We start from the raw sequence: 56,130 nt of genomic DNA on the forward strand, positions 1-56,130 counted from the left end.
CGCCGCCGATGCGGCCATGAAGGCCGAGACGGACGAATACACCATGCTGCCGACCGCCCGGCAGACGTTCCAGATCAAACGGGCATTACAGGGCGTCGAGAATGTGGAGGGCGTCTATCGCCTCCTCCTCATGAACCTCTTCCTGCACGGCATCGAGAGCGAACACATCACGTTGGCCGACACGCTGGGGCCAGAGGGGGCTGATATCGCCAAGACCTGGCCGGCCGACCTCATCCTCACCAATCCGCCGTTCGGGCCGGCTGGCGGTCGTCCTTCGCGAGACGACCTGACCGTGACCAGCACCGTCTCATCGTACCAACTCCCCTTCGTGGAGCACTGCATCCGTTCGCTGAAGCCGGGCGGACGGGCGGCGGTGGTGGTGCCCGACAACGTGCTGTTCGAGGACGGGCGCGGCCGAGAGCTCCGGCGCATGCTGATGGATCGCTGCGACCTGCACACCATCCTCCGCCTGCCGACCGGCATCTTCTACGCCCAGGGCGTGAAGACCAACGTCATCTTCTTCCGCAAGGGCACGGAGACGAGCGGCAACACCAAGGCGGTTTGGGTCTACGACTTGCGCGCCAACATGCAGTCCTTCGGCAAGACCGCGCCGCTGACCGAGGCTCACTTCGCCGACTTCGACGTCGCCTATGGAGACGACCCGAACGGCGGTGGGACGCGGTTTGACCAGGGCGGGGCTGGCCGCTTTCGCCGTTTCACCCGCGAGGAGATCGCCGCTCGAGGCGACAACCTCGACATCACGTGGTTGAGGGACACCAGCGAGGACCCGGAGGACAGCTTTACCGAACCGGAGGAATTCATCGCTGCTATCCGGGCGCATCTGACGAACGCGCTGGCGGAGATCGAGGCGCTCGCGGACGAGTTGGAGGATGGGGCCGGGGTCGTGGTGCAGGAGGCTGCCGAGTGAGCGAGCAACCTCGTTGGACCTTACCCGACTCGTGGAGCTGGGCACAATTCGAGGAGGCCGTTCACATCGCTTCCGATCTCCGATCACCCAAGGAGATACCGGCGCTTCCCCACATCGGGCCGGAGCACGTCGTGTCAGGGCGCGGGGAACTCCTCCCCCACAACACGATCAGCGAAGATGGCGTGATCAGCCCCAAGCATCTGTTCCATCCGGGGCAGGTAGTCTTCTCGAAGATTCGTCCTTATCTCAAAAAGGCCTTTGTTGCCCGCTTCTCTGGTGCTTGTAGCGCAGACATGTATCCACTTGACCCAAGAGTGTGCACCGACGCCGCATACTTGAAGTGGTGGCTGAATTCAGAAGAGTTCGTTACGTTCGTAGCACGGGAACAAGGGCGCACTCTTCTTCCCAAGGTTAACCAAGATGGACTGAACCGAACTCCACTCCCGCTTCCTCCCCCTGCCGAACAGCGCCGGATCGTGGCCAAACTCGACGCCCTCTCCGCCCGGTCGAAGCGGGCGAAAGCGGAACTGGAGCGGGTCGAGGCCCTGGCGGAGCGGGCAAGGCAGGCGATTGTCGCCGAGGCGTTCGGCCGCAAACGGGCCGACGTAGCTGATCTGATGTCCTGGGACGGGCCCTATTCGCTGCCACCTGGATGGCAGTGGAAATCTGCTGCAGAGGTCGTCGAAGCTGGTGCAGATATCGTTTACGGGATAGTCCAACCCGGCCCGAGGCTATCCGAGGGCGTTCCGTACGTTCGCGGAACGGATATTGAAGGCGGTACGATTAAGATCGATCAATTGCTGCGTACCAGCCGAGAAATCGCAAACCGCTACTCGCGAGCCTGCCTGAGGGGCGGAGATGTGCTTCTGGGCATCATTAGAGCTACGAAGGTAGCTATAGTGCCGGACGAGTTGGAGGGCGCGAACATTACTCAAGGTACAGCCCGCCTTCGTCCCAGTTCATCGATACTGCCCCAGTTCTTGGCGCTCTGGCTCCAAGGTCCGGTCGCGCAAGGGTGGCTGCGACAGCGGATGCGTGGGATTGATATGCCCGGCCTGAACTTGAGGGATGTAAGGAGGTGTCCAGTTCCGCTCCCATCAATTCAAGAACAAACCTCCGTTTTGGAACGGTTGAACAGTCGCCTACAGTCGCTGAAGGTAGCCTGCGTAGGAGCGTCTACTGTCGCGAGCCACTTAGAACGCCTCGACCGGTCCATCCTTTCCAAGGCATTCCGAGGCGAACTCGTCCCGCAAGACCCTGCCGACGAGCCGGCCAGTGTGGTGCTGGAGCGCATCCGGGCGGAGCGCGTCGGTTCGGATGGTCCTACGAAGCGTCGCCGAAAAGCGGTACAGGACTGACACCGGAACGCTGCACGGAGGAGGGCTCGTGGACGATCTGCCCGCATCCACCTTCGAGCGCGCGATGTTGCTCCAGGGCATCCTGATCACGCGAGCGACCGGCGGTCAGGGGGATAGCCACACCTACTCCGTTCTCCGGACTGAGTTCATTCAGGACAGCACGTACAACTCCCTCCTGCCGGCATTTGTCCGCACCTGCCGGACGCTCGATCAGTTTTGGAGTTGGATCAAGTACGAGGCTGACACCTATCAGGCGCGCCGTGATCTGATCTATCGAGGCTTTTTGCCGCTGCTTCAACACCTCGAACTCGGTACCTCCGCACCGTCCGATCCGGCGGTCACCGAAGCGTTGCGGGCGTTCGATCCGGAGGGCGTCCACGAGGTCTGGAGCAAGGCTATCCAGCGGCGGGCAACAGACCCCGAGGGGGCCATTACCATGGCACGAACGCTGGTCGAGACCGTCTGCAAGCACATCCTCGATGCTGCCGGAACGTCCTACGGCGATGAAGACCTCCCGAAGCTCTACCGGATGGCGGCGGGGGAACTCTCGCTTGCTCCGAGCCAGCACACCGAGGAGACGTTCAAGACCATCCTCGGCAGTGCGCAAACCATCGTGAACACCCTCGGGACTATCCGCAACCGCGTTGGGGACGCACACGGCCAGGGCAGCCGGCCTGTGAGACCGAGCCCGAGACATGCCGCCCTGGCAGTCAACCTTGCGGGCGCGATGGCCATGTTCCTGGTTGAGACGGAGCTGGCTCGACGGGAGGTTGCGCAGAAGCGTTGATGGATGCGATGAGCGCTGCCTCGACCAGCACATAGGAAGGCGCATGTCTAAGGTTGTTCGCATCGAACGCATCGATCCGCCTGAGGGCGGGCCAGAGGTGCCGCTTCTCACGCCAAAGGGATACCAGTTGGCCGATCCCGCACATGGCAAGGAGCGGCACCACGCTAAGCACGCGGTCTATGCTCCGACCCTGGAGCGGGCCGCAGAACTCATCAAGCAGGGCTTCTCGATCTGGATGAAGCAGGAGGGGAAGCGGCAAACCCTGATCAGCCCGAAGAGCCTCAGAATCGTGCGGTGACGACCGAAGAAGGCACGCACTTGCGCACCATAACGGTCGTCAATCCGGCCCCGGTAAGCGGTGTACGTGAGCACCGGCTCTGAAGCCGGCACGGGTGAGGCGAAAACACACAATCAGAAGACCTACAACCCCCAGGAACAGAGTGCGCGTTCACACTCGGCCGGAGTGTCCTTGATGCGGTAGATCGCTTGGCGGCTCAGGCCCGTCCGTCCAGCGATCTCCGAGACGCCGATGCCCTGGCCGAGCAACCCCTGCACGGTGGTCATGTCGTCTCGGGTGAAGCTCGGCTTGCGGCCCCGGTAGCTGCCTTCTACAGCCTTCGCATGGGCGATGCCGGCCTTCTGTGCCTCCTTGGTAGCCTCCGACTGCGCCTGCGCGGTTGCTGCCATGAAGGAGATGAGAGCATCCCTGACGGCCATCTGCATCGGATCGGTGGTCGCGCCGTCGAAGGTCATGTTGTTGATCACCGTCCTGATGACCACGCCGCGCCGCATGAACTCCCGAATGGTGTCCGTCACATCCTGGTAGTTGCGGCCGAGACGATCCACCCAGCGCACAACCAGCACGTCTCCGGTACGCAGCATGTCGAACAACCGGCGGCCTTCTGGGCGGTCCTGAAGGCGTGTGGTGACGCCCGACTGCCCATGGTCGGCAACCACGTCTGTGATGGGGAAGCCTGCCGCTACGGCCTGCGTGCGCTGGTGGTCGAGCATCTGGTCGGCGGTGGAGACGCGGGCATAGAGGACGGTCTTCATGCGGGCACCTGATCGCGGACAGCCTGTCCGAATGGATGATGTCCGTTGATAGAGCTGTCCGTATAGCGATGTCAACCCATACGGACATGCTTCTGGCGAGGGATGAAGATGGCCGCTGAGGTATACCTTTATGGACAATCCTGGACTTTGCGGCGGCAACCCGAGCCGGCTCATACGCCTACTCGCCCTCGTTCGCCGTCCCTCAACAGGGAGGTATACCCGTGGGTTATTGTGAACGATGGCCCGCAGGGTCATCACCCATAATAAGTCTCATGCTCTCGATTGGCTTCCCCTTCGCCTGTCCCTCTGCTCCTTCCTGCACTTCAGGTACTTAGAGACATTTTTCTGCGCGATACCGGCGACGTCGGCCATTGCTGTCTGCGGGAGATCGGGGAAGTGATCAACGAGCCATAGAACACGTCCATGACCGTTCAAGTCCGTCATATTGGCCTCCTTTCGGTCGCGCTCATAATGGGCAAGGGCTGTCGTTGCTCTTGCGACGGCAGACCCATGCCCCTCGTCATCGAGGTACGACCGGTAGATGAAACCCCATTCTTGATCGAGCAAGGCTTGGCAAGCGGGCGACAGAACATCGAAGGGGTAGCCCTTTACAGGCCTGTCATGGCGTTTTCCCAGCCCCTTGGCGACCATGTACCGGGGCAATCGGTAGTGCCCATGACGACCCTCAGGAGTGAGGAGACCAGCATGGTGGAGAATTTGCCTAATTTGGCGAGGGCCAAGTTCTTTCGACCATCCGTATTCGCTGACGGTGATCCAGTTCCCAAGGTCGCGGGTGATGAGGTCGCCTGTTAACCTATCCAGGACGGTTCCGGAGTAGAGCATTGCACGAACCTTGGACTTCATATCGAGGATTGAGGAGGAGCTTGAGCAACTGCACTTGCGAGGCGAGAGGTTTCTCGAGGACGCTTTGATCTGATGGCGATCGGGGTGTGTCGATGTGGACTACTGCCGAACACCGTCAGCATTGTTCTCTTTTCGTTCTCACGCTACTTGATCATGTGGACGGCCATTGGCCATCACGAGAACGAGGCAGGCAATGGCACGAGGACCGGCGAAGGATCACCCGTTCAAGGTCGAGCTATGGTCGGACGACGACATTGTGCGGCTGGAGGAGCTGGCGACGGCTTCGACTTGGGCGCTGGCAAAAGTCGCCTATGACGAGGCAGTGAAGACCTACCCAGGCAAGCGGATCATAATCCGACAAGGAATCAGGGTCGTCACCAGTCCCGACTGAAGGGAGACGTTAGAACATGCCAGAAGTACCGGACTATCAGTCGTTCATGAGGCCGCTCCTCGAGTACGGGGCGGACGGGCAGGAGAAGAACCTCAAGGACGCTATCTTGGCACTGGCAGACCGCTTCTCCCTTGCGCCGGAAGACCGTGAAAGGCTTCTCCCGAGCGGCAAGCAGACGATCCTGTCGAACCGAGTGCATTGGGCTCGAACCTATCTGGACAAGGCTGGTGCGCTTCGCAGGACCAAGCGGTCGCATTTCGTGGTGACCGATCGCGGTCGTCAGTTGCTCGCCGAGAACCCAGGCAAGATCGGGGTGAAGGTGTTGCGCCAATTTCCCGAGTTCGTTGACTTCCAGGCACCAAAAGCCGGCACGGCGGACCAGGGGATTGGTGCCGAGCTGACCTTGGTAGGGCCGGTCGAAGAGGCTATGGCGACGCCTGAGGAGACGATGCAGGCGGCAGAGGAAGCGATCGCATCCACCCTGCGGACCCAGCTCCTCAACCGCATCCAGGAGCTGTCTCCCACATTCTTCGAGCGTCTGGTGGTCGATCTTATCGTGGCTATGGGCTACGGCGGCACTCGGCGAAGCGTGGCGCAACGGCTGGGCAAGAGCGGAGACGAAGGGATTGATGGTATCGTGAACGAAGACCCTTTGGGCCTGGACGTCGTCTACATCCAGGCGAAGCGGTATGCCCCCGAGAACACCATAGGGAGAGAACGCATCCAGCAGTTCGCCGGGGCTCTGGTCGGACAAGGAGCGACCAAGGGCGTGTTCGTCACGACCAGTTCATTCTCGAAGGGAGCGGTCGAGTACGCGCAGCGTGTGCCGCAACGGATCATCCTCATCGACGGGGCAGAGTTGTCGCGCCTCATGATCCAGTACGATGTAGGCGTGCGGAGGGAACGGACGATCGAGATCAAGCGGATCGATCTCGACTACTTCGAGGAGACCGACGGGTAGGCCTGTCATCGGGTTCGATGAGATGTGATCTTGGCCATCGACTGGAGGCACATGCATTTCCGACGACAAGGGAGGAGGGGGGAGCTCAGCATAGTTGCTATGGTGATCCCCCTCTCAAATTTTCTCGTCGTAAACGCTCGTGATTGGCTGATGTCATTTAGGTTATTCGGGATATCATATCGACCATCTTCAGGTGAACTTGGAGCTTAAGATCATCATTCTTATTCCTGAAGGGTATCCCAGGAGACCTCCTGAACGATCAGGTCCCCCCTCCTGTCCCCCTTCAGCTCCTATCCATATGTCAGGGGTAATCAAGGGTGGTCTCCTCCCATGATGGGTCGTGCAGACTGCGTGCTGGTCACGACGGCTCATTCCTGCGCTTTATGGTGCGAGTTCGTCCCTCATCATAGTCTTTACCACTCGCAATTTCGGGCAGCTTCACAGCTTCTACGCACGCCCGAAGCTGTTCGACTGTGAGGCTGCCAAGGTAGATGCGTCCAGCGACGCTCTGCGGCCTGTGACCGACGACCAAATCGATCGCGATCTGAGGCTGCTCTGCTTGATATGCTTTGGTGATGAACCAGCGCCTGAAGGAGTGGAAGTTGACCAGATCACGACGCTTGCCTTCCGCCTGCTCCGTGACGCCGACCTTCTTTCGATAGTAGCCGAAGGCCTTCACTGCCGGCATTGAGCGTTCTTGAGGCTTATCGGCAGCTACTGGCGGACATTCCGGGAATAGATCGTCGTCTGGTCGCTTACCGACGAGCAGCTCCTGAACTGTCTTTGCCAAAGCTGAATGAATGGGTACGAGACGGGATGACTGCTCTTTCTTCTGCGCCTTGAAGCGGAAGCACCCATCAGGGGTGATGTCCTTCGCCTTCAGGCTGACGATAGCGTCAATGCGAGCACCACTGAGTGCGCCAATCAGCATCAGGGGGCGAATGTATCGCTGGTGCGGGCTTCCACGGAGGAGAGCGGTGATTTCGTCATCGGTGAACGGACGCTCCTTCTCGCCTTCCTTCGGCTGTTCCTTTGGCAGAAATTGACCGGACCATGGATTCTGTCCGTAGTTGATGTAGCCGCGCTTATCCAGCCACCTCCAATAGGAGGATAGACAAGTCAAATACTTGTTGATGGTTTTGTTTGTCAGTGGACGGGCTACCCCGGACTTCATGTCGCCAACAAAACGTCCTGCCTTGCGCCGGTCGATAGCCTCGATCATGAAGGGCACATGCTCCGCCTCGCACCACTCCTCAAGGTAGGCAAGCGCGCGCTCGCTGTCGGCCTTCGTACGAGCTGTCCAGGTGCCCTCAGAATGAAACCGGGTGAGGGGCACTCCTACGGGCGTCTCCAGGCCAAGAGCAGTCTTGAAGAATTGACTTGCCGTAGCGCTCTTCTCCTCGTCGAAAATCGGTTCGTCACGATCTTCGTCCTTGCCGACCGGTTCGCCTCGGATGGCCTCGGCAAACTGCCGCACGCCTTCAACCTCAAGCTCTCGCTCATCGCTTCCCTCCTCCGTGGCGTGAACGATCTCGCGGAGTTCAAGGGCCAACAATTTGATGTCCTTTGATGTGCGCGACTTGATCCCCGATGCCTCGACCGACGCGGTTTGGAGCCGACCTTCCCGAGCCTTGTCGATCAGTTCAAGAAATTCAGCGACGACGGAGTGCTTCCGCCGTTCTGCCTCGGCCGGGTTATGGGTCTCAAGCGACCGCTTCAATCGGGTCTTCCCGAAGGCTTTGATCAGATCACGCGGAATAGGCACCGAGACGCGCCACGCACCACTGTTCATGCGCTCCAGGTAGGTAGGAGTTCTGCTGCGAGCCAACGGAATGTACCTCGATGTGCAACCTGCATTGTCCCATAACCTCTTGTTTTGGCAGGCGCTATTGGCATATCAACGGGTTAAGAGTGTACCTTCGGAGGCTCCAGGTCCCCCAGCCAATCTTCCGCCAAGCTCCTTGTAAACACTGACGTTTCGCCCTCGGCTGAGAATCCTCTCCGCCGACTTCGGCGCGCGTGTGCCCCAACTTGCGCCCCAAGCTGCGCCCCAAGAGGTGCGGCGACGGGCCGGAGCTTGAGGCTGCGATACCGATGGCGACGCGTCATGAGGTCCCCAATCTCGCCCGCCGGGGCAACGTCTTCACCTGGCGGGCGCGCGTGCCCGTGCGCTTTTGCGGCCTGCCCGCCACGCGCCAGGATCACGGTGCCACTCCGGCAGTCCGACCACCGCAAGGCGTGCCATTTAGCAAGGCGATTGAATCTTATTCTCGATACGAACTCGCCCGTGCCGGACTGTCGGACACGATCGACAATCGGGAGCGGGCGAAAATCGAGTGCTTCAAGGCGCCGACGTGCTCCTGGACGTCGCGCCAAGTGGCCCCTCGTCGACCGGGCGTCGACGCCGCTCACCCGGTCGGTGCTGACGGACGAGGAGCGCGCGGCGCTGTCGCCGATCGTCGATGTCGCCGGCGCTTCAACCAGGACCTCAAACGGCACGTCCGGGACTGGTGGCTCGCCTACAACGACGCCAAACAGCTCGAGGCGCTCCGCTGCAAGACACCGCTCGAAGCTCTCGAGCTCCACAGGGCCGATGAGTCAGAACGGCTCGGTCGTCGACCAGGCCATAACCTTCTGGGACTAGACATCCAGGTCCTCCAACCACGGCCGGTGTCCGGTCGAAACAGGGCGCACGTCTCGCCGCCGATCGACCGGATCGAAGTCGTGATCGCCGCTGCCCGTTTCCTGGACCGCCGTGAACCGAAGCTCCGGCTCGGGACGGTCCTGGAAACGGTCCGCGTCACCTCGCATCCGGCGAGGTCAGTCGATGATGGCCTGATAGGACAAGGTGTGGATCTTCTCCTCGATCTCGGGATTGCCGAGAATGCGCTGCGCCATCATCACGATGAACATGTCCTCCTTCGGGTCCACGTAGAAGCGGGTGAAGAAGATGCCCGCCCAAGTGTACTCGCCGTCGGAGCCTAGCCCCATCTGATTGACGCCGCTCTGGATCCCGAAGCCGAGACCGAAGCCGCTACCGAATTTGCCGAGAAACGCGGGCAGGCTGTCCGACGGATGGTGGTCGCCGATCTGGTTGGTGGTCATCAGGTCCACGGTCTTGCGGCTGATCAGACGCTTGCCGTCGAGTTCGCCGCCATTGAGCAGCATCTGCAGGAAGCGGCTGTAGTCGCCGATGGTGGAGGTGAGACCGGCGCCCCCGGAGAGAAAACTCTTCCTGGTCGAGACCGGCACGTCGGGCGCGAAGATCAGCTGGTCCCAGGCGGTCGGCGAGTCGCCCGCCCGCACGTAGCCGGCATCCTTGTCCATGGCGTACAGGGCGGAGAGCCGGGCCTTCTTGGCGTCGGGAAGGTGGAAGGCGGTGTCCTTCATGTCCAGCGGATCGAGCACGCGCGCCGTGATGAAGGTGTCGAGGGTCTGGCCGGACACGACCTCGATCAGGTATCCGAGCACGTCGGTGTTGAGGCCGTATTCGAAGGCTTCACCCGGCTGGTTCAGCAGCGGCAGCTTGGCGAGCCGCTTGACCTGGTCGCCGATCGTGCCGTCCGTGGGCGAGAGGCCGTCCGATATCCCGGCATCGCGATAGGCGTCGACCAGCGGCTTGCGCGCCCAGAAGCGATAGCTGATGCCGGAGGTGTGGGAGAGCAGGTCGCGGATGGTGATCTCGCGATTGGCCGGCACCAGGCTCGTCTTGCCGTCGGCGTCGGTGACGATCACCTTCGGTTCCTTGAACTCCGGAATGTAACGCGAGAGGGGGTCGTCCAGCTGGAATTTGCCCTCCTCGTAGAGGATCATCGCCGCCACGGTGGTGATGGGCTTGGTCATCGAGGCGATGCGGAAGATGGTGTCCGTGGCCATCGGCACCTTGGCTTCGGCATCCTGAAGACCGAAGCTCTTGAGATAGGCGGCCTTGCCCTTGCGGACCACCGAAACCACCGCGCCGGGAATCTGGTGCCCGTCGATGTAGGATTGGACAAGCCCGTCCAACCGGGACAGGCGTTCGCTGGACAGGCCGACCGCCTCGGGAGCCGCCTTCCCCAGTTCGGCCGCTTGCGCGCCGCCGAAGGCGAGAAGGAGACCGAGCGCGGCCATGGCCGCGCGGGATGCGAGTGCGGAGCTCTGGATCATGTTTCCCCCAACCTGTTGTTGTCTGGTGCGCAACACGTTGCACGCCGCCATTGGGCAACGGTGGGTCGTCTTTGACGTGGGCGAGCGTCCTGAATTCCGCCGGGCAAATTTCCCGATCTCACGAGGAACCGTGCATCGCACGGCTGCGATGTGCGATATTGGCGGCAGTTCCCCCAGGGCGCCGCATGAGACTCCTCGTCCGCATCACGCTCCGTCTTATCGCCGTCGCCCTCATCTTGCTCGGGGCGACGGCGTTCTGGATTCTTGCCGACGTGAGCGCCCGGATCCGGCTGGAGGCCGAGACCACGGCTGATCGCGTCGCTGTCCGATGGGAGTCCTGGCCGGCGCTGGCCGGCAGCACCGGCGTGACGAGCCGCGAAATCCTGTTCGGCGCGCAGACGATGGTGAGCGGCGCGCTGGTGCTGCCGGGCGTCTGCGTGGTGTTGGCCTCCGCCTACGGCGGCGAGGACCGGTTCTGCAACGCCAGGGACAGGCTGGGCGGCGCAGCGCCAGTCTGGTTCCAGACACTGTTCGACCGGTTCGAAATGGCCGGCGAACCTGTGCGCCGGACTGTCACCTTCCGGCGGCGTATCCTCGGCACCGTCACGGCCACCGTCGACCCACAATCCGCGGCCGACAGGTCGTGGGAGCAGATTCGCCTTCTGGTCGGGCTCGCCTCGGCGATCACGGCAGCCATGGGCGTGCTGGCGGGGATCTCCGTCGGCCAGGAACTCAGGCCTGCTCGCGCCGTCATGCGGGCGATCCGCGAACTGGAGCACGGCAATACCGCGGAACGCCTGCCGCGCCTCAAGACCGCCGAGTTCGACCGCATCGCCCAGGCTTTCAACGACCTTGCGATCCGACTGCAGCGCACCACGTCCGAACGGGAGGCGCTGACCGTGCAGCTATTCCGCGTCCAGGAGGACGAGCGGCGCGGCATCGCCCGCGAACTGCACGACGAATTCGCCCAGTGCCTGACGGCGGTCCGGGCGCTCTCGGCCTCGATCGAGGCGGGCGTGCCGCAGGACCGGCCGGATCTCGGCGAAGACGCGCGGGGGATCTCGGCCCTCGCCGCGCGCATGCAGGCCAACGTCCGCGGCGTGCTCTCCCGGCTCCGGGTGCCCGAGATCGAGGCGCTCGGCCTGGAGGCCAGCCTGCGCACCCTGGTGGGCTCCTGGAACACCCAGAAAACCGGCACGCGCTTCCTCCTGGAGACCTCCGGCGACATGGGGTCGCTGTCGACGGACCACGCGCTCGGCGTCTATCGCATCGTTCAGGAGTGCCTCACGAATGCGGCGCGGCACGGCCACCCGCGCGAGGTGGTGGTGCGCGTCGAGCGGACCGCGGCCGGTGCGGTCGCCGTCTCCGTCCGCGACGACGGCGGCGGCGATCCGGCCGTTGTGAACGGCGCCCCGGGGCTGGGCGTGCTGGGGATCCGCGAGCGCGCAGCGTCGCTCGGAGGGCAGCTGACCATCGGTGCGGCCCCCGGCGGGCTGATGGTGCGCGTGGCTTTTCCCGAGCCGGCGGCGTCCTCATGAGCGGCCTCGCCATCCTGCTCGTCGACGATCACCCCGTGGTCCGCGAGGGATACAGGCGCCTGATCGAGCGGCAGCCGGGCCTTCGCGTGGTCGCGGAGGCCGAGACGGCGGCCGAGGCCTACGAGGCCTATCGCCGGTGCCGCCCGGACGTGACGATCCTGGACATGTCCCTGCCGGGGGCCGGCGGCCTGGAAGCCATTCGTCACATCCGCCAGTGGGACAAGGGCGCGCGCATCCTCGTCTTCACCATGCACCAGAGCGCCGCCTTCGCCGTGAAGGCCTTCGAAGCCGGAGCGCTCGGCTACATCACCAAGACGAGCCCGCCGAGCGAACTGATCCGGGCCGTCGAGGCGATCTCGCGTGGGGGCCACAGCATCAGCGCCGACATCGCAGCCGAACTCGCCGCCGAGCGACTGACCAACCGGACCAGTCCGCTCGACGGCCTCGGCGTGCGCGAGGCGGAGATCCTTCGCATGTTCGCGGCGGGGATGGAGACGGAACGGATCGCGGCGGCGCTGAACCTCAGCCTCAAGACCGTCCAGAACTACCATTACCAGATCAAGGCCAAGACGGGCGCCCGCACCGATGCGCACCTGGTCTGGATGGCGATCAGCGCAGGTTTGCTTGCCGACGACTGTCCGCCCCAGTGAATGCGGTCGACGACGTACGCGGGCGCGGACTGAACCGCGCCGGGTTCGCCGGAGGCTCCATCTCCTGAGACGACGGAGCCTCCATGAGCGTGACGACAGGTACGGTCTCCCCGGACGTGCGCCGACGAGCCGTGCGGCGGGTGCCGCGTCGGCAGGGCGAACGCTACTTGCTGTAGACCATATCCGGCAGCCAGAGCGCCGTCTCGGGGAAGACGCCGACGATGAGCAGCGTCAAGATCATGATCAGGACGAACGGCGTGACAGACTTGTAGATGTCGAAGATCGTGATCTCGGGCGGCGCCATGGCGCGCATCAGGAACAGGTTGTACCCGAACGGGGGCGTGATGTAGGCGATCTGGCAGGTGATCGTGTAGAGGACGCCATACCAGACCAGATCGTATCCGAGCACCGCCACCAGCGGCACGTAAAGGGGCGCGACGATCACGAGCATGGCCGTGTCGTCGAGGAACATCCCCATGACGAGGAAGCTGAGCTGCATCAGGACGAGGATCATCCAGGGGCTCAGCCCCCATTCGCCGATGAACAGCCCCTCGATCGACTTCACCGCCCCAAGCCCGTCGAACACCGCGCCGAATGCCAACGCGGCGAGGATGATCCACATGAACATGCAGGAGATCGCCAGGGTCTGGCGGAGTGAGGTATCGAAGACCGCCCACGTCATCCGGCCCTTGATCACCGCGGCCAGAAACGCCGTCAGCGCGCCGATCGCCGAACTTTCCACCAGCGAGGTCCAGCCCAACACGAAGGGGACCATCATCGCCACGAAGATCGTCAAAGGCAGAAGTCCGGCGCGCAGCAGCCTGAGCTTCTCGGGAAGCGGCACGTTCCGTTCCTTGGCCGAAAGGGCAGGGCCGAGCGACGGGTTGATGCGGCAGCGCGCCCAGATGTAGACGATGAAGAGCCCGGCCATGATCAGCCCCGGGATCACGCCCGCCAGCCACAGCTGGCCCACCGGCTGGCGTGCGATCATGGCATAGAGCACGAGAACGACGGACGGCGGGATCAGGATGCCGAGCGAAGAGCCGGCCTGGATCACGCCGGTGACCATCACCTTGTCGTAGTTGCGCCGCAGCAGTTCCGGCAGCGCGATGGTGGCGCCGATCGCCATGCCCGCCACCGACAGACCGTTCATCGCCGAGATCAGCACCATCAGCGCGATGGTGCCGATGGCCAGTCCGCCGTTCACGGGCCCCATCCAGACGTGGAACATGCGATAGAGATCGTCCGCGATGCGGCTTTCGCTCATCACGTAACCCATGAAGACGAACATGGGCAGCGTGACGAGCGGGTACCAGTTCATCAGCTTGATGCCGGCCGAGAACGGGATGTCGGAACCACCCGCCCCCCACAGGAAGAAGGCGGATATCGCGGCGACAAAGCCGATCGCCGCGAAGACGCGCTGCCCGGTGAACAGCAGCATCATCATCGACGTGAACATGAAGATCGCGATCAGGTCCTGACTCATTACACCGTGCTCCGGGTGCCGGGTGCCGTGCCGAACGGATCGGCATCGCCCGTCCGCCAGCGTTCGATGTCCTTGAAGAGTTCGGCGACAGCCTGAAGCAGCATCAGGACGACACCGGTCACGAAGATCAGCTTGATCGGCCACTGGACCGGTCGCCACACGGAGCGCGACCGCTCCAGGACGCCCAGGTTCGAGGCTGCGGCATCCGGACCGCCGGTCACGAAGGACCCGACTAGAGCGGCGAGATAAGACCACGCCTCGCCGCCGAAATGGCCAAGGCTGTAGGCCAGGGAATTGACGCCGCCGGACAGAAGGAAGCCCAGGTAGACCACCATGAAGACGACGGTTATGATGTCCGTCATGGCCTTCCGGCGGAAGCTGAAGGTGCTGTAGAGGAGATCCATCCGGACGTTTGCGTCCAGCTGGATCGAGTAGGGTCCGCCCAACACGTAGTAGGCCACGAGCAGGAACTGTGCGGCTTCCAGTGTCCAGAGGGAGGGGTTGAGGAACGGCATCGCCTTGGTGAATGACGACCACAAGAGGACCGCCATCATCACCAGCAGCAGATACATTGCGAAGCGGCCAACCCGATAGTTGAAGGCTTCGACCGCACGCACGTAGTGCCGCATGAAGCTGCGCATTCTCGCTCCGATCATGAAGTTGAGCCCGTGCCGGGTCTCTCGACTGGCACGGGCTGCGCGTGACAGGAAACCAGGTCAGGTGCGGCTGTACGGATACCCGGCCTTGTCGATCACCGCATGGTAGTCGCGGAAGATCTGGATGATCTTGGCTTCGAACTCGCCCTGTTGGGCCACCTCGGCCCAGAAGTCCGACGCGGCGGTCTCGACCTGCTTCCATTCCTCGGCCGGGATCGAGGTCAGTTCGAGCTTGTCGCCCGTCGCCCGCAGCCGCGCTTCGCCGCCCCAGTACCACTGGTTGCGATACTGGTGGCTCGCCTCGATGGAGGTGCGGACGATCGCCTTCAGATGGTCGGGCAGGTCGGCCCAGCGCTTCTGATTGACGAAGAACGAGCCGATCCAGGCTCCGGAGATGTTGTTCGTCACGAAGTAGTCCGTCACCGCGGCCCAGCCGACGGTGTAGACTTCGGTGATCCCCGACCAGGACATGCCGTCAAGCTCGCCCGTCTGCACGGCCATCTCGGCATCCGCATAGGGGAGGTTGACCGGCACGACGCCGAACTTCTGCAGGAAGATGCCGGCGGTCGGGAAGGTGTAGAGCTTCAGGCCGTTCAGGTCGGCCAGCGACCGGATCGGCTTCTTGGTGTTGAAGTTGCAGGGATCCTGGCCGGAGGCCGAGAGCCAGGTCACGCCGACCTTCTCGTATTCCGAACGCCAGATATCGGCGAGCCCGTACTGGTTGAACAGCACCGGCACGTCGAGCGCGTGGCGCGTCGCCAGCGGGAAGTAGCCGCCGAACTGGCGCACCGGCGTGGGCGACGCCATGCTGTCGTCATCGGAATGAACCGCGTCGATCGTGCCGCGCTGCAGCGCCTGGAACAGTTCGCCCGTCGGGACGATCTGGTCCGCGTAGTAGAGCTCGATCTCCAGTTCGCCCTGCGCGGCGGCGTTGATCGCGTCGATCACGGGCTTCGTGACATGCTCGCCGAGGGTCGGCCCGGCATAGGTCTGGAAGCGCCACTTGATGGGCTCCTTGGCGATGGCCGGGGGCGCCGCAAGCCCGAGAGCGGCGGCACCGCCGCCGAGCCCGGCGTTACGAAGGAACTGGCGCCTGGAAGTGGTCGAGTTCGTCATCCTGTCGGTTCCCTTCTGTTGATGAGTTATTCTTTCCTGAATTCAGCCTGACGGACCTGCCCGTTCACGTTCCGACAAGCATCGCGTTGTCGGCGAACACTGTCTCCCCGTTGACGAAGCTCGACGCGTCGGACGCGAGAAAGAGGGCGACGTTCGCTATTTCCTCAGGCTCGCAGATCCGACCCTGCAGTCGCACGATGTCCTCTTCGCTGACTGCGACGCCTTGCGCGCGCAACGCGTCGAGTTCGCGAAGACCGTGCGGCGTGCGGATGAAACCCGGGCAGACCGCATTGCAGCGCAATCCACGCGACCTGTATTCGATGGCGATCGCGCGCGTGAACATGTGGCAGGCGCCCTTTGTCGTGCAGTAGAGCACCTCCTTCTCGGTGCCCGCCACGGCGGAGATCGACGAGGTATTGACGATCGTCCCTCGTCCGGCGGACAGCATTGCCGGAACAAAAGCCTTGGTCACCAGGAACATCGACTTGACGTTGATCGACATCAGCCGATCCCAGTCGGCTTCGGTCGTGTCGAGGAAGTCCTTCACGACGACCGTACCGGCGTGATTCCAGAGGGTGTCGACGCGCCCGCCGAACCTGTCCAGGATGGCCCCGGCCGCGGCCTCGACATCGGCCGCCACGGACACGTCGGCGCCGACCGCGAATGCCCGGCCTCCTGCGGCCTCGATCTCGCGGACCCTCTCCTCGGCAGCCGAAAGGTTGATGTCGATGATCGCCACGTGCGCGCCAGCGGCCGCATAGGCAATCGAACCCGCGCCGCCCGCACCAGTCGCGCCGCCGGAAATCACGGCGTTCTTCCCCCGCAAGTCCATGGACCCTTGCCCCGCCAACTGTTACATCTGCCTAATCCTAGTGGCGTTATGAACACCGCGGAATCGGCCCGCGGGACTAGATTGGACCTGTCCGAAAGGACTATAAAGGGGCGATGACAGCGTTCGGCGTAAATGCAACGGTCCACGAACATGGATGGCGGCGCGCCTGGAATTCCGCCGCTGCCCGGCTTGTCGATTCCGATCAGCCGGAGAACTTCGGCGCCGATCTTCTGACGTCGCTCCAAGATGTCTCCGCTTTTACTCATGCGGTCTTCTTTGGCTATCCCCGCGAGCGCAGACCCGTCCTGCTCCATCATTCGTTCGCAAGGCCCGAAAGAAGTGCCTCTCTGGTGGCCTATGTGCGCGGGACGTTTCTTGTTGATCCCTTTTACGATGCCTGTCTGAAGGGCATCGCGGAAGGCGTCCATCGCATGCAGGACGTCGCTCCGGACGACTTCTATTCGTCGATCGGCCGTCACCCCGGTTACATCTCGCCCTGCGTGTCACCGGAACCGGGCGTTCTCTCCGAGGAGATCGGCTTCTTCGCGCGCACAAGGGGCGGCGCCTACATCGTGCTGTCGCTGATGCGTGACGGGGTGGAACCGCCCTTCTCGGAAGACGAGATGGACCGCTTCCGCGAGGTTGCTCCGCTCGTCTGCGCGGCCATGCGGCTGCAGTATCGCGATAAGGTGGAGGTGTCGTCGAAGGACGGCAACGAGGCGGGATGGTCGTTCGGCGAGGGAGACTTGAACCGGGTCATCGCGGCCTGCGCCAATGGGCACGTCACCCCGCGGGAGGCTGAGGTCGCGGCATTGATGCTGCGCGGCCATTCATCGGGATCGGTCGCGCGGGAACTCGGCATATCTGTGTCGACCGTGAAGATCCACCGTCGCAATCTCTACGACAAGTTCGGGGTGTCGACGCAGGCGGCCTTCTTTGCCCTCATCCTGTCTCGGATCCTCGAGCCTCCCAAGGAACGGACGACCTAGAATTCTCCGATCGAGTTGCACGACTTGATCGCCGAGAGAATGCTCCAGCGTATTCAATCCGGAGCGATGTCCTGTCGACCTGACGAGTCCGTCCGTTCGGAAAGCGTTCCAGCGAAGAGAAACCCACGGAAATCCGTCGAACGGTCGGGGTTTGACTGAACTGGACGGCCGCGCGCTGCGCGCCGGAAACGGAATCCTGAAACACGCGGGTGACGAAGTCGAGCGTTCGCATTTCCGGGGTAGGGAAACGGATCAGCGCGATCTTCCGGGCCCCCTCCGTCGGCGCCCGGACCGAGTCCCACCTCAGCCGGTCGGCAACCCCGAGGTGGATCGGCCGGTATCCGCCGAGTCGTCGTCGACCGAGCCCGCGCGTCGTCGCGCGGTCGGGTCGGCAGCCGACCACATCGGACGCATGGATCAGATGGGCTGGGTTTCCCCCGGCTGGATGTAGACGCTCTGGCGCTCCAGCTCCTTCACGGGATCGAACGCGACCGTGTCGCTGGTCTGCGTGGTCTGGAGGAGGCCGCCCTGGTTGAGATAGGCCTCGAACCCGTCCTTCACCTCGGAAGCTTTCGCGGCCCCGGCGTCGAGAACCTCGTCGAGGGTCTGGGATGTGCCGATCGTGGCCGGGTCGCGTTGCCGGCCGGTGGTCTGCGGCTCCAGCGTGATGGTGCGGGTGAAGGCGGCAGGCGAAGCGGCGCCGGTCGGATCGATGGCCATGGGATGGTCCTCCGGTTCGGGTGCGCGGATCGATGCGGGCAGGTTAGCGCCGCGGTCGGCGAGCCCCTGTGCCGTTCGTGACAGGACGGCGGTCATGTGGCGCCGATCTGGGCGGTCAGGCGAATGCGGTCGAGCGGCTGGATGTTCGCGGCGGGGCTCAGCTCCTGGTAGGAAAGCACCACGATGTCCGGGAAATCGCGTTCGATGATCTTGCGCATGAAGCGGCGGATATCCATCGGCGCCAGCACCACCGGCATCAGGCCGTGGCGGTTGGGCTCGCCGATCGCGGTCTTCATGGCCGCCAGGAGCTGGCGGTGGACGTCCGGCGCGAGGGCCAGATAGGACGCGCCGCTCGTCTGGCGCACGGCGCCGCGCACGGCGTCCTCGATCTCCTTGGCGAGGAGATAGGCCGGGATCACGTTCTGGCCGCCGGAGAACTTGTGGGTGATGTAGCGGGAGAGGGCCCCGCGCACGTGCTCGGTGAGGACGATCGGGTCCTTCTCGCGCTGGCCCCACTCGACCAGCGCCTCCAGCACCGTGCGCATGTCGCGGATGGAGATCTCCTCGGCGACGAGCCGCTGCAGGACGTCCGTGATGGTGATGACCGGCAGGATGCGGGTCGCCTCGCGGACGAGCTCGCTGAAGTTCTTCTGCATCTGGTTCATCAGGTACATGGTCTCCTGGATGCCGATGAACTCTGACGCGTGGCTCTTCAGCACATGGGCGAGGTGGTAGGTGAGCATGGTCGAGAGGGTCATCACCTGGATGCCCGCCCGCTCCACCAGCGGCAGATGCTTCATCGACACCCAGCAGCTCGGCACGTTGGGAAGGAAGTCGTCGCCGCGCTCGAACGGGATGTTGAACATCCTGAGGTTCGCCTCCGTCTCGCGGACGATGAACCAGCCGGGCCGCGCGGCCCCGGTCGCCACCGGGATCTCGTTGACGAGGATGCGGTACTCGCCGGGCTTCAGGGTGTCGTTGAGCCGCAGGTGCACGCCCGGAAAGGGGACGCCGAGGTCGAAGTAGAGCGCCCGGCGCACCCGCGCGACCTCCCGGTCGAGCTTTTCCGGGCGGATCGAATTGCGCACCTCGGAGGCGATGTCCACGATCAGCGGCACGGTCAGCGCGAAGGTGACCGGCTCCACCGGGGCGGCGTCCACCCCGTCGTCCTCGAAGCTCGGGAAGGAGGGGGCCGCGCTCGGACCGGCGAGGGCGCCGGAGAGAGCCGGCATCTCCTTGGAGCGCTGCGTCGTCGCGGCGGTGCGCCGGGTCCGGCCGATCATGACCGCGCCACCGATGGTGAGCGCCGCGAGAGCCATGAAGACGACCGCCGGGAATCCGGGCACGACGGCGAAGATCAGCATCACGCCGCCGGTGATGTAGAGCGCCTTCGGCTCGGCCACGAGCTGGCTGGCGATATCGGATCCGAGGTCGCCGTTCTCCTCGGAGGCGACGCGCGTGACGATGAATCCCGCCGTGATGGAGACGAAGAGGGCAGGGATCTGCGACACCAGCCCGTCGCCGATGGTCAGGAGGGCGTAGAGCCCGAGCGCCTCGCCCGCCGGCAGGCCGCGCTGCAACGTGCCGATGGCGACGCCGCCGATCAGGTTGACCGCCACGATGATGAGGCCCGCGATGGCGTCGCCCTTCACGAACTTCATCGCGCCGTCCATGGCGCCATAGAGCTGGCTCTCCTTCTCCAGCTTGTTGCGCCGCCGCTTGGCCTCGTCGAGTTCGATCACGCCGGCGCGCATGTCGCTATCGATGGACATCTGCTTGCCGGGCATGGCGTCGAGCGAGAAGCGGGCCGATACCTCGGCAACGCGCTCCGAACCCTTCGTGATCACGATGAAGTTCACGATCGTCAGGATGAGGAAGACCACCATGCCGACGATCAGGTTCCCGCCGACGACGAAGGCGCCGAAGGTGGCGACGATCTCGCCGGCGTCGCCGTTGAGCAGGATGAGCCGGGTGGTCGTGATCGACAGCGCGAGGCGGAAGAGCGTCGTCAGCAGGAGGATGGACGGGAAGGCCGAGAGCTGGGTGACGTCCTTGAGGTAGATGGCCGCCATGAGCAGGATGGCGGCAAGCGCCAGATTGACGCCGATCAGCGTGTCCACCAGCGCCGTCGGCAGCGGCAGGATCATCATGAACACGATGCAGACGAGGAGAACCGCCAGCAGCAGGTCGTTGCGCTTGGAGACGACGGTGAGGAAGCGGGTCAGAGCTTGCATGGCCGGGCCGATCGGTGGGGCGGACGTCCGGCCAAGCGCCGGAATTTGGAAAGGAGAACGGGCGGCCGGTCTGGTCAGACATCCAGTCTCAGGCGCCGGCCACGGTCGTCGTCCACGTCGTCCTCAAGATCGGCCACCGCCTTCAGGGCGTCGAGGACGACCATGAACCCGGCCGCGAGAGATAGGGCCGGCAGCACGATCCGCCGGGCGTCGGCGACCTCCCGGTCCTTGTCCAGGCGAATGTCGGCCGCGAGCGCCGCATCTGCCAGAATGCGGTCGATCTCGATCGCGATCTCGCCGTTGATCTCGAATCGGCCATCCGCCTGCACATCCTGCCGGCCGTTGCGGATGGCAGTTTCGGCTTGCTGCTGGTCGCCGACGGCGAGCACGGACACGAGCGACAGGATGGCGTTCAACAGGCTGACGACGAGGAAGGATCGGGTGGCTTCGTTCAAAGCGATGCGGGTCGTCAGCGTGTCGATCCGGGCCGAAAGCTCGGCGATCTCCGCCTCGAGCGCGCGTATTTCGGTCTGGAGCGCATCGATCCGTGAAACGACGCCCGGACGCGCGCTCTGGAGGGCGGTCCGTTCCGCCGCCAATGACTGCCGCTGCTGCTCCAGGGCAGATCGCTCGGCGGGCGTCGTGGCCGCGGCGATCTGACGATCGAGGCCGGCGATGCTCTGGTCAAGTATGGCGACGCGCGAGTCGAGGCGCTGAAGCTCCGCCGTCTGGCTGCCGAGGTCGCCGGCTTTCCCGCTGAGCGTCTGCTGCTTGCTGTCCCGCAGACCAGCGGTTTCGGCCTTCTCGGCCTGATCGGCCCGGATCGCCGCCTCCAGGGCGGCCATTCGGGCCGCGTGGTCAGCGATCGTGCCGAAGGCGGCCCGGCGTGCGCCGCCTTGCTGGCCGATGTCGTTGGCGCGAGCCCGGTCCGACGTCTGTTCCAGGGCGAACAGGGTCTCGGCGATGATGGCGGACGTGTCGCCGGCGTTCGCCGGTCCGGACAGGCCGAGAAGGCGGGTCGTGAGCGACAGCGGCGCGAAGCCGAGATAGGCGGGATCGGCATCCGGCAGCACAGTCGCCTCGGCGGATCGAGAGGCGGCGATCGGCCCGCCAGGCGGCTGGACGGCGCTGGGCGCGGCGGTCGGCGTACCGGAGATGGAGCTCATGCGGTCCTCCAGTTGAGAACCGCAGTCTAGGCCTCGCCATGGAGCGCGCTGTGCCAAACGGCACTCCGCGGTTATCTGCGTCCGACTGTCATGAACGGCACAATCCACGCGTCGGGGGCAGGGGAGAGTGCGAGGGACGGCCCGAGCGGCGGGCAGCCCTTTCCCTTGCGAGGTCGGCATGTCGGCGATCGGTTCAAACCCAGTTTCCGTGGGTGTCCTCAAGCCCTTGGCGAATGCCCAGTCGGGAGATGCGGCGCCTGCACCGTCGCAGACCTGGACGAACGGCCGGACGGCCACGCTGAAGGCCGTCACGGCCGAAGCCATGGGGCAGGGGGTGAAGTCGCTCCCGGCGACGACCGCGCCGGTGCGCGCGACCGGGCTGGCGGGGAGCGACGCCGCGTCCAGCGCGGCCGCGGTCCCGCACAAGGCCTGGCAGGCCGCGACGCCGAACGCCCTGACGTCGCCACCGTCCGCCACGGCCAAGCCCGGCGGCGCCGTGGACCTTCAGATGACGCCGCCGGAGATCCGCGAGCTCAGCTTCGCCGGCGGCGGCGGCAAGGGCGCCGCGCTCGCCGGCGCCATCAAGGCGCTGGAGGAGGGCAAGGTCCTCAACGAGGTGAAGACGGTCTACGGCACCTCCGTCGGCTCGCTGGCCGCTGCCTGCGTGGCGGCAGGAATGACCGCCGACCGGTTTCAGAAGCTCCTCGACGAAACCGACATGACGGCCGTGGTCGGGCTCAAGTTCGGGAGTCTGACCGGGCACTCGGGCGTTAGACTCGAGGCGCTTGTCGCCCGCGAGGTCAAGCAGAGCGTTGCGGATCGCATTCTGAGCCTGGAGGCGAAGGTGGCGTCGGGCGGCGCGAGCCTCTCTGCCGAGAATGCCGCCGCCCTCAAGGCAATCAAGGACCGGCTCCTGGGCCCGAGCGAGGGCGTGACGTTCCGCGATCTGTCGACGCTCTCCAAATTCGTGCCCGGGATCAAGGAGCTTCAGGTGACCGGCACCATGGTCGAAAAGCCGGGCGACCCCAAGATGAAGCCCGAGCTCTTCATGTTCAATGCCCAGACCACGCCCGATCTCGACGTCGCGTCGGCCGTTCACGCCTCGGCGGCGCTTCCCCCGGTGTTCAAGCCGGTCACGTTGTCGATCCCCGGCACGGGGGATGCGGTGTTCAGGGACGGCGGCATCCGCAACAACCTGCCGACCTCCAGTACTGTCGGGACCAAACCAACGGTGGACCCGTTGCCGACGGAGGGGCGGATCGCGATCGATTTCCAGAACGACGCCATGGAAAAGGTGAAGCAGGGAACGTTCAAGCGCCCGGAGAACGGCATTGCCAACAAGGTGATGAACCTGTTCGCAGGCGCAAAGGAGAACATCGGGCAATACCTTAAGAACATCAGGATCCAGAAGAGCCCGGACGACCTGTTCGTCGTACAGCTCAAAGTCGAGAAGAACGGCAAGAAGAAAGACTTCAGCGGGTTCTACGGGGGGACGGTCAATTTCAACATCAGCGAAAAGTGGAAGGCGACCCTGAACGATACCTCATACAACCAGATGAAGGCGTTCATCGAAAACCGGCGCGCACCGTCGACGGTCTCCTTTGCCAGTCGCGACCAGATGTTGAACCGGGTGGATGCCCGGACCCTGGACGCGCTCGCCATGAAGGGCGAGCCGGGCGCCGCGGACGCGGTCAAGTTCCGCGAGGCGGTGGGCAAGCAGCTTTCGTCGCTGGAAGCCACGCTGCGCGCGGTGACGGGCACGCCGTCCGGCAAGATCGACTGGGACGCGTCCTCCATCGAGCTCCGACAAGCGCTGAAGCCGGGCGGCGCCCTGGCAAAGGAACTAAAGGCGCTGGACGACCTGGCGGGCGGGAGTTCCGAGCGTCTCGCGCTGATCGGCCGCGAGGCCCACCGGGCCGGCGGCCTCCTGGCCGAGTTCTCGGCGCGCCCCGCGCCTGTCGGAAGTGAGGACACCCGGTCACTCGCCCGGATGGCCGAGACCTCCAGGGACCTGAAGGCGCAATCGCTGGCGCTGCAGATGATCGAGGATCCGATCGCCCGCAAGCTCTTGAAGCAGGGCAAGGGAACCGGCGGCACCATCCTGGAGATGACGGTGGACCGGCTCCTCAACGCGACGACGTTCACGGAGGTGAAAGCCGCCCTGACCGACGCGATCAAGCACTTCGACGAGAAGCCGGACCATCGCGGGCGAAACGGCCACAAGCCTTTCGCCATGACGCTGCAGGGCGCTCTCAACGCCATCAGTTGAGCCACGCGCGCGATTGCCCAGCGGTGCGCGCCGGAAGATCAGACCCAAGGATAAGCAAGATGACAACGCGCGTTGAAGCCCTGATGGCGGATCTCTGGCGACAACTGGGGCTGACCGGCCCGGATCCGGAAGGCGGGGCCTGGCGGCTCACGCTCGGAGAGGACCTGATGGTGCAGTTCATCGACGAAGGGGATGGCCTCCTCTATTGCGCCGCCGAGATCGGACCGTTGCCGCAGAACCCCAGCTACGCCCTGGCGCTGACGCTCCTGCGGTCCAACAACATCGATTCCCCGGACGTGCCCTTCGCGATCGGCGCCGACAAGGACGGCGACCTTTTCCTTTGGGCGCACCTGCCGGTGGAGGCGACGTCCGGCGAAGAGCTCGCCGACATGCTCGATCGGATCGGCGACCGGGTGCCTGTCCTGCGCCAGATGCTCACGGGCGAGGAGGAGGAGGTCGACATCGACGACGGCGACGCTCCGGAACCGCCGGGCGGCGACGAGCGGTTCTCGATGATCCGGATCTGACCGGGTTTCGCCGGCCGCCCGGAACCGGTGCGCGCCGGGCGACGACCGGGGAGGCGGCTTGGGCCCGACGCGCTTACGCCGCGGGCCGGTCAGGAGCCGGTGGGGCGTTCGGCAGTGCTCTGGTCGAGGGCCGTCGCGTAGCGGGCCGCCTGCAGGACGATCGGCTGCGGGGTCGTGTCGTCCCGCAGCATCCGGAAAGCCTCGAGGGCGCGGGCCGCGTCCGTGCGGCGGCCCTGGCGCATGTAGAGCTCGGCCGCATGGAACTGCGGGATGGCCCAACCGGGCCGGAGCCGGGCGGCGGCGCTGAAGCTGGTCTCCGCGCCCGCGAGGTCGCCGCGCAGGCGCATGCAGATGCCGAGCCCCAGCCAATGGTCGGCCTCCCCGACGGCGAGAACGCAAAGCGCCCGGAACAGGGGTTCGGCCCGGTCCGCCCGACCGACGGTGAACCACTGATGGGCGCGGGCATAGACCACGTCGATGATGCCGGCCGGCAGGCCGAGGGCTTCGCGGGGCGTATGGCCGCGGGCGAGGGCGTCCAGAATGTCGCCGCCGTCGAGGCCGCTCGGCGCCAGGGTGGCGGTGAAGAGGCGCTCGAAGAGGACGAAGTCCCGGTCCGTCAGGCCGTAGGCCGCGAGCAAGGCGTTCGGGCGCTCGCCGTCATCGTCCACGTGATCCTCCCGCCATCTGCCGTCAGTCGAAGCGGGCCGAAAGGCGTCTCGCCTCCGCCAGGATGTCGGCGCGTCCGGCGGCAGAGGCGAAGCGGACGGCGTCGGCCAGATCCTCCCGCGCTTCCTCCAGAGCGTCGAGGCCGAGGCAGGCTCGGCCGGACAAAAGGTAGCCGCGCGGATCCGAGGGCGCGACGGCCACCACCACGGACGCGGCCTGAAGGGCGATCTCGTACGCCTCCACCATCAGGGCGCATTCGGCGAGTCCGATCTGAAGCTCGACGTCCGTCGGGGCCGCGAGAACCAGGGTGGCGTGCATGCGCAGCGCTTCGGCCAGGGCGCCGCGCATGCGAAGGCCGATGGCGATTTCGAGGCCGATCATCAGATGGGCGTGTTCGAGGCCGAGCATCTTGCCGAAACCGCCATCGACGATCGCGTCCAGGCTCCCCGGTTCGGACGGAGGAGCAGCGGTGTCCGTGGGCGTCGTGGTGGCGTGCGTGTCTGTCGGCATGGGCGGTTCCTGGCGGGTCATGGCCTCAGGGCCTGAAAATGACGGGTTCGAGGTCGGACTCGAGGCTGGCGCGGACCGCACGCGGCACCGGCGGTGCGCTTGATTGTGCAGGCTGGAGATCGCCGGCGAAGGCGCCCGCGCAGGCGACCACGTCCTCGACCAGAGCCACCATCGCCTTCGGCTCGGCCCTGGCGAGGGGAATGATCGCCTCCACGACCACCTCCGGGCGCGCGTCGTCCCGCCGGGCGAGGCGCAGGCCGCAGCGGGAAAGCGGCAGCAGGCCGAGCGCGCGGCGGAGCAGACGCCGCACCTCCTCGCCGCGAGCGTGGTCGTCGGCGGTCAGGCGTCCGATGGTGGCCGAGATGACCACCGCTCCACCGTTAGGGCGTTCGGCAAGCTCCACGCGCTGCCCATCGATCTCCAGGAACGGGACGGTGTCCCGGCCGACCTGGTTCGCGCCCAGGCCGAGCTCGGCCCAGAGCGCTCCGACGCGGTCCGAGAACGTGGGGGTTGGTCGCGTCATCCTGGCCTGCTCTCCTCGCGCGGGCGGTGGCATGCACTGTCTGAAAGGCCCCGACCAGCCGGGGCCTTCGGAGGGTGTGCCCCCGGCGTCCGTTCCGGTGCGGATCAGACCCGCGTCATCGCCTGCATGGCGTTGACCTCCGCTTCCTGGAGCTCCTTGAGGAAGGCGATGATCGCCTTCAGGAGATCCTCCGCCGCCTGCTGGAGTTCCTTGGCGCGGTCGGCGTCCGCCTGCAGGTCCTGGGCCTCAGCCGACAGGCGCATGCCCTTGGCTTCCAACTCTTTCCCGCGGGCGTCGGACTCTGCCTTCAAGAAGTTGCCCGCGGCGGAAAACACGCCGCCGGCCGGGTTTGCGATCTTGTCGGTGACAAAGAGCGCCTTCTCGAGCCCGGAAAGGTTTCTCCAGCCGGACGAAGCCTTCGCGGTCTCCTTGGCGGCATCGCCGACCGCGTCCATCGTTCCGGCGGCCTTGCTGACGGCCTCCGAACCGGGTTTGCCCAGATCCTTGGCGGCGTCGCCGACCGAATCCGCTGTTCCGGCGGCCTTGCCGGCACCGGCGGCGCCGTCCGTGTTCATCTTGCCGGCCACGTTCTTGAGCGATCCGCCGATGGAGGCGACCGCTCCGATGATGCTGATCGCCGATGCCGTCACGGCGAGCGCGAGCGACAGCACCGCGCCGCGCATCATCTCCTTGGCGGCGTTCTCCATCTCCCCCGCCTGGCCCAGGAGCGCGCTCTTGGCCTCCTGCCGGGACAGGGTCCGCTCGTTCAGCGCCGCCTGGCGCTGGGACGTCGCCTGCTCCACGGCCAGACGCCCGAGGAGCGAGCGAATGACGTCGGAGGAGGTGGACGACGCCCAGAGATCCTCCAGCGACCGGCCGGCCATCGCGTCTTCAAGCGCCTTCAGGACCGAATCCACGTCCTTGAGGTCAGATCCGTCGGACTTGGCGAGTGTTTGGGCGCCGGTGGCCGAGAGTGTTGATTCCGCGGATGGGATATGGGTCTGACCAGGCTGTTCGGACTTCTTCGTCCTGGTCTCCTCGTCCGCCAGGGTCGGGCCGACGCCGGTGAGTGGAGTCGGGTTGCTCGATGTGATCTTCATCTGACCGTGCCTCAAGCCGTGAACTTCGCCTTGGTGAGTGACTGACCTTCGTCCTGCATGGCCTCCGTCAGGGCGTCGAGCATCTGATTGAAGCGATCGCCGGAGGCGGCCAAGCGCTGGATGGCCTGGTCGATCAGGTCGTCGAGCATCTGGATCTCCGCTTCGGACTGCTTGGCTGACGCGCGCGACAGGGACGCATCGGCCATGTCCTTCGTGGCCGTGTAGCGGACCGCGCCGGCGGCGGTGTCTCCGACCGCGGTGACGATCGTCGCCCCTGCCTGGGCGATGTTGATCGCCTTGTAGGCGAGTTCGCCGATCTTGGCGGCAGCCGCAGCGACGTCCGCGACGCCCTTGAAGGCGACCACCGCCGTCGCGATGCCGACCACCGCCCCCGCGACCGCCAGCGCTATGCCGAAGCCCATGTCGGCCTTGGCGACGGCGTCCTCGTTATGGCCGGCCGCCTTGGCGGCATGCCCGGCGATCCCGAGGCCGGTGGCCATTTTCGTCGCCGTGTCTATGCCGCTGACGATACCGATCACGCCACCGATGATCATCAACGCGCCCAATGCCGGTGCAACGGGGGCGACGATAGCGCCGACGATGATCGAGATCGCAGACAGGAGAAACTGGAAGGCGAGCTTGATCTTGTCCCAGATCGATGCGCCCTTCTGCTTATCCTCGGCCTGCTTCTGCTTCTTCTCGGCTTCGTCCAGCTTGCTTCGCTGTTCGTCGATCGCCGCTTGCTTCTGGCCCCGCTCGGCCTTGATGCCTTCCCTGTCGTTGGCGTCCTGCATCTCCTTCAGCTTGGTGATGACCTCCGCCAGCGCCACCTCCTGATCGCCCTCGGGCATCCGCGGCAGGAAGGCGGCGAGACTGGCCAGGATGGCGGCGGTCTGGTCGGGGGTGGGGGGCTTTCCGGCCTCGCCGGGGGGTGGAACGGGCCCGGTTTCACCCACCGCGCCCTTGCCGATACCATCGCTCGGGGCGGTGTCCCGCGACTTGAGCCTGTCCAGGTCCGTCGTCGTCGTGACGCCGCCGATCGGGCTCGTCGGTGCTCTCGAGATGCTGCTCATGGGTGTGGCTCCCGTGCGGCCGGCGTCAATGGGAAGCGAGGCGTTCGCGGGCGATGGTCGCCATGCGCGTGCCGTAGTCGATCTGGGCGGCGGTGCCGTGGCCCGCGCCGGCGAGCGCCAGGGCGGTGTCGAAGGTGTCCGCCGCGTGCTGGACTTCGCCGTTGGCCAGGAAGCACTCGGCGAGGCGCAGGTAGCCGTCCACGTTGGTGGCGTCGAGGCCGAGGAAGTGGATGTAGAGGCGTCCCGCGGTCTCCGGGTCGCCCTCCACCTGCGCGCAAAGACCGAGGGCGTAGAGCGTGCGCGCGGTCAGCGGGTCCAGCTGGAACAGGCGGACCAGGATGTCGCGGGCGCTGCCCGTCTTGCCGGCCTGGAGAAGGCGCGACGCCTCGATGAAGAGGGCGTCGAGCTGGCGCCGGGTGATGCCGTGAATCTGGGCGAGCGACATGCCTTCGCCCATCAGGTCGATGATGCTCTTCACCCGGGGGCTGATGTCCCCGCCTTCGCTCCACTCCGTGAAGAGGGGGGACATGGCGGTGTGAGCCGCCATCGTGTCGTTCTGGCTGCCCGGCAGCCCGTCCATGATCGCCAAAGCCGGCCTCCTTCGTGCATCGTCTCAAGCACTGTGAAGGAGTTCCGGTCGGCGCCCTGTCGTGAAGATGACAGGATGTCGGAAAAGTTCGCCGGTCAGCCGGTACGCCCGGCGACATCTCCGTGGCGCAGGTAGCTGTCCACGGCCTCGCGCGCGCCCGCCGCGTCGCCGAGGGCGTCGAGGCAGCGGGCCTTCAGGTAGCGGCGCACCCTCTGCCGGTCGGTCAACCGGTACGCGCCGAAGCGCTCCACCGGGTCGCGCCTGTCGAGATCGTCCAGAAGACGAAGGGTGCCGGGGTGGTCGCCGTCGAGGAAGCGGATGACCGCGCGGACGAAGAGGCCGTCGACGCCGTCGTCACCCGCCGCGTGGAGGGCCTCCGCCAGGACGCGCGCGCGCGCGATCTGGCCCTGCTGGGCCAGCACGTAGACGGTGAGCAGCAGGAAGCCGCGCTGTCGCGGATCGAGCGCCGCCATCCGTCAGCCGCGCAGGAGGAGGGCGAGGGCGTCGCGGACATCGCGATCGAGAGCGGCGTCGGCTTCGAGTTGCCGTGCCGCTTCCAGGAGCACTGCCGAGGCGGCACCGTCGGCCCGCAGGGCCGCCTCGGCGAAGGCGGCGCCGGTGGCGAGGCGCACGGCCGACAGGACGGCGGGGGAGAGGAGGTCCGGGTCCAGAGCGCCGGGTTCCAGCAGCATGGGGAGGCGCTCGTCGAGGGTCGGCCGCGACAGGATGTCGGCGAGCGGTCGCGGGTCGGGCAGGAAGCCTTGGCGCGGCGCCGACTGGCCCGGCAGATGAACCTCGTCCGCCGCCTGCCAGCGGGTGATGGCCTCCAGGCCCGTGTCGAGCGGCCGAATGCGCATGGATCGTCTCCAGGTGACGAGCGGGTCAGGCCACGTTGCGGGTGATGGACTGAAGCAGTTCCGACATCTTCGACAAGGCGTTGTTGGCGAGCTCGAAATGCCGGTTCTTCTGCTTGTCGAGAGAATTCACCTCGTTCATCTTCACCTGGGCCTCCTGGTTGATGGTGGAAACCATGCTGCCGAGCCGAGAATTGTAGCTGTTCCAGAAGGACTGGGGCTGGCCTACCAGAGAAAAGTCCGAGCCATTGGTGTTCGTCGTCAAGACATCCCGTTCGCGGCGGCCCGACAACTTGTGCCTTTCGGCAGGATGAAGGAAGCTGCCAGCCGGCCAACCGTGAGTCGTGTCGCCGCCGATCCATTGGTCGAACAGGGAGATGGCGCGCCAATCGAGGTCCGATGCAGGGGCGAGTGCCACGTTCGCCTTTCCGTCCGTCCCGAAGTTCATCCCGAGAGTCTTGTTCACCAGGCTCTGCATGACAGTGTAGGCTTTGAGAAGATCATTGATCTGGTTGAGCTCGACGGTCTCGGCGGCGACGCGCAGCTCGACCTTTCGGTTGTAGCTCTGCTGCAGTTCGAAGATGAGGGTCGCGAGGTCGGCGGTCCGACCGTCGGACCGGCGGCTCCGGGCCGCGTCCAGGCGCTTCTCCTCGTTCTCCAGGATACGTCGCTCGGAATCGACCAGCGATTTGCAGGCTGCGTGAAGCCCCTCCGGGCCGCCGAGGCTCTGCAGTCGAACATAGGCCGACCCCCGCTTGTCGTAGCCGTTGTGGACCGGCCAGTAGGTTGACCAGCGATCGGCGCGTTCGGTGACCAGTTTGATGCTGTCGGCAAGGTCGGAACTGGAGAATACCGTTTGCCGGTCGAGCGCCTTCTCCAGAAGATCCAGCTGTTTCACGAAATAGGCCCGCTCCGTCTGAAACTCCTCCAGCGGGGGGCCCATATGGCTCACGTATGGCCCGTTCCAGCCGCCCTCCACCGCCGGGTTTCGGGCGCCGCCGTTCTCCGGCGGCAGGCGCGCCCGGGCATCATCGACCAGCTTCTTGGCGTCGTTGCGGCTGGTGCTCAGGCCCTGCGCGGCCGCGGCGGCCCTGAAGATCGCGTTGCCGGCGAGCGCGGTCTGGTCGGCCGGCGCGAGCCCGGCGATCGTCCGCTTGTCGAGCGTCTCGATGGCAAGGAGGCGGGACCGGTCGTTCGTCCGCATGAAGGTGAGGAAGTCGTCGCCGGCTCGCTTACCCTGGCCGGTCTGGCCGATGGTCACGGCTCCGTCGCGGGCGAACTTCGCCACATAGGCCTTCTGGTAGGCGCTGTCCCAGCTTTGGAACAGGCTGAGCGACAGGTCTCGCGGCTGGATGCTGAGCGAGAACCCGCGCGGCACCGAGGAGTCGGGCGTCACCAGGCTGTTCGTCTCGCGCAGAACCGCGACGCGGCTCGCCCTCAACTCCACGGTCAGTCGCCCCACGGCGTCGCCGATCTCCACCGTGCTCCTGAACCCGGTGACCGGGTCGGTGCTCCAGTGGCGGACCATGATGGCCTGCTGGACCGCGTTCAGCGCCTTGAACTCGGCCGGCGTCACGTTCCACGGGTCGTAGGGCAGGATGCTCCTGGCCTGGCCCGCCCATCTGTCCAGGTAGGCGAGGCGGTCGGCCTCCGTCCAATTCGGCCCGTAGAAGATTTCGGGATCCAGCGTGCCCGGACTGGTGCCGGAACCGGACGGCTGCTTGCTGGCCGTGTACTCGCCAGCCGCGGACCTCGACAGCGTGTAGGTTGCGCTCGCGGTTCCCGAGCCGATCTCGACGGTTCGCCGCTCTCCGGGTGATGGTTCGATGGTGAACTGCTTGCGCAGGTAGTCGATCCGCTGCTTCTCCGGCCACGTGTCGAACACGGCGGGGGACAGCAGCGACGGCGCGCCCATCCAGCCCTCCGGCCGCAGCGCGAACACTGTCTGGTTGTTGGCATTCCGGTCCATGTAGACCGCCCGCCACTGGCCGACCCTGTTGCCGAGGTAGAGAGTCAAAGGTCCGCCGGGAACATCGCGGAAGCTGGCGTTGCTGGCGAAATAGTCGGCCTGGTCGACCGGAGACCAGGACAGGAAGGTATCCGGTCGCAGGGTGTACGTCGGAAGTCCGTAGCCATCCGGCCTTTGCCCGAGCACCCCGTCGCGAACGTAGACAAAGACGTCCCGCCCATCCGCCTTCGTCAGGGCGAGTTCCCGTGTTCCTGTCGCCAGCACCGTTCCGTGCGCCATGATGTAGTCGCGCCGGTCGGCGTCGGTCCAGGCGTCCTCGGAGGGGAAGTGGGACATGAACTGTTCATGGCTGATCGGGACCTGGAAGTAGGTCGACGGACGCTGTTCCACCCGCGCGTCCGGCGGCGTCCCGATCATGAAGAAATAGCGGCTCTGGTTGGTGCCCGGACCGATGAGGACGGACCGGGGGTCGCTTCCGGCAGGGTCCTGGCTCCAATTTTCGATGTAGGCCTGCTTGGTCGCCAGCGGCCAGCTGTCGAACTCTTCGACCGAGATGTCTTGAGGGGACCTGTCGAGGGGGGACGGAGCCGCCATGGCAGGCGCCAGGGCGCGGGCGGAGATGGGGTCCATGGGGATCCTCGGATCAGACGGGTTGAGACGGACGAGGTTCGGGCCGCAGGCGGAACGGGCGTGCGTTCAGAGGCGGAGGATGAGACGCGCCTGTGGGGCGGACGCCGGGCGCGAGGACGGCGCCGTGCTCACGGACGGCTCCGGGACAAGCCCGAGAGCCGGAGCGGGGGATGACCCCGCGTCGGCGGCGCGGCGCGGGCGCGCTTCGGGCTGCAGCCGGTTGGCGATGCGGGGCTCGCGGCCGGCGGCGCGCGCCGCGTCGACCACGGTCCTGACCCGGACGTCCAGTCGGTCGATGTCGGCGGCCAGCGTCTCCATGTCGGGGGCATCCACCATATCCGACAGGATGTCGCGGCAGCCCTCGTCCTCGGCGACGACGTCGATCGCCATCAGCTCGGAAATCCGCTGGACGATCGCGGCCAGGACGGCGTCGAACGCCGGCTCCGGCCCGGCGGCGCGGGCTGCCATAAAGCCTTCGATGCGGGCGGCCGCGGCGGCCGCGTCCCGGTCCTGGTCGTGCTCGGCGTCGAACATAGGGGCAGGCGTCCACATCCTCGCACTCCCGGTCGGCATCGGTTTCATCATAGAGACCGACGCCACGACCCTTGTGCCGCACGTGACAGCCGCCGCCGGGTTCCGGCGGTAAGCTTTCCGGGATTTGAAGCGGTCAAGGGACGGGGACGGTGGAGACCGGGAGCGGGCGGCATTGGCCGTCAGACGACGAACAGGGTGCCGGATCCCGCGTGCCGGACCCGGCTCAGCGCACGGCCGACCCGCCGGAGGCGCTCCCGGACTGGCTCGATGCCGCGCTGGCCGATCCGGCGGCGGACATCGCGGATCCGGCGTTCCTGACCGCGCTCCTCGACCGAGGGGTCGGCGCCGCGGGCGACCCGACGACCCGACCGGCCCGTGGGTCGTCGGCCGTCGGGCGGGCCGAAGCGGCCCGAACGGTCGCCCGGCGCGTCCTCGCCACGTCGCCGGTCACGCCGCGCGCGCTTTTCATCGCAGCGCTCTGCGAGGCGGAAGGCGGCAGCATGAGGGCGGCGTGCTCGCACCTCGCGCAGGCGGCGCGGCTGGCCCGGTCGCAGCCCTCCTGGCGAGGCGACCTGCACGCGGTGCAGCGCCTGCTCATCAGCCTCCATTTTGGTAAGTCATGATGCCATCTGGATCTCGCGCCCTCACTGATCTCCTCGACGGCGAGGATCTGCGGCTGCTCGCGGATATCGGCTTCATCGCGGCCACCCGTGGGCTCCACGGCCAAGCCGGCGCGATCTTCGCCGCGCTTCAGGCGCTGCGGCCGGACACGGAGGCGCCGTCCATCGGTCTCGCCCTCACCGACCTCGCCGCGGGACGGCCGCAGGACGCGCTGGACCGGTTGGCGCGCGGCCCGCGAACCCCCGCGGTGCTGGTTTTCCAGGGGATCGCAGCCGTCCGGTGCGGTCGCCGCCGCGATGCCGTCGCCCTGTTCGGCCGGTTGATCGCGGACCACCCCGACCAACCGGCCGCCGATCTTGCCCGTGCCGTGCTGGCCGAACTCGACGGCAGCCAGGCGACCGGTCTCTCCAGCCTCTTTGCCGATCCGCGGGCGGTGACGCGGTGACAGGCAGGCAGCGCGGAGACACTCATGGCTGACGCGGCCGACGACAACACCGTCCTGAAGATCCTGACCGGGCAGCAGTCGGGCGCCGAGGTCCAGCTCGGGGCGGGCGACTACACGCTCGGCTCGGGCCTCGACGACGACATCCAACTCGTCGACGTCAGCCTGATGGCGGGACACGTGCGGCTTCGCCTCGGCGGCGGTCGCATACAGGTGGCCGGTGGGGCTGGAACCGCCCGGACGGCCACGGGCGCCGTGATCGAGGCCGGCGCCGACTATCAGGACATCGAGCCGCTCGACATCGTCACCGCCGGCGCGATCCGGTTCGCACTCGGGCGGCCGTCGGCGCGCTGGTCGACCATCGCGGACGACGACCCGGCGAGCCGGGAAACCGTCCGGGCGGGCAACGGCGACCGCGGATCCGCTCCGGCGCCCGCAAAAGGGGCAGGCGGGCGCGTGATGTTCGCCGCCGGCGCCATGTCCGCCGCCATCGTGGCCCTCGGCGCCTACGGGGTCTTCGCCGGGACGTCGGTCCTGGAGCCGCCGGCGATCGAGCGCTCGGATTTCGAGGCGGTGCGGGCTGCCGTCGGGGCGCTGCCCTTCGCCGAGCGGATCCGGGTCACGGCGGAGGCGGACGGGCGCGTCTTCGTGTCGGGTTACGTGGACGAGGCGGCCGAGCGTCGCGCCGTCATCCAGGCAATCACCGCGACGGGGGCGCCCGTACGGCCGCAGGTCTGGATCGTCGCCAGCCTGGATGCCGAGATCCGCAGTTTCATCGAAGCGGCGCGGTTGCCGGTCGCGTTCGAGCTCGATAGGGCGGGGCTGGTGACGCTCACCGGGACCGTGCTGGACAAGCGCAGGGTCGACAGCCTCATGGATCGGCTGCGCGAGAACGTGGTCGGCCTTTCGGGCGTCGCGTCGCGCGTGAAGACGGCCGAAGACTTCCTCGTGGAGGTGAAGGATCTCGCCGCAAGGGCCCAGGTGGCCGGCGCGGTCCTGTTCCGTCTTGATGGGCAGCTCATCGAGGCGACCGGCGCCATTCCGGCCGAGCGCGTGGATGCCTGGGTCGGCTTCCTGCAATCCTATTCGCGGCGGTTCTCGGACGAGATCGCCCTGCGGTCCTTCGTGACGCTGCAGAGCGTCGAGGCCGCCGCTCCGGGGCAACCTCAGCTCCGCCCCGTCCTGGTCGGATCCCCCGAGATGACGCGGAGCGGAGACATCCCCCTCGATCCGGCAAAGCTCGATCAGGGCGGCATGGCCGCCGAGGATGTGTTCGCCGCGCCGGCGGGCGGGCGGGATGCGCCCGGGGCAGGACCGGATGCCGGATCTCCCAAGTCTGCAGCCGCCGATCCGCTATCGCCAGATGGCGGAGAGGCGGCCGACGCCAAGGAGACCGTCCTGGCGCCAGGACAGGTCGTCGCGGCCCCGCTCGACCGCGCAGCCGATGCGGCCAACGAGCCGGTGAGTATTGCGGAAGCGCCAGGCGAGCCTGCCCCGCCCACCGCCGCCCCGTTGCCCGATGTCACCGGCGGGACGAGCAGCTCGCTGGAGACGTCCGCACGGTTCACACTGGAGCAGTGGCGCGCCGGGCGGCTCGGCGGCGCAATGGCCGAAGCCATCGACAGCATGGCGCGTGCGCGTTCGGTCGGGCCGGACGAACTCGCCCGCACCTATCTCGGCCTGTTCCTCGATCCCAGGCGCCCCGGCACCACGTCGGAGAGCTGTCGACCGGCAGGGTTGCTGACGCTGTCCAACCTGCCGGCCGTCCTGTTCTGGCTCGACCTCATCAGCCTGAGCACGAGCGTTTCGCTCGCGTCCTTCGACCTCGCCCAGCAGCAGATCATCCTGGAAGCGGCGCTCAGTCCGGTCTCGACGAGGGCCTGCGAGCGTCGCCTGACGGGCGAAGCCGGGCCGTCGAGGTCGGCGTACCTGGAGGAGGCAGCGCGCAACCCGGCCTTCGTCAGCTACGTCACCCGGCGCCTGCCGGCCTACCCGCTGCCGGTCTCGGGCGCTCACCTGGCCGGTGTCCGCTACGTCCAGACGCCGGTCGGCCGCCGGTACGCCGAAGGAGCGGCGCCGAGCGTCGACTCGCGGGTGTCGGTCATCGGCGAACTCGGCATGGCTATTCAGAAGCCGAGCGGTTTCGAAGCGGTCATTTTCGACGAGACCCTCGCGTGGCGAGCCGGCCCGTGACCGACCGGTCATGGCGGACTGACCTGCGATGCCTGGCCGGCCACGGCTTCAGGGTTCTTGGGTCGACCGCGTCAAGCTACCGGCCGCGCGCGACGATGCATGGACTAGTCCATCACGGACCATGGACGCAGAGACGTTTCCATAAGATATTCGTAGCGGCAAAAGTAAACACAAGCCTTGTTCATGTATACATCATGAGAATGGTCCAGTGACTCTACACAGCGCACAGTATCACTTCGAAAGAAGATTGTACTCAGTCCGGAGGCCAATCGATGGCGCTTCATCCGGCGACCCGCTGCTTTTCGACCTGGGGCCTGATCTCTCCGCGCAGCTTCTGACATTTTCGAACCGCCGCTCGTTTTCCAACAACCAGATCATCTATTTCCAGGACGATCCGGCGGAGCATATCTACTTTGTGCAGTCCGGCCATGTCAGGCTGTCCTACCTGATGGAGGATGGGTCCGCAGTCCTTCTGGCGATCCTTGCGGAAGGGTCCAGCTTCGGCGAAGTCGCGATCTTCGAGGATGGCCCGCATTGCGATATGGCGACGGCAAGCGGATGCACGGAGGTGTGCGCCCTACCGTTGCGGGCATGTCGGACACTTGCCGACAGGCATCCCGAGCTGCACCGGGCCCTCGCGCGACTGGTGTCACGCCGCTACCGGTCCTACGTGGAGATGACGCGGACGCTCAGTTTGCGGTCTCTTCAGGCGCGCCTCGCCTGTGCGCTCCTTCGCCTCGCAGAGTCCCTGGGCACCAATGTCGCACACGAAGGCCGGGTCGTGCCGGCGATCGGCAGCTTCGTGACCCAGGCCGATCTCGGCCTGATGTCGCGCGGCGCGCGCGGCAACATCAACCGCATATTGAAGTCATGGCGCGAGGCCGGTTGGATCGCGGCGACCGACCGCCAGATCCTGGTGCTCCATCCTGCTCGGCTGGAGGCGCTCGCCCTGGAGGACCGGCCGTGACCGGGCTTCAGCCGGATCTCGTCGACCTGGTCGGCATCACCGATCTCGAGGATCGGCTCCGGGCGGGCGGCGGTGCGGCAATCCGCGAGCAGGTCGCCGCGCGCCTGGCGGCGCTTCGGTCCGAGGTCGTGGATCTCCGCCGGGCGGGGCTGCCGACGGCGGATTTCCAGAGATCCGAGCCGATACTCGCCGGCCTCGATGCGGCACTCGAGATCATCCACGCATTTCCCGCTTTCCGCGGCACATCCGAACCAAGGGATTGACCATGACGACCACCACGCCTCCCGCCGGCACGACGAATCCGTTCAGGGACACGGAGGCCAACCTCTACGGTGCGACAGGCCTCGATCTCGTCATGCGGCAGAAGTATCTGCGAACGGAGATGGAGAAGATCGAGCAGAAAATCGCCGATATCGAGCAGAATTCGAATCTGAGCGATACTGAAAAGATGTTCAGCATGCAGATGGCCATGAACTCCTGGTCGGCGATCAGCAATCTGCGGACGAACATGCTCAAGACTGTGGCCGACACGATCAAGTCCATCGCCCGAAACGTGTCCTGATCGGTCGGCGGCGCGTCACCGTGCAAGCCGGTCCGGACAATCAGGGCGATAACCTCCTCGCAGTTGGGCGGGAGCGGCTTGCTTTGCTGGCGAGGCAGATGCGTCTCGTGCTCGGGGCCAACCTCCTGATGGCACCCGCCGTGGCCGTGGTGGTGTCTCCCGCGCTCGGCGTCTGGCTTTCGGTGACCTGGGCGCTGGCGCTCTCCACCACGGCATGCCTGCGATGGTGGTGGATCTCGCGTCTCCAAGCGCCGCGATCCCGATCGGGTGTTCGCTCCCAGGAGATCGGATATGCGGCCGGCAGCTTCGCGTCCGGCGTGGTCTGGGGTGTTCTTGGCATTGCGGCGAGTCGAATCGAGGTGGGTTTCGAGCCCGTGCTCATCACCATGTTCATCGCCGGTATGGTGGCGGGAGCCATAGGCTCGTTGTCGACGATCCCGACCGTCTACTGGAGTTTTTCCATCCCGGCGCTCCTGCCGATCTCGCTCCTGTACGCAATTCAGGATACGTCCGGCGAAGTCGTCTATGGGTTCGCGTCTCTGCTTTTCCTGGCCGTGAACCTTGGATACTCGCTGAACATCGGCCGCACGATCCTCCGGTCGATCGAGCTGCGCTTCGAGAATGAGGACTTGATCCAAAGCCTTACCGCCGCGCGCAAGACGGCCGAGCAGGAGAACGAACTCAAGTCGCGCTTCCTTCAGTCGGCCGGCCACGACCTCAAGCAGCCGCTCCATGCGGTCACGCTGCTCTTGGCGGACCTGGATCGGCATCTGTCGGATGATGGGCGTCGGACCCTGGCGCGGGCGCAGCAATCGGTCCTCTCTCTCGGCAGCTTGCTGGAGCGGCTGCTGGAGGCCTCGAGCCCTGCGGAGGGGCGTCTTGCGCCGAAGCGGGCTGACGTGCCGCTTGCGGATCTCCTGTCGGCGCTTGCATTCGAGTTTGGCGCCCAAGCCGAGACGGCCGGTATCTCGGTCCGGTTCCGACCTACGGCGTTGACGGTCGAGACCGACGAGCTGCTGCTGACGCAGGTCCTCCGCAACTACGTCAGCAATGCGCTCCGCCACGGGCGACGGCGCGTCCTCGTGGCTGCCCGGCGGCGCGGGACGTCGGCGCGGATCGAGGTGTGGGACGACGGGGCCGGCATTCCTGCCGGGCAGTTGACCGCCATCTACGAGCCTTTCCTGCAGCTCCGGAACAAGGCGCGAGACGCGCGTCTCGGCTACGGGCTCGGGTTGGCGATCGTGGCGACGATCGCCAAGCACCTCGGCGCCCGGCACGGCGTCGCGTCGCGTGAGGGCCGAGGCTCGGTGTTCTGGGTCGAGGTTGCGCTGGCCCGGGACGGGCCGCCCGTCGTCTCGCGAGGTCCGGAGACGGCGCCCGCCCGCGCGAGCGCGGCCGGACGTCGCGTTCTCGTCGTCGAAGACGATCCGGTTCTCCTTCAGGCCACGGCGGATCTCATATCCAACTGGGGGTTCGAGGTGCGTGGCGCCCTCGATGGGGAAGCCGCGCTGAACCAGCTGGATGAAGGCTTTGAGCCGACTGTCCTCGTCACCGACTTTCGGCTACCCGGCGACTTCGACGGCCTCATGGTGTCCGCTCGACTTGCGGACCGTTTGGGCAGGCCCTTGCCGACGATCGTGGTGACCGGCGAGCGGATCGATCGCGACGTCGCCTCGCGGGACGGCATCATCGTTCTGGGGAAACCGGTCATTCCAGGCCGTCTGCTGGCGTCTCTCACGAGCCTAGCCGGCGGGGGTACGTCTCCGTGAGCCCATCCGTTCTCTCCACTGCGGCACCGTCCACGCCGGTCAGAAGACGGCCGAGGTCCGAGCGCCGCTTGAGGGAGAAGCGTCGGAACAAAAGAGCCAGATGGGCTCTGACGGTGTTGTCGCTGATCCCGAGGGCGCGACCGATCTCCTTGTTGCTGAGGCCTTTTGCGCAGAGCGTCACGATGGAGCGCTGCCGGTCGGTCAGGTCGAGGTCCGCAGCCTCGTCGACCTCGTCGACCTGGACGTCAAAGGCGGAGGGCTCCTGGCGGGCTCCGGAAAGGACGGCTTCGATCGCGCGGGGCAATTCGTCGGCGGCGCCACTCTTCGGCACGAAGGCCTGCGCGCCGGCTCTCAGGGCGTCATCCACAAAACGCGGGTCGCTTCGCCCGGAGAAGATGATGACCGGAACCGACGGAGCCGCGGTGCGGAGCCAGGTCAAGCTGTCCAGTCCGGCTGCATCCGGAAGTCCGGGGTCGAGCACGACCAGATCCGCATCGAACGCACCGCGCAGAACGGCCATCGCGTCCCTCAACGTGCCGGCCTCCTCGATGGCGACGGCATGGAATCGGCGCTCCAGGAGCGCGCGAGCTCCGGACCGCAAGATCGAATGATCATCGACGATAAGCAGCCTGTTCATGATCCATTCCAGGGCGCGGGCGACTTTCTCCGCCGGGTCCGATCGCATCGCAGGGGCGACCATAGTATGCTGGTACTGAATTGTAGCATAAAAATTGATAAATCTGCAAAGAAGCCAAATTCGTGTACCAGGACTGCTTGCGGGAGCGTCCAGGGGCCGTGAAGTCGGGATCGGAACAGCCGTGAGTAGTGTAACGCATAGCCGATACCACGCTGAAACGAGCCTTCCGACTCCGAGCCACGGAGCGGCTCGCAACGGCGGGCACGCGATCGGTGGCCGTTCGGTATGGCGTCGCGGCGCTCAGCTCAAGGCGCTTGCCGGGGTGCTCGTCGCGCTACTGGCCCTGTCCGGATGCAGCGCGCTGACGGACGAGAGTTGCGAACCGGCAACCGCGTCGGCAGCAAGCCTGAAAGGCGCGCCGGCGGCCGGGCTCTGCGACGGCCACCTGAGTTCCCTGGGTGCCACGGAGCGGGTTCCGCGGCTTGCGAGTGTCGAAGCCGAACGGGTAGCGCCCACTATCGACGTGAGTGCGATCAACCGGTCTGCTTCAGCACGGGCCGCCTTCGTGGGCTATGTTGGAAAACTGCGGGTCGACTACCCTCCGGAGCCCGGTCAGATCGCGAACGACGCGGCGGAACTCGGGATCGCTCGAACCCCGCCATTCGACCCGGACGAGACGATCACGGTCAATTTCAACGACGCGACGTTCGACTTCTTCCTCACGCAGATGCTTGGCGGCGCGCTCGGTGTTCCGTTCGTCGCTCCGGACACGATGGAGGGCCGCGTGACCTTCCGGACCGAGGCGCCCCTGCCGAAGGCGCAGGTGATCCGGGTGGTGCGCGACGTGCTGGGCCGCGCGGGTTATGCCATGCGGCTCTCCAACGGCGTGTTCCAGATCGCCAGCGCCGAAATGCTCGCGTCGATGGACGCGGCGGTGCTCGCCGGCAAGGCGGGCGAGACGGTCACCCGCGAGATCAGGGTGCCCGGGCGGGCGGCCGACCGGGTCCTGAGGACGATCCAGCCGCTCGTCCCGCCGACGGTACGGGTTGTTCGGGGCGAGCGAGGCGACCGTCTCATCCTTCGCGGCGCCGCGTCCGACCTTGAGGACGTCGCCGATCTGGTCACGACGCTGACGGACGGCGGCATCGCCGACGACCTGGTGGCGCTCGTCCCGGTGCGGCGGAGCGCCCCCAACCTCATCGCCGAAAAGCTGCTCGGCTTCTATCAGGCCATGCTGGCGGAGGATGCGGAGTCGCTCACGATCGTGCCGCTGGAACAGCAGCAGGCCGTCCTGATCGGCACCCGCGACGCGGCTCTGATGCAAAGCGTGCGAAAGCTCATCGATCGTATCGACGTGGAACTCGGCGACACCGCGTCGGTGCGCATCATCCCGCTGACGCATCTTGCAGCCGCGGAGGTGGCGCCGCAGCTGCAACAGGCCTACGCCAGCGGTGCCGCGACGGTCCCCGCCGACCAGGACGCAGCCGCCCGGACGGGGCGTGCCGCCGGGCCGGATTCCAACGTACCCGCGGGGCTCCGCGTGCCGACGTCACCGCCCGCCGGTGGTGAGGAGGATGGCTTTGCGCACCCGGGCTTCTCCGCTCCCGGACTGGGGGCCGCCAGCTCTCAGCCCAGTCCCGTCAGCGAGCGGTTCCCCGTATCGTCCGAGCCGGAGCTGGCGACGACTTCGGCGCCGTCGGCGCCCGCGAGTGGCGAGATGCGGATCATTCCGGACACTCGCAACAACGCCCTGATGATCTATTCGTCGTTCGACGCCTTCCAACGCCTCCGCGAGGTCGTGCGGGCCCTCGACGTGCCGGATTCCCAGGTGGTCGTGGAAGCGACCATCCTGGAGGTGCGGATCAACGACGCGCTCCGCTACGGCGTGCAATGGTACCTCAGCGGCGGGGGCGCGACCTTCCGGTCCGGGTCCGGGCGCACGCTCGTGCCGCCGGCCGGCGCAGGGATCGGGGCGGACGGGCTGTTCGGACTTGGCGACATCACTGTCGGCGCGGCCCTCGGGGCGCTCCAGGAGGTCACCGACGTCAAGGTCCTGTCCACGCCTTATCTCACCGTCATCAATGGCCGGGCGGCCCGGCTCGTGGTGGGCGACCAGATCCCGTACGCGACGCGCACCCAGTCCTCCAGCAGTGGGGGCAACGTCTCGGTGACCCAGCAGATCGAGGTGGTGGATACCGGCATCGTCCTCGACGTGACCCCGCAGATCAAGGCCAACAACTCCGTCAGCCTCGTCATCAAGCAAACGGTCAGCCAGGCCCAGGCGAGCGCGCTCGAGGGCAATGTCACGCCCGTCATTTCCACCCGGACGGTGGAGTCGGAGATCCTCGTCCAGTCGGGTCGGACCGTGCTTCTCGGCGGTCTGATCCAGGACCGTCGGGAAAAGACGGACGAGGGCGTGCCGGGCCTCAAGGACGTCCCTGTCCTCGGAGGCCTGTTCCGGTCGAAGAACGAGAACGCGGCGACCCGAACGGAGCTCGTGGTCCTGATCACGCCGCGCGTCGCGCGGCACTCGTCCCAGCTGGAGGGCATCACGAACGTCATCCGGAACAGCCTCGCGCGACGCTGAACGGCGAGCGCTACCTGTCATCTATGGCACAGCGCCCGGCGGAGCCTCGGACTAGCCTCGCTTGGTCAGGTCGATCAGAACGGCCCGGCTCGCACCCCGCGAAAGAGTTCCGCCATGCCGATCGGTTCGCCGACCGAAATGATCCGACAGACCGTCGCCACCCACTCGGTGATCTCGCCGGTGGGGGTCGAAATCATGAGCGCGTTGCAAGGCACCTATCGCGGCGAAACCGTCAGGACCTCCGACGAGTCTTCGAAGGCGAGCGAAATGGCCGAGGAGATCGGCAACGCCCTGACCACGAACCGGCCGGCGGCCCTGAAGGACCGGATCGCCAAATCCGGGCAGGCGACGAACCTGGAGGCGCTGACCCGCATCAGGGACTACCTGGACAAGCTGCCCGACATGCCGCGCGGCGCCAAGCTGCAGCAGCTTGCCGACACGATGCGGACGTTTCAGGAAAGGCTGGGGGAGGGCGGTGGTGGCGGCGGCGTGACCGTCGACGACATCCTGGCGGCCCTCGGCGACTACGATGGCGACGTGACGCACCAGTTCGCGGCTTTGGAGGGACTGCGCGAGCACTTCGCCACCAGCGGTGCCCTGTCCGGTCTCCTCGACGAGGCCCGCGTGCTGTTCGAGCGCGCGGACACCCGCCGCGACGTGCGGGCCGGGTCCGCCATGGCGCAGCCGGCGAACGCGCTCGCGCCCACCCTGGAGACGAGCCCGGCGGCGCTTCGCGACAGCTACCGGGCCATGCTGCGGCAAAACCCGAACCTCGGTCAGGTCTTCGCCGAACTGTCCAGGTACGATCTGTCCAAGAGCTTCATCGAGACCGTGAACGGCTTCATGGAGGCCGCCGGCCTCGATCTCGCCACCGCGCATCCGTCCGTTGACGCGCGTCAGCTCGGTGGGCTTGTCACCGAACTCGGCAAGCTGAAGCAGATCCGGACGGTGTTCGACACCGCGCGCGACACCATCCGCCTCGTGGAACGCCTGATGCAGCCTTCCGAGCGAGGGCTCTTGTCGGCATCCGATCTCACCGGCGGTCTTCTCGACTATGCGGCGCGCCAGACCGTCGGCCCCGCAGACGCCCAGCGGCTGCTCGGCAAGGCGTCCACCGCCTCGCCGGCGGCGCAGATCGCGCTCGGCAATGCGGTGCGCGGCATGCACGGCCAGTTGCCGGATTCGGTGGTGCCCTCCACGGCTGCGCGGCTTCGCCAGCTCGAGGTGATCGACCTGATGCTGGACGGGCTCGTCGCCGCGGAGGAGGCCTCCTTTGCGGCAAACGGGGAGGTGGCGTCCTGATGGCCCGGTCCTTCTCGCCCCAGGCGGTGTCCACCCTCTCCACCTTTGCGGCGCAGCTGGGGCTCGACCTGCGGCTCGCCGCCGACGGCAGTGCGAGCTTCGCGTTCGAGCGGTCCGGACTGGTGACGTTCACGCCGGCCGTGGACGAGCGGGTGGTGATGAGCCTCGCGGCGCTACCAGGTCGAGCGGGCCAGGCGGCGGACGAGGCGCTGCTCGCCTCGGCCGGCCCCGACCTGGAGCTCGATCGCTTCGTGCATGCCGGACTCGACCGGGAGGGCCGCCATTATCAGGCGGTTTCGTTCGAGCCGGACGATTTCGACGCCCAGGCCATCAATCGCTGCCTGGATCGCCTCATCGATTTGCGACGGCGTCTCGAGTGACCCCGAAGCGCCGAACACGGAAGGATTGCGCCCGATGAAGACCCTCGATCTCGCCGCCCTCGTCGAGGCGGCGCCTGCCGGCATGGGCGGCGGTGTGGACCGGATCGCCGCGGGCGACCGGGTGGAGCGCTTCGAACTGGCCATGCAGCAGGTCGCCGCCGCCGATGGCGGTCTCGCGCCGCCGCCGCCGGCGGTCGTCACGCCCCCGTCGTCCGTCGCGGTCGCCGACGGCGCGCCCGACCCGATCCGCGACTCCGGCGACCTGATCCTGGACGGGCTCAGCCGCCTGCGCGGCGTGTTCGACCGGGGCAACGACCGGCTCGCCGAACTGAGCGGCTCGCCGGTGACGGACATCCAGACGCTCTACGACATGCAGGTCGAGATGACCAACTTCACCCTCCTGGTGGATGTGACGTCCAAGCTCACGGGCAAATCCACCCAGGCGTTCGACACGCTCATGAAGGGGCAGTGACGGGCCGATGCGCGCGGGCTTCAGGGCATCACCCGGACCGAGCACCGTCCCGACGCGGCTGCCTTTCGCCAGGGCCGCCGCGGCACCCTTGAAGGCCGTGGCGGCCGTCGTCTTCGCGCTTGCGCTCGCGGGCTGTCAGGTGGAACTGCACACCAAACTGACGGAGAACGACGCCAACCAGATCCTGGCGGTCCTGATGTCGAACGGCGTCGACGCCGCCAAGGTTGCGAGCGGCGAGGATGGCTTCACGATCACGGTGCCGAAGGACGACACTCTTCGGGCGATCGCCCTCCTGCAGGACGTCGGCCTGCCGCGCGAGACCATGGTGTCCATCGGCAAGGTCTTCGAGAAGTCGGGGATCATGTCGTCCCCCTTCGAGGAGCGGGTTCGCTACATCTACGCGCTCGGGGAGGAGGTGGCCCACACGCTCCAGCAGATCGACGGCGTGGTGACCGCGCGGGTGCACATCGTGCTGCCCGAGGCGCCCCAGCTCGGCCAACCGGTGCGGCCGTCCTCGGCGGCCGTCTTCGTGAAGCACCACCCGAGCGTCGACCTGGACTTCTTCGTGCCGCAGATCCGCCGGCTGGTGTCGAGCTCCATCGAGGGACTGAGCTACGAGGCGGTGACGGTCGTGCTGACCGCATCGGCGACGCTCCGGCCCGTCAATGGCCAGTCGGAGACGGTGCTGACCGAAGCGCTGCCGGGCGTGCTCGTGCGGGCCGAGGACGCCGGACGCCTGCGGGTGTACGCCGCGAGCGCGGGCGCCGCCCTCCTGCTCCTGCTGGTAGCCGGCGCGGCGGGCGCCGTGCGCCTCCTCAGGAACCAACCGCGCAAGCCTGTCGGCGCCGGCGAGGCCGCCCCGACGGTGGAGCCCTGATCATGACGAGCGCCCCGGCCCGCACCGACGGTGACCTGCCGCAGTCGCGCGAAAGCCGCGCCGGCGATCTGCAGAAGCTCGCCCGGCTGGCCGCGTGCCTCGCCGATCCGTTGACCTTCCTGGCGCCGGATCGGGTGACGCTCGGGCCGCTCGACGCCGCGGACCTCGGCGCAATCGGCCGTGATCCGGCCTTCCGCGGGCCGCTGTCGAAGGCGCTCGCGCGTGCCGCCGGTCTGGATGAGGTGCCGCTCGGGCCCTTGCTTCTCGCCCGCTTCGGCGAATTGCCGGGGGAACGGCTGGCGTTCGCCTTTGTCACCGCCCGGCCCGCCGATCTGGACGCGGCGGCGCGTCTTCTGGCCGCCGCCGTGCTGCACCGGCGCGTGCTCGCGATGGTCCTGAAGGCGGACCGGCTCGCCGTCGCCGCGGCGCTCGGGCCGGACGCCTTCACCGTGGCGGTCCGCGAGGCGCCGCTTCTCTATGCGCCGCTGGCTGCGCTCGACAGAGGTCCGTCGCCGGGCGGGGCCGATGGTCTCGCGCCGGCGGTCGTCGGTCTCGCCGCCGCTGCCCGTGTCGTCGCGGCCGCGGCGCCGGACCTGACCGCCCTGTTCCGCCTGCGCTTGCCGGAGGCGGCCGTGTCCGGCGCGGCCGGGCAGGCGGTCGGCGACGCCGAACCTCTTCATGTGGAGCTTGCCGCCAAGCTGATGGCCCGGAGGATGCCGTCATGGCAGGCTATTTTCGCGTGAGCCACCTGGGCTTCAGCCTCCCTGCCGGATCCGCCGTCCTGAAGGCCGCGGAGGTCGAGGCGGTCGAAGCGGCCGACACCATCCTGGCGACCGCGGAAGCGCGGGCCGCGGCCATCGTCGCCGAGGCGGAGGCCGCTTTCGCCCGAGAAGTGGAGCGCGGCTACCGGAAAGGCCTCGCTGACGCGGATGTGGCGGCGGTGGACCGGCTGATAGCCGAGAGCGCGGCCTTGAACCAGACCCTCAGAGCCGTCGAGCACGATCTCGCCCGTGTGGTGGTCGCCTGCGTGCGCAGTCTGGTGGAGGACTTCGACGACGCCGCCAAGGCCGAGGCGCTGCTCCGGTCGGCGCTGAAGCAGCTTCGGCGCGAGAAGCGGGTGCAGCTGCGCGTATCGCCGCGGCAGGTGGCGCACCTGCGAGCCGCGCTGGAGAGGATCCAGCCGGAGTTTCCCGAGATCGAGTTGGTGGACGTGGTGGAGGACCACGCCCTCGTCGCGCCGCGCCTCATCGTGGAGGCGCCCGTCGGCCGCGTGGACGCCGACATCGGCGACCGGCTGGACGAACTGGAACGCCTGATCCTCAACCGCTTTCGTGCCGAGCCGGCGGTGAGACCGGAGGGGGCGCCATGACCCGCCCGGCCGGAACGTCGACGCTGGAGACCGTCATCCGAGAGCGGATCGCCCGGATCGAGGGGCGTGTGCCCCGCTTCGGCTCCACCGTCATGGACCACATCGGCGGCTTCGAGCCCTACCGGCTCACCGGTCGGGTGCGGAAGGTGGTCGGCACCATCATCCACGCGGCCGTTCCGGAGGTGCAGGTGGGCGAGATCGTGGAGCTCTACACGCGCTCGTCAGGCGCGCGCCTTTTGGCCGAATGCGTCGGCTTTCTCGACGAGGAGGCGCTGCTTTCCCCGATCGGCGAGACCCAGGGCGTCTCGCCGCGCACGGAAGTCCGGCGCACCGGGCGGGTCCAGATGGTGCCGGTGGGATCGGGCCTGAAGGGGCGCGTGCTCGACGGCCTCGGCCAGTTCGTGGACGGCAAGGCGGCGCCCTTCGAGCCGGAGGGCTTCTATCCGATCTACAAGGACCCGCCGGACCCGATGACCCGGCGCGTGATCGACACGCCCCTGCCGCTCGGCGTGCGGGCGCTCGACGGCCTCCTCACCTGCGGGGAGGGACAGCGCATGGGCATCTTCGCGGCCGCGGGCGGCGGCAAGTCCACGCTCCTGTCGATGCTGGTGAAGGGAGCCGCCGTGGACGTGACGGTGCTCGCGCTGATCGGCGAGCGCGGCCGCGAGGTCCGCGAGTTCATCGAGCACGACCTCGGCCCGGAGGGTATGGCGAAGTCGGTGATCGTGGTGGCGACATCCGACAAGAGCTCCATGGAGCGCGCCAAGGCGGCCTTCGTGGCGACCGCCATCGCCGAATACTTCCGCGACCAGGGCCAGAAGGTTCTGTTCCTGATGGACTCGGTCACTCGCTTCGCCCGCGCCCAGCGCGAGATCGGTCTCGCGGCCGGCGAGCCGCCGACGCGGCGCGGCTTTCCCCCTTCGGTGTTCGCCACCTTGCCGAAGCTGATGGAGCGCGTCGGCATGAACGACAAGGGCTCGATCACGGCCCTCTACACGGTGCTGGTCGAAGGCGACGACATGAACGAGCCGGTCGCCGACGAGACCCGGTCCATTCTCGACGGCCACATCGTGTTGTCGCGCAAGCTCGCGGCGGCGAACCACTATCCGGCCATCGACGTGCTCGTCTCCAAGAGCCGCGTGATGGATGCGGTGACATCCCGCGAGCACGTGCAGATGGCCCGGCGCATCAACCGCTGGCTCGCCACCTATGCCGACGTGGAGCTCCTGGTGAAGGTGGGCGAGTACAAGAAGGGCAGCGACCCCGACGCGGACCTGGCGATCGCCAAGTACAAGCCGATCAACGACTTCCTGCAGCAGGCGACCGACGAGTTCGACGGTTTCGACATGATGCTCGCCAAGCTTGGAGCGCTTGCCCGATGATCGGCCAGATCAGGACGCTCCTGCGCGTGAAGACCCTCAAGGAGGAGCAGGCGTTCCGGGCCGTGCGCCGCAAGCGCGCCGAACTGGCGCAAGCGGAGGCCGCCGTCGCCGAAGCGGAACGGCGCGTGCGCGAGAGCGCGGCTGCGCTGCCCGCCCGGGAGACCGCTGTGTACGCGCCGATCCTCGGCAGCGTGGTCCCGCAGGGGGCTCTGCAGGACGCCCGCGACGCCGTCGTGGCGCTCAGACAGGCTCACCTTTCGCTCGTGGACGGGGTGGACGCCAGCAGGGCCGCGGCCCGCCGCATCGCGGAGGAACTGGAGGCGGCGCGAAATCGGCACCGCGAGATCCAGAAGCAGCGCGACAAGTACGTGATCCTCTCCGACTCCCTCGCCGGCGAGGCCGCCGCCACGGCGGCCTACGGCGAGGAGGTGGAGATCGAGGACCTGGTCTCCGCCCGCCGCAGGAGGATCGCATGAACGAGGTGCGTCGCAGCGGCGCCGACGGAGCCGGGCGGTCCGGCGATCCCGCTGCCGACATGGACTTCCGCGACCGCACGGGACGCGGGCCGGGCGGCAAGGACATGCAGGCGCGCCGCGAACCGGCGGCCGGCGACGCGGCGCCGGGCTCCGCCGATCGGCTCCTCTCGGAACGGTCGATGGTGTTCGCCCGCGCCCTTCAACGGGAACACGACGACGGCGAGCGCCGCGACGACCGTCCGCCGGAGCCGTTGGTGGTGATCGAACGCCCGCCGGGTCCCTTCGGTCTGTTCGCCTCTCCGGTGACGGAACCAGCCCGGACTGCGGCGGGCGACACGACCGTCGCAGAACGGGCCTTCGCGCTGATCGAGAACGCGTTGGCGGCGGAGGGGCGGCTCGCCGCGTCCGCCCCCGTCCGCATCGCCATTCCGCTTCCCGCCGAAGGCCTCACCGGGATCCTTCTGACGCTCACGCCCGACGGTGTCGACGTGGTGCTGGAGCGCGAACCGGGAGACCTGCCGTCCGGGCTGGTGGAAGCGGCCCGGGAACTCGCCGGCCGGCTGCAGGCGCGCCTTGGCAGGCGGCAGGTTCGGATCTTCGACGCGGTCGCGGCCGGCGAGGGGCCTCGCCCCACGCCGCGCCGGCCGGACGGGGAGCTTGAAACGTGAGCCTCGCGCCGGCTTTTCCCCGGCTCGACGGGACGATCACGGCCGCGCGCGCCTGGAACGCGGCGCTGACCCATGCGGGCGAGCCGATCCCACTCCGGGGTGGCGCCACCCTCCGGTTCGTGCTCGCGCCGCCGCCACCGGACGGCGCCGGAGCGGTCCGGGTCGCCACGGCGGCGGGCATTCCGGTCGCGGTGGTCCCGCGCGCTTTCCCGTTCCGGAGCCTCTTCGGCGTGGATCTCGAGGTCGACAATTTCATCGGGCTGCCGGAGCCGTTGCGGCACGCCCTCCTGGAGGGGATCGTGGCCCGCCTCGCCGCCCTTGCGCCTCCGGAGATGCTGATTTCCGGGCCGGTCGGTCCCGTCGCGACAGTGGGCGGTCTGGCCGCCGCCGGCGTCTCCATGACGGACTGGATCGAATGCAGCGTGGACGGGCTGGCGGACGAGCCCGCCGTCGTGCTCGTCGGCGGCCGCTTCATGGCGCTCTCCGAGGCTCTGCTCACCCATGGACTCGCCCCTCGGGCGGTATCGAACGGCCTCGCCCGCGCGGTTGCGGTGCCGGTGACGGTGACGCTCGGAGGCGTCGACCTGCCGCTGTCGGCGGTGCGCGATCTCGCGGTCGGAGACGTCGTCCTCCTCGACGCCAGGGTGGTCGCGGCGCCGCTCGCCCTCCGCGCAGCCGGGCGTGTGCTTCGGCTCGCCCCGGCGGCCGGCGGAATGGCGGTGGCGGCGGTCGAGATCATCCGGCGCACCGGGACGGGCGCCTTTTCGGGAGGGACGGCGGTGGACGACGCGGAGCGGGGCAGAGTTGCGGCAGGCTCCCTGGAGAGTCTCACGGTCATCGTCGACGTGGATGTCGGGTCCGTCGAGGTGTCGCTTGCGGATCTGGAGAGCTGGCGGGTCGGCGCCCTGGTGCCGCTGCCGCTGCCGGTGGTCGAGAGCGGCCTGCCCGTGACGCTCAGCGTCAACGGGCTCCAGGTGGCCGCCGGCGATCTGGTGCGGATCGACGACCGGCTGGCGGTGCGGCTATCGCGCCTCGCGGGGGGCTGACCGATGGGCGTGCCGATCCACAGGACGATGCGCGGCCAGAGGCCGGACAGCGGCGGCGCAACCGCGACGGGGAGGGCCGCGTGACCGACCCGTTCAACCTGATCCTCGTCTTCGGCGCGGCTGCCCTCTTCCCGTTCCTGGCCGTGGTGGCGACCTCGTTCATCAAGATCTCGGTCGTGCTCCTCCTGGTGCGCAATGCGCTCGGCGTCCAGCAGGTGCCGCCCAACATGGCGCTGAACGCCCTGGCGCTGATCCTGTCGGCCTACATCATGGCGCCGGTGGTGGTGCAGACGGTCGACATCCTGACCGCCACGCCGCACACGCTGAACACCGTGGAGGGGCTTCGCGCCGCCTACGAGGCCGGGAGCGGGCCGCTGATCCGCTTTCTGGATACCCATGCGGCGCCGCGCGAGAAGGCCTTCTTCATCGAGGCGGCGCGCAGCCTTTGGCCTCCGGACCTCGCCGCCCAGCTGACCATGGACAGCATCGCGGTGGTGTTGCCGGCCTTCACGGTGAGCCAGCTGCGCGAAGCCTTCGAGATCGGCTTCCTCCTCTACCTGCCGTTCATCGCCATCGACCTCATCGTGTCCAACATCCTGCTCGCCATGGGCATGATGATGGTGAGCCCGCTGACCATCTCGCTGCCGTTCAAGCTGTTCCTGTTCGTCATGGTGGACGGCTGGTCCCGGCTCATCCTCGGCCTCGTGAAGACCTACGTGCCGGCCTGAACGGCCGAGCCGGACCGGCGAAGGAGGGCGACATGCAACCGGAAGACGCAATGAGGCTCCTGACCGAGTCGATGATGCTGGTCATGATCCTCTCCATGCCGCCGATCATCGTGGCGTCCGTGGTCGGCATCGTCGTCAGCCTGCTCCAGGCGCTGACGCAGATCCAGGAACAGACCCTCTCCTTCGCCATCAAGCTGATCGCCGTCGCTGCCACCATCGCCGCCATGGCGAGCTTTCTCGGGTCGCAGGTGCTGCTCTACACGCTGAAGCTGTTCAACGACTTCCCGACCTTGACGTGACCGACGATGACCGAGGCCCTGCGGCTCTTCTTCAACCTTTTCGATGACGAGCTGATCGCGCTTCTCCTGACGCTGCCCCGCATCTACGCCTTCCTGGCCACCTCCCAGCTGCTGAACCCCGGGGCGGTTCCGCGGCTCGCCCGGACCGCGGCCGTTCTGGTTCTCGCCATGCCGGTGGTGCCGCTGAACCTTGCCTACGCGGACGACTTCGAGCGCACCGCCGGCGCCTTCGCGTTCCATGTCGCCAAGGAGTTCGTCATCGGCTTCCTGCTCGGCTACCTGATCGGCTGGGCCTTCTGGTCGATTCAGGCGGCCGGCGCCCTGATCGACAACCAGCGTGGCGCCGCGATCGCGTCGTCCATCGACCCGCTCCAGGGGCATGAATCGTCGCCGCTCGGCCTTCTCTTCTCGCAGGCCTTCCTGACCTATCTGTTCACCACGGGCGCGGTGCTGCCGATCGTCGGCATCCTCTACCAGTCCTTCGCGCTCTGGCCGGCGACGAGCGGTCTGCCGGTGCTGACCGACGACTTCCCGGCCCTGATCCTGCGCATGTTCGACCACGCCCTGGAGACGGCGATCATCATGAGCGCGCCGATCATCGCCGCCATGTTCGTGGCGGAATTCGCGCTCGCCCTCGTCAGCCGCTTCGCGCCTCAGCTGCAGGTCTTCGTGGTCGCCATGCCGATCAAGAGCGGCCTGGCGATCTTCATGCTGATCTTCTACTTCCAGGTCCTGCTGCCCTACGGCGCCAAGAGCCTGACCGACGCGGGCGGCTATGTCCGGGCGGTCCAGGAGCAGCTCGCGCCCGAGGCGCCGGAGGCGGCCCCGTGAGCGGATCGTCCGGCGACAAGACCGAACAGCCGACGCCGAAGAAGCTTCGCGACGCCCGCGCCAAGGGCCAGGTCGCGCGCAGCCAGGACGTGGTGACGGCGGCGTCCCTCATCGCGGTGATCGGCGTGCTGGCGGCCACGTTCCCGGGCATGCTGGAGCGGATGATCGCCATGATGGACCATGTGGCCGCCACGCCGGACGGCGACTACCGGGCCGTCGTGTGGGCGGCGATCCTCTTCGTCTCGCGCGAGACGATCATCATCATGGCGCCGGTCCTCCTCGTCTGCATCGTGGCGGCGATCGCCGCCAATTACTTCCAGGTGGGGCCGCTGTTCGCCTTCGAGGGGGCCAAGCCGTCCCTGGAGAAAATCAGCCCCTCGGCGGGTTTCAAGCGCATCTTCTCCATGAAGCAGCTGGTGGAGACGCTGAAGTCGATCCTCAAGATCGTCTTCCTGACGGTGCTCCTCACCATCGTGCTGGAGAAGGCGATCGGGCCCTACATTACCGCCATGCCGTGCGGCATGCCCTGCATCCTCGCCATCACGTCGAGCGTCCTCTCCGACGTGCTCGTCTACACGGCGCTCGCCTTCATCGTCGTGGCTCTCGCGGACTTCGCCTACCAGAAGCGCTCGCACACCAAGAGCCTTATGATGACGAAGGAGGACGTGAAGCGGGAGTACAAGGAAAGCGAGGGCGACCCGCACGTGAAGGGCATGCGCAAGCAGCTTGCCCACGAACTGGTGATGAGCGACGCCGGGGCCGCCACCCGGAAGTCCACGGCGCTCGTGGTCAACCCGACCCACTTCGCCGTCGCGATCCGCTACGTGCCGGACGAGACCCCGCTGCCGATGGTGGTCGCCAAGGGGCGGAACCTCACCGCCTACTATCTCCGGGCGCAGGCGGAGGAGGCGGGCGTGCCCGTGTTCCGCAACGCGCCGCTCGCCCGCGCCCTCCACGCCGAGGCGGAGCTCGGCGGCTATGTGCCGGACGACCTGTTCGACGCCGTCGCCGAGGTGCTGGCATGGGTGGATCGGCACCGGGACCGGCTCTACGACGGCCGCCTCACCCATGGCGACATCGACATGGAGGCTGGCGACCACAGGCATGCTCCGTCCTGGACCGGCTCTCGATGAAGCCGTGGTCGGTCGGCTTCCCCGGGCAGGCGGTCGGGACGGCTCCGTCTTTGTCGACCAAACACGGAGCGGTTCACGGAGCTGCCTGAGTTGGCGATGCCTGATCAGAACCGGAAGGTCGCCAGGGAGGTGAAACGGTCTTCGTCGTCGGAGCCGGACCTGTACTGCCGGGCCCATTCGAACGAGACGTCGAACCGGCGCGGATCGGTGGCGGCGGCGGTGCCAAGACGCAGGCCGGCGCCGACGGAGCCGAGCCGGGTGGATGCGCGCTCGGCGGCCGTGGGCTCGTCCAGCCAGACTTGGCCGATCCCCCCGAAGGTGTAGGGCTCCAGCGTCACGTCCAGCCCATGGCCGGTGGCGAAGGACCACGGCGAGGCAATCTCGCCGCGGAGCCAGTAACCGGCGTCACCTTGGATGGACCCCGTGTCGAAGCCTAACGACGAGGAGGACAGGGCAGGGCTGAACATTTCCGAGCCCGGCAAAGGGTCGCCGAAGGACCATTGCGCCGCGGTGGTCGCGCCGACCGCCAGATGGTTCGCGACCTGCCGGCTCCACGACAGCACGGCCTCGACCTTGCGGAAGTCGCTGTCGGCGCCCTCGCGCGAAAGGGGCAGGGCGGCCGTGGCGTCGCCGGCCGAGCGTGCGCCGAAGGGGCCCCCGATCGTCGATCGTGGTGGCGGCTCGAGCCCCGACATCGGCCCGGTCATGTCCCTCCCGTCCCGGAACCCGGGCGGAGGGCGACGCACCGCTTTGGGCGGCAGAGCCGGCGGTCCGGCCGCTTGGTTCGGGTCCGCTTCCGGACCCTGGGCGACGCCGGAGCCGCCACCGTGGCAAGGAACCTGCGCGAACGCAGTCGTCGACGTCTGCTCGCCGGTCCGACTCATGTCGACGGAACACCGTGCGGTCAGTTTCCTTCGGTCACGAGACATGGCCAGACGCGGTCCATGCCGCACTTGGCCATCGGGGTCTTCAGGAAGAGGCCATTCGGAGCGGGGGCGTCGCCGCCGTCCGGCTCCAGAGCGACGGGCGGCCAGCGACTGTCGATGATCCATGCCGCCAGGTCGGGTGTGAGCTGGGATGGGTCTGTCGGCGCGATCACGGTCAGGGTGCCTGGGAGGTAGGTCAGATCGTAGTTGTCGCCGGCCGTCAGCGAACCGCGTTGGATCCGATAGGTTCCGACCGGTGACCCGGCGTCCGCCATGCTGGCGAGCGCACCGGTGAAGCCGTCGCCGTTCACAAGGCTGCCGGCGACCACCCGGAAGCGCAGCGGTGGATTGGGCGTTCCGTGTCGCCGAACCGCCGGACCGGCCGACACCGTGATGGGGCGCGGCGTCACCGTCAGGGTGCCGGAGGCGTAGCGGGTCGTGTAGTTGCCGAGGCCGGTGCCCTGGGCGTCCGCCGCCGCGATGGCATAGGGGCCGCCGCGGACCGTCGCTGTCGCCGCGGCGCCGGCGCTCGACAGGGTGACGCCGGTGATGATGTCGCCGTTGACGAGGCCGTCCGCCGTGAACGCCTTGCCGCCGAAGGCCAATCTCTCGCCATAGATTTTGGTGGCGTTCCGGGCCGTCACGAGGAGATCGCGTGGCGTCAGCGTCAGGGTGCCGGAGGCGTAGCGGGTCGTGTAGTTGCCGAGGCCGGTGCCCTGGGCGTCCGCCGCCGCGATGCCATAGCCGCCGGCGCGGACCGTCGCTGTCGCCGCGGCGCCCGCGCTCGACAGGGTGACGCCGGTGATCGTGTCGCCGTTGACGAGGCCGTCCGCCGTGAACTCCGTGCCGCCGAAGGCCAGTGTCTCGCCATAGATCTTCGTGGCGTTCCGGGCCGTCACGAGGAGATCGCGTGGCGTCACCGTCAGGGTGCCGGAGGCGTAGCGGGTCGTGTAGTTGCCGAGGCCGGTGCCCTGGGCGTCCGCCGCCGCGATCCCATAGCCGCCGGCGCGGACCGTCGCTGTCGCCGCGGCGCCGGCGCTCGACAGGGTGACGCCGGTGATCGTGTCGCCGTTGATGAGGCCGTCCGCCGTGAACTCCGTGCCGTCGAAGGCCAGTGTCTCGCCATAGATCTTGGTGGCGTTCCGGGCCGTCACGAGGAGATCGCGCGGCGTCACTGTCAGGGTGCCGGTTCCGTAGTCGGTGTAGACGCTGCGCCCGGACGCCTCCGCCACGGACAGGACGTTCGGGTCCGCATAGGCGTAGGTGCCGACCCGCGAGGCGCCGGTGATCGCGCTGCCCCAGCCGACGGTCACGGTGCCCGCGCCGACGCGGTCGATGCCGAGT

At 67.1% G+C, this 56,130-nt stretch carries 57 protein-coding genes (2 of these 57 cut by a window edge); 33 read left to right on the forward strand and 24 right to left on the reverse strand.

Annotated features, from left to right (window positions below; genetic code table 11):
* From HND91_RS04310 to HND91_RS04325, 4 genes are all read left to right on the forward strand, one after another.
* Positions 1-928: the 3' portion of a class I SAM-dependent DNA methyltransferase gene (locus HND91_RS04310; RefSeq protein ID WP_181705311.1), read on the forward strand. 548 nt of this gene lie to the left of the window's left edge; only the last 928 of its 1,476 coding nucleotides appear in the window; the start codon falls outside the window, past its left edge; its stop codon occupies positions 926-928.
* Positions 929-1,110: 182 nt separating this feature from the next.
* Complete coding sequence (locus HND91_RS23170) at positions 1,111-2,286, forward strand: restriction endonuclease subunit S (protein ID WP_181705312.1); 1,176 nt, start codon at positions 1,111-1,113, stop codon at positions 2,284-2,286.
* A gap of 28 nt (positions 2,287-2,314) precedes the next feature.
* Complete coding sequence (locus HND91_RS04320) at positions 2,315-3,073, forward strand: abortive infection family protein (protein ID WP_343057092.1); 759 nt, start codon at positions 2,315-2,317, stop codon at positions 3,071-3,073.
* A gap of 43 nt (positions 3,074-3,116) precedes the next feature.
* A complete protein-coding gene (locus tag HND91_RS04325) occupies positions 3,117-3,371 on the forward strand; it encodes a hypothetical protein (RefSeq protein WP_181705314.1) in 255 nt (84 codons plus the stop codon).
* Positions 3,372-3,493: 122 nt separating this feature from the next.
* On the opposite strand, the gene HND91_RS04330 is transcribed toward HND91_RS04325, so the two are convergent.
* Positions 3,494-4,126 (reverse strand): recombinase family protein, encoded by a 633-nt coding sequence (locus tag HND91_RS04330; RefSeq protein WP_181705315.1) that lies wholly within the window; start codon positions 4,124-4,126, stop codon positions 3,494-3,496.
* 270 nt (positions 4,127-4,396) lie between these two features.
* Positions 4,397-4,990: a hypothetical protein gene (locus tag HND91_RS04335; protein WP_181705316.1), complete on the reverse strand. Its 594-nt coding sequence runs from the start codon at positions 4,988-4,990 to the stop codon at positions 4,397-4,399.
* Between the two features lie 193 nt (positions 4,991-5,183).
* On the opposite strand from HND91_RS04335, the gene HND91_RS04340 reads away from it, so the two are divergent.
* On the forward strand, positions 5,184-5,381 hold the full coding sequence (locus HND91_RS04340; protein ID WP_181705317.1) for a hypothetical protein: 198 nt from the start codon (positions 5,184-5,186) through the stop codon (positions 5,379-5,381).
* Between the two features lie 16 nt (positions 5,382-5,397).
* Positions 5,398-6,342 carry a restriction endonuclease gene (locus HND91_RS04345; RefSeq protein WP_181705318.1) on the forward strand — a complete coding sequence of 315 codons (945 nt, stop codon included), beginning with the start codon at positions 5,398-5,400 and terminating at the stop codon, positions 6,340-6,342.
* A 358-nt stretch (positions 6,343-6,700) separates the two neighbouring features.
* Here the strand turns inward: HND91_RS04345 and HND91_RS04350 are convergent, their stop codons facing one another.
* A complete protein-coding gene (locus HND91_RS04350; protein ID WP_181705319.1) occupies positions 6,701-8,134 on the reverse strand; it encodes a DUF6538 domain-containing protein in 1,434 nt (477 codons plus the stop codon).
* Positions 8,135-9,162: 1,028 nt separating this feature from the next.
* A complete protein-coding gene (locus HND91_RS04355; protein ID WP_181705320.1) occupies positions 9,163-10,488 on the reverse strand; it encodes a serine hydrolase domain-containing protein in 1,326 nt (441 codons plus the stop codon).
* 185 nt (positions 10,489-10,673) lie between these two features.
* Here HND91_RS04355 and HND91_RS04360 point away from each other — a divergent pair, with 185 nt between their 5' ends.
* Positions 10,674-12,026: a histidine kinase gene (locus tag HND91_RS04360; protein WP_181705321.1), complete on the forward strand. Its 1,353-nt coding sequence runs from the start codon at positions 10,674-10,676 to the stop codon at positions 12,024-12,026.
* On the forward strand, positions 12,023-12,676 hold the full coding sequence (locus HND91_RS04365) for a response regulator (protein ID WP_181705322.1): 654 nt from the start codon (positions 12,023-12,025) through the stop codon (positions 12,674-12,676). Before HND91_RS04360 ends, HND91_RS04365 begins: the two co-directional genes overlap by 4 nt.
* 163 nt (positions 12,677-12,839) lie before the next feature.
* On the opposite strand, the gene HND91_RS04370 is transcribed toward HND91_RS04365, so the two are convergent.
* The 4 genes from HND91_RS04370 to HND91_RS04385 form a co-directional block, all read right to left on the reverse strand.
* Positions 12,840-14,162, reverse strand: a complete 1,323-nt coding sequence (locus HND91_RS04370; protein WP_181705323.1) for a TRAP transporter large permease — start codon at positions 14,160-14,162, stop codon at positions 12,840-12,842.
* A complete protein-coding gene (locus HND91_RS04375; RefSeq protein WP_181705324.1) occupies positions 14,162-14,803 on the reverse strand; it encodes a TRAP transporter small permease subunit in 642 nt (213 codons plus the stop codon). The genes HND91_RS04370 and HND91_RS04375 overlap by 1 nt, the downstream gene beginning before the upstream one ends.
* A gap of 75 nt (positions 14,804-14,878) precedes the next feature.
* On the reverse strand, positions 14,879-15,934 hold the full coding sequence (locus HND91_RS04380; protein ID WP_181705325.1) for a TRAP transporter substrate-binding protein: 1,056 nt from the start codon (positions 15,932-15,934) through the stop codon (positions 14,879-14,881).
* Between the two features lie 64 nt (positions 15,935-15,998).
* Complete coding sequence (locus HND91_RS04385) at positions 15,999-16,766, reverse strand: SDR family NAD(P)-dependent oxidoreductase (protein WP_181705326.1); 768 nt, start codon at positions 16,764-16,766, stop codon at positions 15,999-16,001.
* A 113-nt stretch (positions 16,767-16,879) separates the two neighbouring features.
* On the opposite strand from HND91_RS04385, the gene HND91_RS04390 reads away from it, so the two are divergent.
* A complete protein-coding gene (locus HND91_RS04390; RefSeq protein ID WP_181705327.1) occupies positions 16,880-17,755 on the forward strand; it encodes a helix-turn-helix transcriptional regulator in 876 nt (291 codons plus the stop codon).
* Between the two features lie 417 nt (positions 17,756-18,172).
* On the opposite strand, the gene HND91_RS04395 is transcribed toward HND91_RS04390, so the two are convergent.
* The 3 genes from HND91_RS04395 to HND91_RS04405 all read right to left on the reverse strand — a co-directional run bounded on the left by HND91_RS04395 (position 18,173) and on the right by HND91_RS04405 (position 21,983).
* Positions 18,173-18,475, reverse strand: a complete 303-nt coding sequence (locus tag HND91_RS04395; RefSeq protein WP_181705328.1) for a hypothetical protein — start codon at positions 18,473-18,475, stop codon at positions 18,173-18,175.
* 92 nt (positions 18,476-18,567) lie between these two features.
* Positions 18,568-20,709, reverse strand: a complete 2,142-nt coding sequence (sctV, locus tag HND91_RS04400; RefSeq protein WP_181705329.1) for a type III secretion system export apparatus subunit SctV — start codon at positions 20,707-20,709, stop codon at positions 18,568-18,570.
* Positions 20,710-20,783: 74 nt separating this feature from the next.
* Positions 20,784-21,983: a coiled-coil domain-containing protein gene (locus HND91_RS04405; protein WP_181705330.1), complete on the reverse strand. Its 1,200-nt coding sequence runs from the start codon at positions 21,981-21,983 to the stop codon at positions 20,784-20,786.
* Positions 21,984-22,053: 70 nt separating this feature from the next.
* Here HND91_RS04405 and HND91_RS04410 point away from each other — a divergent pair, with 70 nt between their 5' ends.
* Complete coding sequence (locus HND91_RS04410; RefSeq protein WP_181705331.1) at positions 22,054-24,144, forward strand: patatin-like phospholipase family protein; 2,091 nt, start codon at positions 22,054-22,056, stop codon at positions 24,142-24,144.
* 59 nt (positions 24,145-24,203) lie between these two features.
* A complete protein-coding gene (locus HND91_RS04415) occupies positions 24,204-24,671 on the forward strand; it encodes a CesT family type III secretion system chaperone (protein ID WP_181705332.1) in 468 nt (155 codons plus the stop codon).
* Between the two features lie 89 nt (positions 24,672-24,760).
* On the opposite strand, the gene HND91_RS04420 is transcribed toward HND91_RS04415, so the two are convergent.
* From HND91_RS04420 to HND91_RS04465, 10 genes are all read right to left on the reverse strand, one after another.
* On the reverse strand, positions 24,761-25,339 hold the full coding sequence (locus HND91_RS04420) for a hypothetical protein (RefSeq protein WP_181705333.1): 579 nt from the start codon (positions 25,337-25,339) through the stop codon (positions 24,761-24,763).
* Between the two features lie 22 nt (positions 25,340-25,361).
* Positions 25,362-25,847: a hypothetical protein gene (locus tag HND91_RS04425; RefSeq protein ID WP_181705334.1), complete on the reverse strand. Its 486-nt coding sequence runs from the start codon at positions 25,845-25,847 to the stop codon at positions 25,362-25,364.
* Positions 25,848-25,872: 25 nt separating this feature from the next.
* On the reverse strand, positions 25,873-26,370 hold the full coding sequence (locus tag HND91_RS04430; protein WP_181705335.1) for a type III secretion system chaperone: 498 nt from the start codon (positions 26,368-26,370) through the stop codon (positions 25,873-25,875).
* A 104-nt stretch (positions 26,371-26,474) separates the two neighbouring features.
* Complete coding sequence (sctB, locus tag HND91_RS04435) at positions 26,475-27,470, reverse strand: type III secretion system translocon subunit SctB (protein WP_181705336.1); 996 nt, start codon at positions 27,468-27,470, stop codon at positions 26,475-26,477.
* Positions 27,471-27,481: 11 nt separating this feature from the next.
* Positions 27,482-28,543, reverse strand: a complete 1,062-nt coding sequence (gene sctE / locus HND91_RS04440; RefSeq protein ID WP_181705337.1) for a type III secretion system translocon subunit SseC family protein — start codon at positions 28,541-28,543, stop codon at positions 27,482-27,484.
* 25 nt (positions 28,544-28,568) lie between these two features.
* The gene (locus HND91_RS04445) at positions 28,569-29,132 is read right to left on the reverse strand and encodes a hypothetical protein (protein ID WP_181705338.1); all 564 of its coding nucleotides are present in this window, start codon (positions 29,130-29,132) and stop codon (positions 28,569-28,571) included.
* Positions 29,133-29,227: 95 nt separating this feature from the next.
* Positions 29,228-29,605 carry a hypothetical protein gene (locus HND91_RS04450; protein WP_181705339.1) on the reverse strand — a complete coding sequence of 126 codons (378 nt, stop codon included), beginning with the start codon at positions 29,603-29,605 and terminating at the stop codon, positions 29,228-29,230.
* Between the two features lie 3 nt (positions 29,606-29,608).
* Entirely contained in the window at positions 29,609-29,989 is a 381-nt protein-coding gene (sctX, locus tag HND91_RS04455) for a type III secretion apparatus assembly protein SctX (protein ID WP_181705340.1), read from the reverse strand.
* A gap of 25 nt (positions 29,990-30,014) precedes the next feature.
* Positions 30,015-32,585, reverse strand: coding sequence for a hypothetical protein (locus HND91_RS04460; RefSeq protein ID WP_181705341.1), 2,571 nt, complete (start codon positions 32,583-32,585; stop codon positions 30,015-30,017).
* Positions 32,586-32,651: 66 nt separating this feature from the next.
* Positions 32,652-33,137, reverse strand: coding sequence for a hypothetical protein (locus tag HND91_RS04465; RefSeq protein WP_181705342.1), 486 nt, complete (start codon positions 33,135-33,137; stop codon positions 32,652-32,654).
* Between the two features lie 191 nt (positions 33,138-33,328).
* On the opposite strand from HND91_RS04465, the gene HND91_RS04470 reads away from it, so the two are divergent.
* The 7 genes from HND91_RS04470 (at position 33,329) to HND91_RS04500 (ending at position 39,673) form a co-directional block, all read left to right on the forward strand.
* On the forward strand, positions 33,329-33,742 hold the full coding sequence (locus HND91_RS04470; protein WP_181705343.1) for a hypothetical protein: 414 nt from the start codon (positions 33,329-33,331) through the stop codon (positions 33,740-33,742).
* Positions 33,742-34,185, forward strand: coding sequence for a tetratricopeptide repeat protein (locus HND91_RS04475; protein WP_181705344.1), 444 nt, complete (start codon positions 33,742-33,744; stop codon positions 34,183-34,185). The genes HND91_RS04470 and HND91_RS04475 overlap by 1 nt, the downstream gene beginning before the upstream one ends.
* A gap of 24 nt (positions 34,186-34,209) precedes the next feature.
* Positions 34,210-36,375, forward strand: a complete 2,166-nt coding sequence (locus tag HND91_RS04480) for an FHA domain-containing protein (RefSeq protein WP_181705345.1) — start codon at positions 34,210-34,212, stop codon at positions 36,373-36,375.
* 247 nt (positions 36,376-36,622) lie between these two features.
* Positions 36,623-37,342 (forward strand): Crp/Fnr family transcriptional regulator, encoded by a 720-nt coding sequence (locus HND91_RS04485; protein ID WP_181705346.1) that lies wholly within the window; start codon positions 36,623-36,625, stop codon positions 37,340-37,342.
* Entirely contained in the window at positions 37,339-37,605 is a 267-nt protein-coding gene (locus tag HND91_RS04490; protein ID WP_181705347.1) for a hypothetical protein, read from the forward strand. Before HND91_RS04485 ends, HND91_RS04490 begins: the two co-directional genes overlap by 4 nt.
* 2 nt (positions 37,606-37,607) lie before the next feature.
* Positions 37,608-37,904, forward strand: coding sequence for an EscF/YscF/HrpA family type III secretion system needle major subunit (locus HND91_RS04495; RefSeq protein WP_181705348.1), 297 nt, complete (start codon positions 37,608-37,610; stop codon positions 37,902-37,904).
* Positions 37,905-38,002: 98 nt separating this feature from the next.
* On the forward strand, positions 38,003-39,673 hold the full coding sequence (locus HND91_RS04500; RefSeq protein WP_181705349.1) for an ATP-binding response regulator: 1,671 nt from the start codon (positions 38,003-38,005) through the stop codon (positions 39,671-39,673).
* Here HND91_RS04500 and HND91_RS04505 read toward each other — a convergent pair.
* Complete coding sequence (locus tag HND91_RS04505) at positions 39,639-40,310, reverse strand: response regulator transcription factor (RefSeq protein WP_181705350.1); 672 nt, start codon at positions 40,308-40,310, stop codon at positions 39,639-39,641. The genes HND91_RS04500 and HND91_RS04505 overlap by 35 nt on opposite strands.
* 322 nt (positions 40,311-40,632) lie before the next feature.
* Here HND91_RS04505 and HND91_RS23175 point away from each other — a divergent pair, with 322 nt between their 5' ends.
* The 15 genes from HND91_RS23175 (at position 40,633) to sctU (ending at position 53,860) form a co-directional block, all read left to right on the forward strand.
* A complete protein-coding gene (locus HND91_RS23175) occupies positions 40,633-42,897 on the forward strand; it encodes a secretin N-terminal domain-containing protein (protein WP_181705351.1) in 2,265 nt (754 codons plus the stop codon).
* Between the two features lie 114 nt (positions 42,898-43,011).
* Positions 43,012-44,199 (forward strand): HrpJ domain-containing protein, encoded by a 1,188-nt coding sequence (locus HND91_RS04515; protein WP_181705352.1) that lies wholly within the window; start codon positions 43,012-43,014, stop codon positions 44,197-44,199.
* Complete coding sequence (locus tag HND91_RS04520; protein WP_181705353.1) at positions 44,199-44,579, forward strand: CesT family type III secretion system chaperone; 381 nt, start codon at positions 44,199-44,201, stop codon at positions 44,577-44,579. The genes HND91_RS04515 and HND91_RS04520 overlap by 1 nt, the downstream gene beginning before the upstream one ends.
* A 34-nt stretch (positions 44,580-44,613) precedes the next feature.
* Complete coding sequence (sctI, locus tag HND91_RS04525; protein ID WP_181705354.1) at positions 44,614-45,051, forward strand: type III secretion system inner rod subunit SctI; 438 nt, start codon at positions 44,614-44,616, stop codon at positions 45,049-45,051.
* Between the two features lie 97 nt (positions 45,052-45,148).
* The gene (gene sctJ / locus HND91_RS04530; RefSeq protein ID WP_181705355.1) at positions 45,149-45,928 is read left to right on the forward strand and encodes a type III secretion system inner membrane ring lipoprotein SctJ; all 780 of its coding nucleotides are present in this window, start codon (positions 45,149-45,151) and stop codon (positions 45,926-45,928) included.
* Positions 45,929-45,930: 2 nt separating this feature from the next.
* Entirely contained in the window at positions 45,931-46,671 is a 741-nt protein-coding gene (locus HND91_RS04535; RefSeq protein WP_181705356.1) for a hypothetical protein, read from the forward strand.
* On the forward strand, positions 46,650-47,297 hold the full coding sequence (sctL, locus tag HND91_RS04540) for a type III secretion system stator protein SctL (protein ID WP_181705357.1): 648 nt from the start codon (positions 46,650-46,652) through the stop codon (positions 47,295-47,297). Before HND91_RS04535 ends, sctL begins: the two co-directional genes overlap by 22 nt.
* Positions 47,294-48,679 carry a type III secretion system ATPase SctN gene (gene sctN / locus HND91_RS04545; protein ID WP_281379023.1) on the forward strand — a complete coding sequence of 462 codons (1,386 nt, stop codon included), beginning with the start codon at positions 47,294-47,296 and terminating at the stop codon, positions 48,677-48,679. Before sctL ends, sctN begins: the two co-directional genes overlap by 4 nt.
* Positions 48,676-49,155 (forward strand): type III secretion system stalk subunit SctO, encoded by a 480-nt coding sequence (sctO, locus tag HND91_RS04550; RefSeq protein WP_181705358.1) that lies wholly within the window; start codon positions 48,676-48,678, stop codon positions 49,153-49,155. Before sctN ends, sctO begins: the two co-directional genes overlap by 4 nt.
* Positions 49,152-49,823, forward strand: a complete 672-nt coding sequence (locus HND91_RS04555; RefSeq protein WP_181705359.1) for a hypothetical protein — start codon at positions 49,152-49,154, stop codon at positions 49,821-49,823. Before sctO ends, HND91_RS04555 begins: the two co-directional genes overlap by 4 nt.
* Complete coding sequence (locus tag HND91_RS23180) at positions 49,820-50,869, forward strand: FliM/FliN family flagellar motor switch protein (protein WP_181705360.1); 1,050 nt, start codon at positions 49,820-49,822, stop codon at positions 50,867-50,869. Before HND91_RS04555 ends, HND91_RS23180 begins: the two co-directional genes overlap by 4 nt.
* A gap of 80 nt (positions 50,870-50,949) precedes the next feature.
* On the forward strand, positions 50,950-51,597 hold the full coding sequence (gene sctR / locus HND91_RS04565; RefSeq protein WP_181705361.1) for a type III secretion system export apparatus subunit SctR: 648 nt from the start codon (positions 50,950-50,952) through the stop codon (positions 51,595-51,597).
* Between the two features lie 50 nt (positions 51,598-51,647).
* Complete coding sequence (gene sctS, locus HND91_RS04570) at positions 51,648-51,896, forward strand: type III secretion system export apparatus subunit SctS (protein WP_281379024.1); 249 nt, start codon at positions 51,648-51,650, stop codon at positions 51,894-51,896.
* 6 nt (positions 51,897-51,902) lie between these two features.
* Positions 51,903-52,727 carry a type III secretion system export apparatus subunit SctT gene (gene sctT / locus HND91_RS04575; protein WP_181705363.1) on the forward strand — a complete coding sequence of 275 codons (825 nt, stop codon included), beginning with the start codon at positions 51,903-51,905 and terminating at the stop codon, positions 52,725-52,727.
* Entirely contained in the window at positions 52,724-53,860 is a 1,137-nt protein-coding gene (gene sctU, locus HND91_RS04580) for a type III secretion system export apparatus subunit SctU (protein ID WP_181705364.1), read from the forward strand. The genes sctT and sctU overlap by 4 nt, the downstream gene beginning before the upstream one ends.
* A 104-nt stretch (positions 53,861-53,964) precedes the next feature.
* Here sctU and HND91_RS04585 read toward each other — a convergent pair whose 3' ends face one another.
* Positions 53,965-54,567, reverse strand: a complete 603-nt coding sequence (locus HND91_RS04585; protein ID WP_181705365.1) for a ShlB/FhaC/HecB family hemolysin secretion/activation protein — start codon at positions 54,565-54,567, stop codon at positions 53,965-53,967.
* Between the two features lie 197 nt (positions 54,568-54,764).
* Positions 54,765-56,130, reverse strand: the final stretch of a protein-coding gene (locus tag HND91_RS04590; protein WP_181705366.1) for a beta strand repeat-containing protein. 3,095 nt of this gene lie beyond the right edge of the window; only the last 1,366 of its 4,461 coding nucleotides appear in the window; its start codon lies off the right edge, out of view; the stop codon is at positions 54,765-54,767.

Origin of the sequence: Chthonobacter rhizosphaerae, assembly GCF_013839525.1 — a bacterium.
GTDB classification, from domain to species: Bacteria; Pseudomonadota; Alphaproteobacteria; order Rhizobiales; family Pleomorphomonadaceae; genus Chthonobacter; species Chthonobacter rhizosphaerae.

What these genes read in the sequence shown, in the direction of transcription:
- HND91_RS04325 (WP_181705314.1), top strand. Translation starts at nt 3,117, where the DNA reads ATGTCTAAGGTTGTTCGCATCGAACGCATCGATCCGCCTGAGGGCGGG.
- HND91_RS04330 (WP_181705315.1), bottom strand. Translation starts at nt 4,126, where the DNA reads ATGAAGACCGTCCTCTATGCCCGCGTCTCCACCGCCGACCAGATGCTC.
- HND91_RS04335 (WP_181705316.1), bottom strand. Translation starts at nt 4,990, where the DNA reads ATGAAGTCCAAGGTTCGTGCAATGCTCTACTCCGGAACCGTCCTGGAT.
- HND91_RS04340 (WP_181705317.1), top strand. Translation starts at nt 5,184, where the DNA reads ATGGCACGAGGACCGGCGAAGGATCACCCGTTCAAGGTCGAGCTATGG.
- HND91_RS04345 (WP_181705318.1), top strand. Translation starts at nt 5,398, where the DNA reads ATGCCAGAAGTACCGGACTATCAGTCGTTCATGAGGCCGCTCCTCGAG.
- HND91_RS04350 (WP_181705319.1), bottom strand. Translation starts at nt 8,134, where the DNA reads ATGAACAGTGGTGCGTGGCGCGTCTCGGTGCCTATTCCGCGTGATCTG.
- HND91_RS04355 (WP_181705320.1), bottom strand. Translation starts at nt 10,488, where the DNA reads ATGATCCAGAGCTCCGCACTCGCATCCCGCGCGGCCATGGCCGCGCTC.
- HND91_RS04360 (WP_181705321.1), top strand. Translation starts at nt 10,674, where the DNA reads ATGAGACTCCTCGTCCGCATCACGCTCCGTCTTATCGCCGTCGCCCTC.
- HND91_RS04365 (WP_181705322.1), top strand. Translation starts at nt 12,023, where the DNA reads ATGAGCGGCCTCGCCATCCTGCTCGTCGACGATCACCCCGTGGTCCGC.
- HND91_RS04370 (WP_181705323.1), bottom strand. Translation starts at nt 14,162, where the DNA reads ATGAGTCAGGACCTGATCGCGATCTTCATGTTCACGTCGATGATGATG.
- HND91_RS04375 (WP_181705324.1), bottom strand. Translation starts at nt 14,803, where the DNA reads ATGCGCAGCTTCATGCGGCACTACGTGCGTGCGGTCGAAGCCTTCAAC.
- HND91_RS04380 (WP_181705325.1), bottom strand. Translation starts at nt 15,934, where the DNA reads ATGACGAACTCGACCACTTCCAGGCGCCAGTTCCTTCGTAACGCCGGG.
- HND91_RS04385 (WP_181705326.1), bottom strand. Translation starts at nt 16,766, where the DNA reads ATGGACTTGCGGGGGAAGAACGCCGTGATTTCCGGCGGCGCGACTGGT.
- HND91_RS04390 (WP_181705327.1), top strand. Translation starts at nt 16,880, where the DNA reads ATGACAGCGTTCGGCGTAAATGCAACGGTCCACGAACATGGATGGCGG.
- HND91_RS04395 (WP_181705328.1), bottom strand. Translation starts at nt 18,475, where the DNA reads ATGGCCATCGATCCGACCGGCGCCGCTTCGCCTGCCGCCTTCACCCGC.
- sctV (WP_181705329.1), bottom strand. Translation starts at nt 20,709, where the DNA reads ATGCAAGCTCTGACCCGCTTCCTCACCGTCGTCTCCAAGCGCAACGAC.
- HND91_RS04410 (WP_181705331.1), top strand. Translation starts at nt 22,054, where the DNA reads ATGTCGGCGATCGGTTCAAACCCAGTTTCCGTGGGTGTCCTCAAGCCC.
- HND91_RS04415 (WP_181705332.1), top strand. Translation starts at nt 24,204, where the DNA reads ATGACAACGCGCGTTGAAGCCCTGATGGCGGATCTCTGGCGACAACTG.
- HND91_RS04425 (WP_181705334.1), bottom strand. Translation starts at nt 25,847, where the DNA reads ATGCCGACAGACACGCACGCCACCACGACGCCCACGGACACCGCTGCT.
- HND91_RS04430 (WP_181705335.1), bottom strand. Translation starts at nt 26,370, where the DNA reads ATGACGCGACCAACCCCCACGTTCTCGGACCGCGTCGGAGCGCTCTGG.
- sctB (WP_181705336.1), bottom strand. Translation starts at nt 27,470, where the DNA reads ATGAAGATCACATCGAGCAACCCGACTCCACTCACCGGCGTCGGCCCG.
- sctE (WP_181705337.1), bottom strand. Translation starts at nt 28,543, where the DNA reads ATGAGCAGCATCTCGAGAGCACCGACGAGCCCGATCGGCGGCGTCACG.
- HND91_RS04450 (WP_181705339.1), bottom strand. Translation starts at nt 29,605, where the DNA reads ATGGCGGCGCTCGATCCGCGACAGCGCGGCTTCCTGCTGCTCACCGTC.
- sctX (WP_181705340.1), bottom strand. Translation starts at nt 29,989, where the DNA reads ATGCGCATTCGGCCGCTCGACACGGGCCTGGAGGCCATCACCCGCTGG.
- HND91_RS04460 (WP_181705341.1), bottom strand. Translation starts at nt 32,585, where the DNA reads ATGGACCCCATCTCCGCCCGCGCCCTGGCGCCTGCCATGGCGGCTCCG.
- HND91_RS04465 (WP_181705342.1), bottom strand. Translation starts at nt 33,137, where the DNA reads ATGTGGACGCCTGCCCCTATGTTCGACGCCGAGCACGACCAGGACCGG.
- HND91_RS04475 (WP_181705344.1), top strand. Translation starts at nt 33,742, where the DNA reads ATGCCATCTGGATCTCGCGCCCTCACTGATCTCCTCGACGGCGAGGAT.
- HND91_RS04480 (WP_181705345.1), top strand. Translation starts at nt 34,210, where the DNA reads ATGGCTGACGCGGCCGACGACAACACCGTCCTGAAGATCCTGACCGGG.
- HND91_RS04495 (WP_181705348.1), top strand. Translation starts at nt 37,608, where the DNA reads ATGACGACCACCACGCCTCCCGCCGGCACGACGAATCCGTTCAGGGAC.
- HND91_RS04500 (WP_181705349.1), top strand. Translation starts at nt 38,003, where the DNA reads ATGCGTCTCGTGCTCGGGGCCAACCTCCTGATGGCACCCGCCGTGGCC.
- HND91_RS04505 (WP_181705350.1), bottom strand. Translation starts at nt 40,310, where the DNA reads ATGAACAGGCTGCTTATCGTCGATGATCATTCGATCTTGCGGTCCGGA.
- HND91_RS04515 (WP_181705352.1), top strand. Translation starts at nt 43,012, where the DNA reads ATGCCGATCGGTTCGCCGACCGAAATGATCCGACAGACCGTCGCCACC.
- HND91_RS04520 (WP_181705353.1), top strand. Translation starts at nt 44,199, where the DNA reads ATGGCCCGGTCCTTCTCGCCCCAGGCGGTGTCCACCCTCTCCACCTTT.
- sctI (WP_181705354.1), top strand. Translation starts at nt 44,614, where the DNA reads ATGAAGACCCTCGATCTCGCCGCCCTCGTCGAGGCGGCGCCTGCCGGC.
- HND91_RS04535 (WP_181705356.1), top strand. Translation starts at nt 45,931, where the DNA reads ATGACGAGCGCCCCGGCCCGCACCGACGGTGACCTGCCGCAGTCGCGC.
- sctL (WP_181705357.1), top strand. Translation starts at nt 46,650, where the DNA reads ATGGCAGGCTATTTTCGCGTGAGCCACCTGGGCTTCAGCCTCCCTGCC.
- sctN (WP_281379023.1), top strand. Translation starts at nt 47,294, where the DNA reads ATGACCCGCCCGGCCGGAACGTCGACGCTGGAGACCGTCATCCGAGAG.
- sctO (WP_181705358.1), top strand. Translation starts at nt 48,676, where the DNA reads ATGATCGGCCAGATCAGGACGCTCCTGCGCGTGAAGACCCTCAAGGAG.
- HND91_RS04555 (WP_181705359.1), top strand. Translation starts at nt 49,152, where the DNA reads ATGAACGAGGTGCGTCGCAGCGGCGCCGACGGAGCCGGGCGGTCCGGC.
- sctS (WP_281379024.1), top strand. Translation starts at nt 51,648, where the DNA reads ATGAGGCTCCTGACCGAGTCGATGATGCTGGTCATGATCCTCTCCATG.
- sctT (WP_181705363.1), top strand. Translation starts at nt 51,903, where the DNA reads ATGACCGAGGCCCTGCGGCTCTTCTTCAACCTTTTCGATGACGAGCTG.
- HND91_RS04585 (WP_181705365.1), bottom strand. Translation starts at nt 54,567, where the DNA reads ATGACCGGGCCGATGTCGGGGCTCGAGCCGCCACCACGATCGACGATC.